Genomic DNA, 57671 nt, shown 5'->3' on the forward strand with positions numbered 1-57671 from the left:
CCTTGGTTTTAGTAAGATAATTATCACAATATTCTACTATATAGTTCCGATATTAGTCATTCTATTTTTAGCATTAATTACAAATGTTTTTGGCTACCTTTGGGATATTATTCAGGCCATACTTTTACAGGCCCCATCTATTCTTATGGGGGAGGCTACTGTTGCAGATGCAATATATATGTACTCATTCCCGTTATTTGTTTCTATAGCCATTACATTTTCCGCAGGCATGATGGTATTTTTAATCTTTTCATTCTTCCAGGCAATGTCCGAAGCAAGATTAGCACATACCGGAAGTTTGAAAAAAGCTTTAAATCTTTATGCAGCAGCAAAAGACATAACAAGAATTGGTATAGGTAAGTTACTCTTATTATCCCTATTAATTTTTGTGATTGTCATGTGTATTGAATTTGTTTTAACATTAATTTTCGATCATTTAGTAATGTTATCAATTCTTAATATTATAATAGTACCATACATAGCATTATTTACTTATAGAGCTCTTGGACTATTATATTCAGAGATAGTTTAAGTTTTTAAACTATTATCTCTTTTTTTATTTTTTTATTTCATTGCCCTTGTTCACTCATCATCTACCATTAAAACTAGCCTAAACAAATATGAAGATAAACAATAAAAAGCGTGTCAGAAAACTCATGGTTTGCTTCTGAACTATCAATATTATTGATTGCCTATTTAATAAAATAACACCAAGAGTCTTTTGGAACCAATTTACCTAAATCCATACATATAGTCTGATTAATAAAATTATATCTTAAAACCATAAATAAAAACAACATAAAGTTCAATATTCCTAATACTATACTGTGATTAACAGTGCATAAAATTAAATGAAAAATAAGTAAAAAAAAAAATTAAAATTAGTGAGTTCATGTCTCACCATCAAATTTTAAAAAAAATAAAAGCAATCAAAAGATTGCTTAATTTTTATTCTAAGATATATAATCTAACACCTTGAACGATTAGGGCTACACCTATAAGAATTGCAGCAAAAAGTGGGTTAGTTATTGAGAATCCACCAAGGGCAAATGATATAATACCCAAAATTATAATCAATATTGAAGCAATTTTTGATACGCCTTCTCCTGCAAATATGCCCGCAATACCTAATAGAATTAGTAAAATACCTATTATATAGAATTGTAATCCTAAAAGGAATGATAATGCATCAATGTTGAATATGAATAATAAACCAAATATAATAGCTAGGATTCCAATAATAACATTTAATGCTGAAAATTTAATTAGTATTGATGCTATACCTAAGAATACTAAACTTATTCCAATCAAGATGGACACTAGTCCAGAACTAAAAATAGGGCAAATTATAAAAATTAATCCTAAAATTATTGATAATATTCCGGACACTTTATTAGATTCCATATTTTTTCCTCCCAATTTTGTTATGCTCACTTTTTCAAGTGAAAGATATGAAAATTCAAAAAGCAACAGCTTTTTACATATAAATATCTTTTATATACTATTTAATATTTTTTATAAAATAATCTTAAACTACATTTCCTTCAACAGTCGTTTTAGTCATGTTTCTGTTTGTATCCTTGTTGCACAATAATATAAAAAAAAAGGAATAAGATGAAAATTATCTTATTCTGTTGTAAACAAGTGCTCCAATTACAATAATCACAAATGAGATTATTATAATTCCTGCATTTTCAATAACATTAATCAAATAACTGCCAATTGATTTTAATAAGTCTAAAATCGCTTGAATTAAGGACATGATTTGATTTAAAATGAAACCTATTAAGCTAAATAGCCATCCTAAAAGTTGCTGTATAAATGAAATTAATGCGGAGATAAGTCCAGCAATAAAATTTAATAGGGATCCAATCAAGTTTAAAAGCTGTTGAATAGCAGTCAATAGAACACCCAATAATTTTAAAATTCCCTCAAGTTCTTTCCATACTGATTCAAGCATCTTTATAAGTTGTCCAAGAGCATCCATCAAAGACTGAATTTCCATCATATAGCCTTCAAACAGATTTGCCAATTCTTCCAGAGCATTGGTAATCATTAGAAAATCATTTATTAATGTGTCGATAATAGGTTTCCAGGAGTCATAGAGTCCATTAACAAGGAAAGCCAAATAATCATATAAATTCTTTAGGAATGTGGCATTTGTTTCATTATCGATTTGCTGAGTTATATTTGTAATGTTGGTTGTATTGGTAACGTTTGTTGTATTAAGATTTGTTGTATTTGTTACATTAGTTAAATTATTGGTTTGATTTATATCTTTTTCATCATCATTGATGGTTTTAAATGATACTTTATATGCGAAATAATTTGATTCATTACCAGATACAGATTTTAAAACTTCAAAATCAAAAACAGCTTCAGTATGGTCGTGTATTTTAACGACTTCATGGTCACTTACTTTTTCGTGTGAGGCCGCAACCGCTTCACCCACCTTGGTATTTGAGGATCCAGTTTTTACAAAATCTGCCATTATTTTTCCAATCTGACCTGTTGAATCCTGTTTATAGCATTCGATTATTGCCAACTTTAGCGTATTCGAATTGCTGACCTTTGATGTAGAGACACGTTTGAATTCATCTCCTGAACTTGCAGGGGATTTTGAATAATCAAGAATAAATCCTCTAAAACCATCGCTAAATTTAATATCATTTCCATTTCCTTTAGCTAAAATATATTTCTTTTTGGATTTATCATCAGTTTTGTTTTTATCTGTTGTCTTGTTCTTGTCAGTTGTTTTATTTTTATCGACTTTTTTGTCTTTATCGATTGTTTTATTTTTATCTACTGTTTTATTATCGATTGTTTTGTCATGATCTGCAACATTGTTATCATCATGTAGAGTATTGTCTGCAACAACAATGCTTAAAAAGCAAAAGGAAATTAATATAACAAGAATCAATGTAACTATTTTTTTGTTCATATTATGCCTCTTTATTAATGATTTATATTAATCATATATATTAAGATTATGGCAATTTCGTTGATTGTAAACAACCGAACGTTTTTGTTAATTAGCTAGTTGTTACATACTTTAAATTTTAAATACTATTATCTAAAAATATATATCTGTCAAACAGTTAAATTATGTGATAAATATGAATCTACGTGAAATTATAATGGACTCTATTAAATATCCTATTAGCGATACTCGAAAATTTTTAATATTCTGTGTTTTAATTATTCTAATGAACTTATCAACAATTCTTCCATCCTATGGCTTTAATAATAACACTTTAACCATCATTTTAAGTCTTGTGACTTTAATCGTATCATTTGTAGTTTTAGGGTACTCAGTTGAAGTCATTAAAGGTGGAACTGAAGGCGATGATACACTTCCTGATTTTGATTATGTAAAACAATTTGTAATTGGTATTAAAGCATTGATTTTAGAGATAATCTATTTCATTATACCTTTAATCATTGTTCTAATTGTCGCTTCCGCAAGCGGACTGTTTTCATCATTCACTAAAATCATATATGCCAGTGCTGATGCTATAGCTAATGATGCGAGCAATTTGACCATGATAACATCAGCAATTCCCCAATCAACAATGAACACATTCACCAATGCATTAACCGTTACTTTAATTGTTGCAATTATCTTATTTATCATATTTTCATTGATGTCATTTACAGGACTTGTCAGATTTGCAAAATCCGGAAGCGGAACCGAAGGTCTAAGATTCAAAGAAATACTAAAAGACATGTCAAACGTCGGTTTTGTAAAAATTATAGTTACATTGATTGTAATCTATATAATTGCATTGGCTTTGGCAGTTGTCATCGGACTGATTGGATTGATTCCATATATTGGCGTTTTCATAGGCATGTTTGTCGGAGTGCCATTTATAATGTTGTTTTTATACAGAGCTATTGGTTTATTATATGCGGATGCATAACATTAAACCATTTTTTCTTTTTTTTATACTGCTATCAATATTTTTAGCTTAAATGTTGTCTAATAATCATATGTCAGTGAAACAATTACCAACACCATATTGATTTTAATGTTAATTAAAACAAAAAGTACCTAATAACTATGATTTTAATAAACCAACTTTCACATTAATGACAAGTTATTAAAAATTAATATTAATTTAAACTACCCATATACATTGACTTCATTAAAAGTAAGTTTTTAATTAAGAAATATCTGCCTTAATGTCAACCAAGTTTCAGTTTCATAGGGATAGTTAAAGATTAAAAATAGTAAAGAATAAGATATGGATTATATCAATTCCAATATCTTATTGCATGCTTCTAATTTTTGCAGGTATTTTATATGATGCAAATGTTAATTAATTTACAATCATGCAAAACTTATTTTTTTAATTCCGCTAAATTATCTTTTAATAATTTATAGATATTTTCTGCACCAATTATCTCATCATCACTAACATTCCAACTTGAAGGGTATAAAATGAATGGTTTGGATTGATCTCCACCGGCTCCACCATGGCTTCCAACCAATTCTTCAAAAGCGCATACCTCATCAGCTTCTTCATCATAAAAACTGTTAACTAGAATGTCAGGAGTGTGTTCAAATGAACTGGTTCTTTTTAAATGTCTTACAATATTGTCACCAAATCCTTTAAGAGGATTTTCACCTTCAATTTCACCACTGTCAAGGAAGTAAGTTCCATTTTTTCCAATAGCTAAATCACCATGTTCTTGGGATTTAACTAAAATAAAACCGACATATTCATTGTTTATGAGACCTGGTATCAATTCAGGGAAAAAGTTGTTAAGTTCCTCGTAGGTTAATCTTTGACTCCATTGTGTCAAATAAATCATTGCAAGATTACCTGAAGCCAATACGATAACTTCATGATCACTTAATTCTTGTTGTTCTTTTTCTTCTTTTTTTATTTTTTTCTTGTCTCTTGAAAATGGTGAAGATCCTGCAAAGTGGTCTTCATCTGAATTCAGTTTTGCAAATATAGACATGTCTTCAGGAAGTAATGATTTGACAAAGTCTTCAAATGTTTCACCATATCTCTGGGTGAATGTAGCACCATTTGTTTGACCATGATCTGATTGAATGACAAACTGATATTCCCTAGGGCAATATTTATTCGCATCAGTTAAATGTTTGATTTGTTTATCCATTTCTCTTAAGGCAAACCATGCATCATTATCTCTAACTCCGGAATGGTGCGCTATTTCATCATAACCCAAGTATGTTGAGTATGCAACATCAACATCTCCAACCATCATGTCTCCGATTAATGTGGAAGTATTAATTTCTCTCATAAATACATTTGTAGCTGCTCTTGTTGGAATGTAGACTATTCCACGTTTTATTCTTGGCCTAATGTTTTTTACTGAATGGACGATTTGTGACCAGATTTCACGTATAATGTCTGCAAGAAACAAAGCAATTATACGTGCAAAATTGCTGGGATTAGAAAATACTGAATACCATGCTTTATTGTATAACTTTTTAAAGTCCATTATTTTACTAAATGTGAATATTACATTATCAGTATCTCCTGAGAATAAATTTGATCTGCTTGCTCCATTATCCACAAGCAATCCATTTCCATCTGAAATTCTCTGTTCTAATTCTGGCACTTTACTAATTCCAGAACATTGCATCATCTGATTACCATTGCTTTTTTCAATCCATCTGAATGCAACGATACCCTCATTATTTCCATGAAGGATTCCCGCTTGGCTTGCACCGGTTTGGGAAGACAAGTCAGTTTCCCACATTCTCAGATTGTAATCGTTACTGTCAATCATTGCTTTAATGTTAGGCATGTCTCCTCTTTCGACTGCTTCACATAAAACTTCATAAGCAAGTCCATCAATTTCAACAATTATTACACCAGGATAATCTTTAATCTCATTTTTTCTTCTCTTTTGCGCATCTCTTAAAACAGACCGGTAATATGAACTGTCATCATCAATTGTTATCAATGATGACAATATAGTTGTAACGGCCGCCATAGCCAATGGGGCGAGAATCATTGCAGCACCTTTAATTTCTATATCAAATAATGGTGCGAAAATCTGAAGTAATAGCCCGTTCAATATTAATGTACCTACACCAAAGGTTAAAACTAAAAAAGGCATTGCAATTCTTGTTAAAAGAGGCCAGAGTACTGCATTAATTATACTGATAAATATTACTAAAAGTATTATGTCATCAAGATAGTTAGCTTCCACTCCCAAACCTAAAAAACATATCAAATATATTCCTAGGACATTTCCAATAAATACTATTAAACTTCTTTTTAAGTTTCTTTTTGGGGTTTGTTTTTCATTAGTAATTTCCATAGTAATCGCCAGTTCCTTATTTTTTCAAATTTCAATTATATAGGTAATTTTTCAGTGATTTCTTCTACTGTAGTTTTAGCATCGTCTAAATTAACTCCTGTTTTTTCTTCAACTGTGGATTTAACCTCACTTAAATCACTATTGTTTGTATAATCATTTGCTAGAGACTGTAAATCTCCAGTTATGTTTTCTACATTGGACAGGGTTATGTCTAAATCATTGCCTGGATAAACATTTTTGTACTCTACTGATTTGGCCATGTGAATTGCCATGTCCTTGTCGTTGCAACAGATTAAAATATTGTCGTGAGTAGTTTCATTAGATAATGGTATGCAATAGAATTTGCCGATGTAATTTACTTTAATTATATCAAATATATGGATTTCCAATAATTCATCAGCATTTATTACATAACCTGTAAATCCATCAAAATCTTGTTTTTCCCCGGATTTTATCAAGTCAACCAGTGTATTAAAGCCTAGTTCCGTTACTTTGATAATATTGTCATCCTCATGGCTGTTATATGTAACTAATATTCCATTGTCCCAATTCCAAATTTTGGCACTTTCAACTTCACCATTATAGTTGGTTTGATTGGCTGGAACTTCTATGCTTGTCCCATTTGGTGTTATCTCAATTCGTTCATAGTTTACTGAGGTTAACATTACAAAAATAACCCCCACTACAATGATAAATAATATTATTCCAGTAATAATAATTTTTTTATTATCCATAGATTACACATTTAATGAATTAAATATTTTCTAGAACCCTCATTTAGTTGATTTTATAAAATGACTATTGCAATCATGATAAAACAACTATATGTTAATTAAAGATTGTGTTTTATAATATAAATAATTTAAATTTAAAAAAATATTATTATTAATTATCAGTTCTTTAACAAATATTGACAGTGACTGAAAAAAATTAGAAAACATTTAAAAGAAAAAGAAAAAACAAGAAATAAAAAAAAAGTAAATGAGAGATGAACTCTCATTGTTTTTTGACCTTTTTATCCTGCAGCCGCAATGTCAGGATAAAGACAATACCCATCAGGATGGCCGTTACCTGCATTACGAATGCCATGGAATCCTGGATAATGATATCTATGATATCCACAACAGTACTGTTCAATTGAGCATCGTTTACAGTATCTACAGATTGGAAACTATTATATACTTCTAACTGGAATGTTTCATTTCCGGAATAGTCTGGAGCATAGACATCAACTGCATGAGAAATACCACCTAATACTCCAAGAATTAGGATAATACCGATAATTGCTGTACCCATTGATTCACCTAATGACTGACCTGTTGAAGTAAGACCTGATGCGTTATTTTGACCTTCAGGAGGAATATTGAGTAATGCAACATCCACACTTAAAGCCATTGCAAAACCAAGCCCTGCTCCCATTATAAACATTCCTGGCATTAAATCCATCATTGTTGTATTCATTTTAAATTGATAGCTTAACAATAGACATCCAATGATTGCTATTATACATCCTATTGCCATGAGTTTCTTGTGACCCATTTTTGCAGATAAACTTGGAGCTAACACTGCAAAAATAAGCAGACCCACAGTCAACGGAAGTGTGGTCAAACCAGTATTGAATGCATTTAACTGCAATACACTTTGCAAGAACAGGGAAACTGCAAACAATGCACCTCCCATTGAAAGATAAGCCAATAACATAACTGTGGTACCCACACGTAAATTTCTATCTTTTAATAGTTCAACATCAAACAACGGCACTTTGCCATTCCTTTTTCTTCTGAGTTCAAACCATGCAAATCCTGCTAAGGCAATCAAGCCCACAATTATTACAATTATACTAGAGCTGAAATCTTTAGTAAGTGATAAAATACCGAGCACTAACAAAACAAGACCTATAAATGAAATTACAGCACCCGTAGTGTCCAAATCGCTTCTAGATTCAGTAGGTGCGAAATCAGGTATTTTACCCTGCAATACTAAAATAATAATAACAATTATTAATTCACATGCAAATCCATATCTCCAACTTAAAAATGTTGTCATGACCCCACCGAAAAGTGGACCGATAGCAGCTGCAATCGCACCCATAACACCAACGATTGCCAAAGCAACTGTACGTCTTTCTCCAGAATATGTTCCACTGATAATTGAAACAGTTGCAGGCAACATTAATGCTCCAGCAACACCTTCAATTACAGCCCATCCGATAAATAAGATTGTAGAATTCCAACTTATTGCTGCAGTCAATGTACCGACACCATAAAGGGCAGTACCGATTAAGAACAGTTTCTTTTTACCGACTATGTCCTGAAGCTTGGCACTGAGCAACATGAATGCGGCAGTGATGAGAGTATAAAACGACATGGTCGCTTGAATGGTGCTCACATCAGTATGCAAATCAGCAACAACCTGAGAAATACTTACATTCATGAATGTAGCGTCCAAAGCTATAATAAAGGAAGCCAAAGCCACTATTATTAGTGGAAGCCAAGACTGTTCCTTAATTGTTTCATTCATATTTATTATCCTCCAAATTAATTGAAATTTTAATTATAGCAACATGACTAACTTCTGTCACATCTTAGATATATTAAATAATTTATATCTTACTTTTAATTTCTCTTTTTGTTGTAATATATAGTTTTTGCATTGTTAACAAACACTTTCTGTTTTATTTCTCTTTTCACATATTTTAAGTTAACCATTATTTATTTATCTCAATTATTTTAATTTCATCCACAATATTTTAATTTTAATCATTCCTATCCATTTTTCTTTAATAACTGCTAAGTTTAATATCATAAACTACTATAAAGAGTATTTATTCACTAATCAAAAAGTATAACTCAAAAAAACATGAAAAAAATACTTTAAATCAATATATCTATAAAAAGACATGAAAATAACTATTAACAAGTAAACCCTAACTGTAATAGTCATCAACTTAAAAAAAAGTTCAGTTAAAAAATAAAAATCCTCCTTCTCTAGAGGATGTTAAAACAAAAAAAAGAGGAGAAAATTCTCCTAATCATTTATCTCATAACCTAAATATTGTAGATTATCTCTGATTTTATCAGATAAATCATATTGTTTATTTGCTCTTAATTCAGATCTTACTTCTGAAATTAATTCAAGTAAATCATCACTTCCAGCATTTACTTCTTCAATTTCAAAACTAACTCCAAAAATATGTGAAGCATCATCTAAAAATGCTTTAATAGCTATTTTATCTTCATCTGATAAATCATCCACCTCATTTTTAGAATCATTGATTAATCCAAATATTGCTGCAATAGCTTTTGGAGTATTAAAATCATCATCCATACTATCAAAGAACTCTTTCTTCCATTTGGATAATACCTCATAATCTGAATTGAATTCTTCACTAACTTCCACATCTAAAAGTTCATAGTATTTTCTGATTCTATCCAAACTTTTTTCGGATTGGTGAAGTGAATCCTTAGAAAAGTCAATCGGACTTCTGTAATGGGTTGATAAAACAAAGAATCTAAAAGTTTCAGCTTCATAATCTTTAAGTAAATCACGAATTGTAATGAAATTATTTAAAGATTTTGACATCTTTTCTCCATTTACATTTAAAAATCCAGTATGCAACCAGAATTTAACCATTGGAGCTTTGCCTGAAACCGCTTCCATTTGAGTGATTTCTGCTTCGTGGTGTGGGAAAATCAAATCAAGTCCTCCACCATGAGCATCATATTGTGGTCCAAAGTAGTATTCTGTAATTGCAGTGTCCTCAATATGCCATCCAGGCCTTCCATCTCCCCAAGGGGAATGCCATGTAGGTTCATCCACTCCAACACGTTTTTTCCAAAGCGCAAAGTCCTGTGGATTTTTCTTTGTGGTTTCTGCAATGTCTCTGTGAGATTCTAACTCTTCAACATTTCTGTTTGAAAGTTTACCAAATTCAGGGAATTTATCGATTTCAAAATAAACCCCATCTTCAGTTTCATAAGCAAAACCCTTATCAATTAATCTTTGAATTTGGTCTAATATTTCATCGACATGATCAGTTGCTCTTGCAAATAAATTAACACCTGTGACATTTAATTTGGTCATGTCTTCAATGTATCTTTTTTCGAATTTCCTAGCTAACTCACTTGCGGGAATTCCACTCTCTTTAGACCTGTTAATGATTTTATCATCAATGTCAGTGATATTCTGGATATAGAATACTGCATATCCTTTATATTCCAAATATCTTTTAATTGTATCAAATGAAATGTAAGTCCTTCCATGCCCAATATGAGCATCATCATAAACAGTAGGACCGCAAACAAATAAGTTAACACGATTTTTATTAATAGTTTCAAAAGTCTGTTTACTACGAGTTAATGTTGAATAAACGTCCATAAAAAATAACCTCGCAAAAAAAGTAATTATAATCTAAAGTAAAGGCAAGTGAGGGATTTGAACCCCCGTATTATGGTCTGCAGCCACACACCTAAGCCACTCGGTAAACTTGCCATTAAAATAACAGTATAATAAACTATTAGTATATAATAGTTTAAATACTTTACTATAAATTACAATATTTTAGCATTTACTTGCTTCAGAACCCAAACAAGATTGACAATCTTCACCAAGTTCAGACTTGTCAATATTAAGTTGATTTAAAACATCAGCAGTCTCAACATGCTTACAAATAGCACATGTTCTTCCAATTAATTGAGCCTTTGTGGCTTTTCCTTCAGCCAATTCTTTAGCAAAGTCTTTGACCATTTTCCTAACATTATCATCAAGCTTAATTCCACTACCACGTTTATCAGTAATATACTGAGATACTGCTGGTTGGGTAATGTCCATAAGTTCTGAAACATCTTTTTGTCTCATGCCCAAATTTAAAAGTTCTTTAGCTAATTCTGATCTAATGGCCGGTATTACATACCAAACTACGATTTCACAAGGTGGTTTCATAAAAAATCCCTTCTATTTTTTAAACAAATCCTCTAAATCTTCTTGTTCGTCTCTAATATCATCGGCAAAACAAATTTCATGTTTTTCGAATAATATTTTAAAGCGCTCATCATTTTCTTTGAGGTGCTCTTCAAGAGTCCTAATTGCATCGGCAACAGGGTCTGGAAGTTTACCATGATCAAGGTCAACTTCTTTGTGAGAAACACCTTTACGTTTAACAATACGTCCAGGAACTCCCACACATGTTGATTCAGGAGGAACATCTTTAAGCACAACAGCACCAGTACCAATTTTGGAATATTCACCGATTGTTATATTCCCCATTACTTTAGCACCTGCACCTATAATAACTCCTCTTTCAACAGTCGGATGTCTTTTGGTTTTTTCTGTACTGGTTCCTCCAAGGATTACTCCTTGATAAATCAATACATCATCACCTACAATTGCAGTTTCACCAACAACAACACCCATACCATGATCAATAAATACTCTTTTACCGAATGTTGCACCAGGGTGAATTTCAATACCCGTGAGGAATCTGGCTAAATTGGAATTCATACGTGCTAAGAGTTTTAAAGAGTGATTCCAAAGCCAATGACTGACTCTGTGGAATAATAAAGCATAAAACCCCGGATAACATAGAAAAATCTCTAATGTTGACCTTGCTGCAGGGTCTTTCTCTTTTATAGCTTTAATTTCACTCCTTAAATTATCAAACATGATATACCCCAAAGTATTACAATTAAAATATTATAACATATGGTATATATAATTATTCTTATTCAAATAACCAATCTACTGAAAGATATCTTTCACCATTATCAGGTAAGATAGCTATTATTCTTTTACCTTTGTTTTCTTCTTTTTTAGCTAAATCAAGAGCAGCCCAAGTTGCTGCACCAGATGATATACCTGAAAATATACCTTCTTTTTTAGCAAGTGCAAGTAAAGTATCCCCAGCATCTTTATTTTCAACGGGAATAATTTCATCGATTACACTATCATCATAAATTGATGGAACGAAACCTGCACCAATACCTTGGATTTTGTGAGGTCCTTTTTCACCTTTTCCTAAAGTTTGAGAGTCTTTTGGTTCAACTGCAACAATTTTAACATCTGGAATTTCTTGTTTTAAGATTTTACCTATTCCAGTAATTGTTCCACCGGTACCTACACCACCAACTACAATATCAACTTTACCTTCAGTATCTCTTAAAATTTCTTGAGCAGTAGTTTCAGCGTGGATTTTTACGTTTGCAGGGTTGTCAAACTGACCTAAGATAATAGAACCTTCTGTTTCTTCATTTAATTCTTTAGCTTTTGCAATAGCTCCACCCATTCCATCTGCACCAGGAGTTAAAACAATTTCAGCACCTAAAACACTTACGAATTTCCTTCTTTCAATAGACATGGTTTCAGGCATGGTGATAATTAATTTATAACCTTTTGCTGCTGCTGCAAATGCAAGACCAATACCAGTGTTTCCACTTGTTGGTTCAATGATTGTAGCACCCGGTTTGAGTAAACCTTTTTCTTCTGCATCCTCAATCATTGCAACTGCAACACGGTCCTTTACACTACCTGTTGGGTTGAATGATTCAACCTTTACATCTACTTCTGCTTCTAAGTCTTTTGTTAAATTATTTAATCTTACGATTGGAGTATTTCCGATAGCATCAGTAATGCTTTCCAATACTCCTCTTTTTAATTCTGGAATATTTGCCATAATTTTTTCTCCTTATTATTAATTTATTTATAACGACATATTTAAAAGGGGTTAGATTCAAGTTAGTATAACATCTGTTATAATAACTATTGTTATATAACATTGTTTTAGTTTATAAAGGTTTTGGTAAAACTAAATATTTTCTGAAAAATAGTCACAAATTTCTGTGCATGGGCATATCTCACACTGAGGAGACATAGGTTTACAAATATTTTGACCAAATTGGACCATCAAATCGTTTAATTTAATCCACAAATCTTTAGGAGCAATTTTACATAATTCAACTTCTGTATCTTCAGGATTTTTTGTATTTACTAATCCCAAACGATTGGAAATTCTATGAACATGAGTATCAACAGGAATAGCTGGAAGCTCAAAAGCAAAAACCATGACACAATTTGCTGTTTTTCTACCTACACCTGGAAGCTTGACCATTTCTTCAACTGTGTTTGGGACTTCACCGCCATATTGGTCAATTAAAATTTGTGAAACTTCCTGAATTCTAGCCGCCTTAACATTGTAAAAGCCCGCAGGCCGGATTAATTCCTTGACATCATCAATTGGAGCATCAACAACCGCATAAATATCAGGATATTTATCAAATAAATTATTAGTAGCTTGATCAGTGTTTTCATCACGAGTTCTTTGAGATAAAATAGTTCTAATCAATACCTTATACGGATCATGGTCTAAAAATGTTCTAATCTCAAAAATACTTTCCAAATCTTCAATTAACTGAATTACCCTTTCTTCCTTATTCATTTTCTAACTCCAATTCAAATCCTAATTCTGCCATTGCTTCAATGAAATTCGGGAAAGAAACATCAAACACTTCCCCGTTTGTAATCTTGATGTCATGTTTAAGACCAATTAAAGAAAATGCCATAGCTAATCTGTGGTCTCCATGTGAATCTACAACACCAGAAGTTACTCCTCCAGTTATGCTCATCCCATCTTCAAATTCTTCCAATTCACAGCCCAATTTTTCTAATTCACGACAGGTGGTGTCAATCCTATCTGTTTCCTTAACTCTTGCATGAGCGACACCTGTGATGTTGGTTGTACCTTTAGCCATTGCGGCCAGCACTGCAACAGTAATTAATAAATCGGGAGCATTTGACAAATCAACATCAATAGCTTTCAGGTTTCCATCAGAGCCTATTTCAACATAGTCATCCCCACGGATGATTGTAGCACCCATTTTCTGGAGTATGTCCAAAATTACCTTATCACCCTGTTTTGAATTTCTAAACAAGTTTTTGATTTTGGCCTTTCCACCATTAATAGCTATTAATGCCAAAAGGTAAGATGCTGAAGAGTAATCTCCCTCGACAGTATAATTACAGGCAACATAATCCTGTTTTGTAATTTTAAATTCGTCAATTCTGCAACTTTGAACTTCCTTATCGCAGTTATCATGTTTTAGGTAATAACCTTTAAGAGACTTTACACCAAATTTCCTCATGATATCCAATGTCATATTCACATAAGGCCTTGATTTAAATTCAGGTAAAACATACAATGTTACACCCTCTTTTGACAAAGGTGATGAAATTAAAATTGATGATATGAACTGTGAACTAACATTTCCATAAATGTTAGTCTCACCCCCTTCATAACCCGGTTCTATTAATATTGGTGCTTTTTCATTATCATTTAAAGATTTTGTATTTATTCCCAAAGGTTTTAAAGCATTCATTAACAGTCCCATTGGTCTTGTCTTTAAAGAGTCATCACCAGTCAATGTAACCTCATTATCACTTAACGCTGAAACGGAAGCCATTAATCTCAATGTTGTTCCAGAATTAGCCAAATCAATTGGAGTTTTTGATGAATTATGTAATTTTCCACCAGTTCCAACAACTTCTAGATACTCATCAGTTTGATTAATTTGAGCCCCTAAAGCTTTACAAACCCTAATTGAAGCTAATGTGTCTTCAGAATACAACATATCATATAGTTTTGAAGTACCTTTAGCTAGAGATGCAAGAATTACAGCTCTGTGTGAATAGCTTTTAGATGGTGGTGCTTTAACAACCCCACCAATATTTGAAATATTTTTAACCTTAAGAATCATTTTATCATACCAAAAAGATATTAAACTTATGTTTTATGCCATGAATTCCATTATATAAACTTTTATTTCATTAATTTATTAAATTATTGGAGAATAATAAATTCGATCCTACAATGAATTTTGAACAACTAAAATATCTTTTCAATAGTTAGAGTATTTTGATTATTTTCATATTTATAATCGATTTTATCCACGTTTTTTCTAACTATTGTTAAACCTAATCCTCCAATCTCTCGTTGGTCCGCATCAAGAGACAAATCAGGAGTTTCTTTATTTAATGGATTAAATTTTACCCCATTATCTATAAAACTCATAATTATCCTTAAAGGATCTTCTAAAAGTTCATATTGAATTTTTATATTTCCTTCTTTTTCATATGCATAATTACAAATATTTACAAATAATTCTTCAATAATTAACTCCAATTGCAATTTTGATTTTGTTGAAATCCTTTCATTTTCAAGTAATTCTTCAATTTCCAATAAAAGTGAGTTTAAGTCATCTAAATTAGATTTTAAAATAATCTCATTCATATCTAATTCTTTAAATTCATTTAATTCGTCATCAATTAAAACATTGAAGAAATTAATATCCTGTTCATCAATTAAGATTCTAGGGGGTTTAACTTGAGCCGGAGAAATTCCCCTAGCAACTTTCAACTCCTTATAGAAAAGATAAGTTTCAGGTTGTAATAAATGAAGTTCTGTTTTGCCAAGTAACCCCTTATCAATTTTATTGCATAAAACCGGATCAGTTGCACAGAAATTCTCATCCAATTTTTCCTGAATGATTTCTCTTGTCACACCTCTAGGTAAATCCTCAACTTCCATTAAATAAACGTATTTCATAGGAAAAGATTCAGAATCTGCATAAACAGAAAAATCTATTAAATCAAACCCAAAATTCTTTTCAGTTTTATATGCTGCCTCCCTTAAGTTTTCTTCATTAACCTTCTCACCGGTTAAACATAAACATTGGTCTAGCCTATATAAAAATTCAATTATTGGTGTGTCATTATACCTTCCAATGCAACGAACAACATCTTTTATCCTGTAACGATAAAATCCGGACAGGTTTGTTGTAATGATTTCATATTCTTTTCCTTCTTCTAACTTATCCATAGTCACGATTTTACTGTAGTCACCATCCGCTTCCAATGGTAAAAATTCATAAAACATGCTGTCAGGTATAAGAATTGCATCAAAATTGTTCAATTCAGTGAAAAGTGAAAATATGCCCTCAGATGCAGTTAATCCTAATAATGCAAAATTAAAGTCAGACCCTGTGAAATCTTTTATTTTTTCAAGATAACTCGCAAACCCTCCAGATCCACATCCTATAAGAAGCAACATCCTTGGCCATATTTTAGGAACAATAGGCTCATCAAAACCTTGCTTGAATATTTTTCTAAGTTCTTCCGCTCTTTCGGGCATCGGTTCAATCTTTTCAAGCAGACTTTCACGAACTTCATCAGACATTTTTATGGATTCATCAATTGTACCATTTTCAATATCATTAACCAACAGTTCCCAATTGCCTTTAATGAATCGTAAAACTTCTAAAAACAAACTAACAAAACTGGTTATTGTAAATGAAATATCTGGATTGACTAATGCGAAACGTGCATTTATATAACGAATATTTGTTCCAATATCGGGCATTAAGGCTTCAATTGGAGATGTTGTAAATTCACATATCTTATCACCAAAACCAGCCATTAGTTTACCTGAAATAGACCCATAAGTATCGCCAGAAGGCAATGTAGATATGGAAAGTTCAGTTAAATTTAAAAATGGATATTTAATCCAGTCAATACCTACTTTTTCAGCAAACAAATTAAATAGATAAGCATAATTATATTTTAAATTAAGTTCTTGATTAAGAGAAGAGGTAGGTATCCTTTTAGGATTTCCCATTGTTCCTGATGATTTTGCATAATGAATTATTTCATAGGAGGTTAATAGATTCTTTTCTCCATTTTCGGTCATTCTATAAATATACTCCGCATAATTATCATAATCTGTTATAGGGACCTTATTTTGATATTCTTCAATGCTTTTTATATTTGCAAAATCATATTTCTGACCATACTCTGTTTCTTTGTTATCCTCAAGAATTTTCATCAATAAATCTTTATTATATTTCATAGGATTCCTTGTCATGACATCTAATGATTCACGAACTTTAACACCCTGTGAAATACATTTTAAATAAAATTGTTCCGAAAGGGACAATTTAGAAATATCGATATTGCTAATATCCATTATCCAACCTCAGAATTATTCGATTGTCAATATATCTACAAATCCTGTTGATTCAAATACTTCCATAACAATATCTTGAACATTGGTTACCTTCATAGATCCCTGTTTATTCATTGTTTTTTGAGTAGATAATATTATTCTAAGCCCTGCACTTGAAATATAGATTAATTCAGATAAATCAAAAGTTAACTCTTCAACATCATTTAAACTATCTTTTAGTTCTTCTTTGAGTTCAGGAGCGCTTTTTGTATCTAATCTACCTATCACTTTTATGTCTAATTTTTTTCCGTCTTTTTGCTTTACTATATCCATAAATTCACCAATTTAATTTTTAGGAATGATAATCTTGTTGTTATTTAATTTAAGATTATTATTGTAATCAATATCCTGTGAAAAGTTTTTGACAATCTTAATTTCATAAAATTCTTTTTTATTCCAGTAATCTTCTTCAATGTCAAAAGGAACTCCATTGTCCTGGAAATAAATAATAACTTCATCAGTATTTTTATAAAGAATTCTAATATTTAAATATTTATTTTTATTAGATTTATAGGCATGGGTAAAAATAGCAGTACCCATTTCCTCAAGGATTAATTGTATTTTCAATTTTGTTTTATTATCTAAATCATTACCCTTCAATTTTTCATCAATATTCTCAACAATGTCCATTAGCTCTTCTTCCGATTCAACACATACCATATAAGTGTCTTCAGATGGAAATTCATTTTTATCTACGATGACAAAATCACTTAACGATTTAGGGAATTTTTTAGTTTTCAATTTAATTAAGAAAGGTATGCTAAGCAATGTAACAATTTCACACAAAATAAAACTTATCCAAATACCATCCCCACCAATCAGAAATGAAAATATGGCTGCAAATGCTGACAGGAATAGGAAACTATGGGCAAAACTTATATAATTGGCAATTTTCAGCTGTTGTGTTGCATTATAAAAATTTAATAAAATAAAACACAACCCAGAAAACGGTAGCGACCATGCGAATATTCTAAGGCCCCTTATTGCTGTGCCATACACTTCAGGATTATCCCCAAATATATAAACAAAATAAGGAGCAAAAATAAACAAGATTATTGAAATAATAGAAATTAGGACTAAAGCATACCTAATTGATATTTCCAATAATTGCTCCAAATGTGTTTTATCATTTTCACCATAAAAAACTCCACCTAATGCCATGGTAGTTGATCCGATTCCAACACCTAACCCACATAACAATGTATAAACATTAGCTTGTACAGAAAGGGCGCCTAAAAATATTACTCCACCAACCATTGCCCCCAGATTATTTGTAATTATTGTACGAAGCATATTATAGACCTGATTTAAAGCAGTTGGAAGACCTGATTTAATAATTTGGGACAATTCCATCTTAAATTCTAAATTCTTTTGAAATTTATATGAACTTTTTTTTGAAAGAAAATGACCTAATAAGAATAATACTGTAATTAAAGCACTTAATGCGGTTGCAAGTCCAATTCCAAAAATACCTGTTTTCAATATTAATACAAATACCAAATCCAAAATCAGATTTAATAAAAACAATATTAAACCAGCATAAAGACCTAATGATGGATATCCATCAATTCTTGAATAATTTACAAAAATATAAAAAAACATTGTTGGCAAAATTCCTAAAAACAATCCTTTCATTAATGATACTGTTGCATTAAATGATTCGCCAGAAGCTCCGCATATCTGAGCAACAGTTGATGAAAAGAATAATAATAAAACAGTTAATATTATTCCAACAATAGCTGCAACAATACATGTCACTGAAAAGTTGTTATTTACCCTTTTTTCATCAGCCATATTGTTAGATGCAACTATAGAACCTCCATATGAGAAAATATAGCCTATTGCCAAATTAGCATAAATAATCGGCATTGCCAAACCGAATGCTGCAAGACCAAGCTTTCCAAAAAAATTACCAATAATTATTCCGTTTAGAATAACTGTTAGAATAGTACATACAACAGCAACTACCGTTCCGAATAAATAGTTTTTAAAAAAGGAATTTAATAATTTATTATCGTTACTTAATAAATTCATAATTTTACCAACTGAAGATATACACTATTAATTCTAAATTTTTAAAGATATATAAATATATCCATGAACCTAAATTTCCAATTTAATCATGACCTCTGTAATTTAGTGCAAAAAAAGAACAGAGTTGAAAATTTTTTAAAAGAATTGGCAAAAAGATTAAATTTGCAAATAAAATTTAAAATTGTTCTATAAAATACTAACATTTTTGAAAAGTAAATCAAAAAAGATTATATATACCGATATAATAAAGATAATATCTGATGGTTTCCTCAAAGATTAAAAAATTGTTTACTGATAAAAAGTTTATTTTCATTTTCACATTTGTTGTGGAATTGATATTTAACTACCTTTTTGAGGTTCAACATATCGGTGGATATTTCATATATGCCGATATAGCTCTTGGTCCAATATTCGGTTTAATGTTTGGTCCAACAGGAGCTTTGGGTTTTGCATTTGCAACATTAACGGGAGAACTAATTGAAGGAATTAGCCTACCCGCTCCTTTAATCGATTTTACAATTACATATTTTATTTCAGTATTGACATATAGATTATGGTATACTACATTTAATAGGAATAAAAATGATTCTCCTAGATTTAATTCAACTTATAATATTATTAAATTTTTATCCATAACAATATTAATTTCAATTGTGTACTTTTCATTTTTAGTCATTTCCTTTTCACTTTTCCATAATCTAAGTTATTCCTATTCCATTTCGGATGTTGACTTTAATGTACCATACATGTTGAATATTATTACGTTTACCATAATATTCGGATTATTGCTTATTAGCTCTTTTAATATTCTTAAAATACCTTTACAAACTCCTAAAAAGAGAATTTCAAAAATTAATATTAATCAGAAATATCTTTTAGCAGTGCTTTTAATATGTGTAGGTTATTTCCTGTTTAAAGAATTTATTATGAATATTAAATCTGTAAGGTATTTCTTCTTCTTTGTTACAATAGTTACTTCAATACTGTTATACATTAATACTTTCGATGTGACAGTTGAACCAACAAAGGACAATTATTCAATTATTGAGGAAATGATATTGATTTTCTTAATTATTATTACTTTGACAATAGTATTGAACTTCAACTATTTCACCATGTTAATTCTATCATATGTTCCTGAAATGGATCCATCATATCAAATTTTAATTATTCTTTCATTCACATGCGTGTTTATCCTACTGGTTTCATTAATCTATATCAGATTCGTTGAAAGAACTATAACTAATCCACTTTATGAAATGATACATACTGCAGATAATTACTTTAAAACTAAAAATAAAGTTGAATCAGTTCATAAATTAAAAAAATACATAACAAATGATGATAGTGTTGGATTGTTAGTTAACTCATTTGTAACATTATATGATAAGATTAGAAATAATTTAAATCAACTCCAAATAACAACTTCTGAAAAAGAAAAATTTGAAACAGAATTTGATGTGGCAAGCCATATACAATCAAATATGTTGCCAAAAAATTTCGAAGAATTATCAAAAAATGAATCATTTGAAATATATGCTTATATGGAACCTGCAAGAGAAGTTGGAGGAGACTTTTATGATTATTTCAAAATCGATGAAGACAATGTATATTTTGTCATTGGCGATGTTAGTGGTAAAGGAATTCCATCAACATTATTCATGGTTAAAACAATGTATTTAATCGAAAATCATACAAAATTCGATGAAGATTTATCACAAGTGATTGAAAAAGTAAATAATTTAGCTTATGAACGAAATGACGAAGAATTATTTGTAACAACCTGGCTTGGAAAATTAAACTTAAAAACTGGAAAATTATCCTATGTAAATGCCGGGCACAACCAACCATTGATTAAACATGATACCGATGATTTTGAATACTTGGACACCCATCCAAATCTGGTCATTGGTGGAATGGAAGGAATCCACTATAACGAACATGAAATTGATTTAAATGCTGGAGATATGATATTTTTATATACTGATGGAGTTACTGAAGCAAATGATAATTATAATGGATTCTATGGTGAAAATCGTTTGAAAGAAATAATCAATGAAAATAAAAATAAAAAATTAAATGATATAATAAATGAAATTACCAAAGATATTAATAAATTTTGTAATAACAGCGAACAATTTGACGATACAACAATGCTAATTATAAAATATAATGGGTGGGTAGAAAATGAATATTAAAGAACTTTTCGAATCACCAAAATTTATTGTATTCTTCTCCATGGCACTAAATATAATCCTTATTTTAATTGGATACATATGGTTTGATCATAATTATATTCATTTAGAATTATCCGCTTTACTTTTATTAAGTCTATTATTAGGACCCTATTCAGTATTAGGATTTACCATAGCTGAACTTTTATATTGGATTTTAGTCTTAGATATGAGTAATGCTACAGTAATCATATTAAGTTTCTCATCCATCCTCGTATTAGGAATAATGCCTTGGAAATTATGGTATATGTTAAAGTCTAAAAGAGGCTTTGAAATACCTAACATGAACAGTTTTTACAGCTTTGCTAAGATAATAATTATTGTATTATTTATGATTTTGCAAACCTACATATTCTCTCATCAAATATTTGATGAAATTTTCGGCTTAAGCCTTGAAACTTATTACATGATTTTTATATTAGGATTAATCTTGCTAGTGTTAGGTATGGGGCTAGCTGGAAGATTTAATATTTCAGTATATGCTCCAAAGCAAATTAAAAAAATCATGCCTGACAGAATATATGATTTATCCTTCGTACTTGCAATAATTCTTTCAATAATAACCATAAATAATCCAAATTATACTAATTTATTTTTAATTTTAATATTGTTCGCAATATTTTTAATTAAACCACTTGATGAGGATGTATTTAAAATAAACAATACTCAAAAACTTACAATATTTTATAAAGCATTTGTTTCAATATTCATTATTTTAATAATAATCCCTACATTCCTGTTATTCTCATTAACAGCACTTGGAATTTATGAACATGGTATTGCATCTGAATTCCTAAATTACCTTGTTCTTTTAGCCAGGTTCTTCTTAGCCATTCTAATACCATTATCTATTTACATGTACTTTTTGGAAAAACAAGTTATAAACCCAATCGATCAATTATCTGCATATCTATATGAGGAAATAAATGATGATGTTGATTTTGATAATCTAGTTAATAACTTAAATTCAATTACCGTAAATAACGAAATAAGATCCCTATCCGAATCTTTGCTCGATATGAAAAAAGAATTTGTGGATTACAGTGCAAATTTGTTAGATGTGACTAAAGAAAAAGAAAGATATGAAACAGAACTCAAATTAGCTCATGAAATCCAATATTCAATGATTCCAACAGACTTTGAAAAATTCAATGCAAATAAAAATATTAGTCTTTGGGGATTTATGAAAGCAGCACATGATGTTGGCGGAGACTTCTATGATTACTTCAAAATAGATGATGAAAATATTGGATTTGTAATAGGTGACGTTAGTGGAAAAGGAGTGTCAACTACATTAATCATGATAAAAGCCATGACATTAATTAGAGATTATATTACATATTATTCAGATTTATCTTATGCTGCATATGAGGTTAATAACGAACTATGTAAAGATAACGTTAAAGAATTGTTTGTTGGTTGTTTGCTTGGAAAACTCAATACAAAAACTGGAAAATTCACTTATGTTAATGCAGGTCACAGAAAACCATTGATTAGACAAAATGATGGTAATTTTGAATTTATGAAGGATAAACCAGGTTTACTTTTAGCAGGAATGGAAAATATGCACTATGAAGAGCATACAATTCATATAAAACCTAATGATACATTATTCTTATATACAGATGGAGTTACATATGCAAACAATGGAAATGATATCTTTTATGGAGAAAGAAATCTGCAGAAAATATTAAATCAAAATAAGGATAATGAACTAAGTACTATTATAAAATCCATTGAAGAAGATATCAACAAATTCTGTGACAATAAAGAATTATCTGATGATATAGCAATGCTAATCTTAAAAATGGAATAATTAACACTTATTTCAACATACAATTAGTATACTTTTAATAAGGAAATAACTTAATTAAGCTTTAAAACTTTAATTAATATTGTTAATTTAAAAAAAGAAAATTTGAGAAGTAATTATCTAATTACTTCAACAATCATATCTAAGTTTTCAGATTGTAAGATATCTACTTTTTTACCAGATGCTCCAACAATCTCTTTTTTGATATTCAACATGTCTTCTGGAACTACAATTTCGCCAATTGCAAGTTCATGATTTTCTTCTAAAACCGCACCTATTTCATCAACATCAGTTGATTTTAAATAACCGATGATTTTACCAGCATCCCCTTTGAATGTCGGTCCGATTTGAGACATGTCCGGTTCGACTTCAATGATTTTTTCATGAACTTCAGGTTTTCCTGAGCTGATTGCCAAATTATTTATCTTTAAAGTACCCCTAATGTCATCTTCAAAGTCATTGAAGATTTCAACCAATGATTCATCGGAAGTGTAGACATTCACTTCAGCAAGTTCCGCATTTAAAGGTATTTTGGAAGCTGATTTGAATCTCCTTACTTCATCAATTAACTCAACAGTAGTTTCTCCTTTAACTTCCATTTCTTCACTGATTAATTCTTCATAAACTTCAGGCCATAAAGTAGTATGGATTGATTCATCTGAGAAGTATTGATAAACTTCTTCAGTAAAGAACGGAGCGATTGGAGCCAATAATTTTAAAGAAGTTTCAACAACTGTTCTTAAGGTGTATTTTGCAGCCCTTCTTGATTCATCTGAAACATCAGTGTATAATCTGTATTTTACGGCTTCAATATATTCATCACAGAAATCATGCCAGAAGAATCTTTCAATTGATGTAATTGTTTCTGCAAAGTTATAATCTGCAAATGCCTCATCAACAGTCTTATTTAGGTTGTTAAGTTTTGATAAAATCCACAAATCAATTGGACCTAAGTTATCTTTAACATCTTCATATGTAACCTCTTCATCAAAGATTTGCATACTAATAAATCTGAATGCATTCCAGAATTTTCTCAAGAATCTGTATCCATGTTTAATGTCTTTCCAATCAAATATTACATCAGATCCCGGAACACTGTTAGCCGCCCAAGTTCTTAATGAATCAGCACCGTATTTTTCAATAACCTCTTCTGGTCCAACAACGAATTCTGGTCTTGATTTAGACATTTTATTTCCATCTTCACCAAATACCATACCGTTAATTACTATATCATCAAATGGCTTTTGACCTGTTAAAGCAATACATCTCAAAGTGGTGTAAAATGCCCATGTACGGATAATGTCATGCCCTTGTGGACGGATATTTGATGGAAAATGATTTACATAATCTTCATCAGGCCATCCTGCAATGGATAACGGGGAAATTGAGGAATCCATCCAAGTGTCCAAGACATCTACTTCAGGTATGAACTCTTCACAACCACATTCACAAGCGTGTTTTGGTTTGTCAACGGTAGGATCAATCGGTAAGTCTTCAACATCAGGTAAGATTACAGCACCACAGTCTTTACAGTACCATACTGGAATTGGAGTTGCAAATATCCTTTGTCTTGAAATACACCAGTCCCATTCCATGGAATCTGCCCAGTTAACCATACGGGATTTCATGTGGTCAGGTACCCATCTCATCTCATCTGCTGCAACTTTAGTTTTTTCGATTAAATCTCTTACTGCTACAAACCATTGTTCTTTAAGAAGAATTTCAACGGGAGTTTTACATCTCCAACATTGGCCAACATTCTGGTCAACTTCTTCTTGTTTTAATAAGTAACCTTCACTATCTAAGTCTTCAATAGTTTGTTTTTTACAGGTTTGTAAGTCCATTCCTTCATATCTTCCAGCAGCACTTGTTAATATACCTGCATCATCCATAACATCAATGACTTCCAAATTATATTTTTGAACCCAACTTACGTCAGTTTTATCCCCAAATGTACAAATCATTACTGCACCTGTACCAAATTCAGGATCTACTTCTTCATCTGCAATGATTTTAACTTTTTGATGTGATAAAGGAACTTCAACATATTTTCCTAAAAGGTGAGTGTATCTTTCATCTTCAGGGTGAATTACAACTGCTACACAGGCAGACATTAATTCCGGACGAGTAGTTGCAATTAAAATACCTTCGCTTTTAGGGTCAGCCTGCTTACCGGATTCTTGTGATGATACAATATCATCATAGGAATCTTCGACAGCAGGAGGGAAATTTACATAGTTTAAAAATGTAGTATTATCTGAATATTCAACTTCTGCAAAAGCGATAGCTGTTTGACAACGAGGACACCAATTTACTGGATGTTTTCCTTGATAGATTAAACCATCCTCATACATTTTCAAAAATGAATATTGAGTTTTCCTCATGTACTCAGGAGTCATTGTTACAAACTCACGAGTCCAGTCTTGTGAATAACCCATCGCTTGCATTTGTGATTTCATTTTTGCAATGTTATCAGTAGTCAAATCAACACAATATTGCCTGAATTGTGTTCTTGAAACATCATTTTTCTTAATTCCATGAGTTTCTTCCACTTTTACTTCAGTTGGAAGACCATGACAATCCCATCCCTGTGTAAACAACACATCATTGCCTTTTTGTCTTCTGTATCTTGCATTCATATCAATGTAAACCCAATTTAATACATGTCCTAAGTGAATAGAACCAGTTGGGTATGGTGGGGGAGTATCAATAACATATCTAGGGCGAGATCCATCTCCAATGTATTTGTAGATGTTTTCATCTTCCCATTTTGCCTCCCATTCTTTTTCTTTTTTAAAATCATAGTCTTTAGGAATCTCTTTGTTTGACATATATTTTCTCCTAAAATAATTAAGTAAAAATAATATTATTAATTATGTTGGTTATTATTTAAAAAAGTAATTATGAAATAACAAAAAAATCCAATATTAAAATAGTTAAGTATATTATATAAAAAAATAATATTATTAATATTATAAATTAAAGTAAAAGGACTGTTAAAAGATGAACTTATTATGGTTTTATGTTGCCATTGTATTAGCTATAAGTGATGTATTGCACACAACACTAATGTGGAAAGTATTTAATAATTTCTACATCGTGTTAGGTGGTTTGATATTCCAAACTACACATTCAAATTGGCAAACATGGGTGATACATGAAATAATGGAGGCAATGTTTCATTTCATAGTATTATCAATAGTTTTCTTAAACCCAACTATAGGAATTCTAGCAGCCCTAATTCATTTTATAATTGATTTAACCCATACAGTATTCATACGAGATATGGGAGAATTACAACATAGAGCTCTTCACTTTCTAATTGAATCTCTATTTTTCATTTTAATATATGGATTTTAAAAATAATTAATGGAGTTATTAAATGCCAGTTATTACATTCAAGTATCAGGATTTAAAAGATTTAGGAATAGATATGGACAAGGACGAATTAATAGACACATTACCAATGATGTCCAGTGATATTGAAGACTTTGATGATGAGGAAATCAAAGTGGAATTCTTCCCAAACAGACCGGACAACTTATCCGTTGAAGGAGTAGCTAGATCTTTTAAAGGATTTATTGGCCAAGAAATCGGACTTCCAGATTATGAAGTAACACCATCAGGTGAAGAAGTAATAGTCAGCGAAGATGTTGCCAATATAAGACCATATATTGCTTTTGCAAAAATAGATAATGTTGATTTTACTGGCGATAAACTCAAATACATCATGGATTTCCAAGAAAACCTTCACTGGGTAATCGGAAGGGACAGAAAAAAAGTGGCTATCGGTATTCACAATGCAGATGTTGTAAATGCTCCATTCAAATACATTGCAACACCGAAAGATGAAAATGCATTTGTACCATTGGAAAAAGACTTTGAAATGACTCCAGATGAAATCCTAACCAAACATGATAAAGGCGTAGCTTATGCTCATTTAATTGATAAATTTGACAAATATCCATTGATATTAGATAAAGACAATAATGTTTTATCCATGCCTCCAATCATTAATGGGGAACTAACCAAAATCAAAGAAGATACCAAAAACATTATTGTTGATGTGACTGGAACTGATGAAAGGGCAGTTAATCAGGCATTAAATATCATTTGCTCTTCCTTTGCAGAAGTTGGTGGTGAAATCAAAAGTATGGAAGTTAAATATGCTGATAAAACCATCGTAAGTCCTGATTTAACCCCACAGGAAATGAATGTTCATGTTGATACTGCCAATGAATTGATTGGTGGAACCAACCTTACTGCTGAAGACATTAAGGAATTATTATTTAAAGCACGTTTTGATGCTGAAATCATTGATGACAATGAAGTTAAGGCAATAATTCCAGCTTACAGAGTAGATATCCTACACGAAGTTGACATCGTTGAAAATATCGCTGTACAATACCACATTAACGATGTAGTAGCTGAACTTCCAGACATCAATACTGTTGCTTATGAAAATGATTGGTTTAAAGCCGAAAGCACTATTCGTGAAGTGATGGTTGGATTAGGTTTCCAGGAAGTAATGAGCTTAATGCTTACAAGTGAAGAAGCACATTACGAAAAAATGAACCAGGAAGAAAAACCACATGTTCAAGTTGCAAGACCTATTACTATTGACAGAACCATGATTAGAACCAGTTTGATCAATAGCTTAATGGAATTTTTAGAAGACAACAAGCATGAAGACTTACCTCAAAAAATATTTGAAATTGGAGATGTCTTATATTTAGATGAAACCAAAGAAAACAAAACTGTTGCTTCTAAAAAATTAGCTGCATTGATCTGTCACTCAACTGCTAACTTTACTGAAATTAAATCTGTTGTTACAAGTGTTTTAAGTAGCTTAGGTTATTCAATGGAAATTACTGACAGTGAAAACAAGACCTTTATTGAAGGTAGAGCAGCTGACGTTACTGGAGAGTCTAGTGTAGGTACAATCAAAGGATTCTTTGGTGAAGTTTCACCTGAAGTAATTACCAATTTCACCCTTGAATATCCAGTAATTGCATTTGAAATTGAATTCATCAACAAATGAATTCTTTTCAATACCACAATTTTCTCATTTGCACTTCCATGTATGAGTAATTGCTCACCTGTGGAGTACTATCATAATTATTGAAAACAAGTATCAAAATAAATAAGATAATTATAATAGCTATCAAAATTATTGCCCATCGCCTCAATTATTCACCAACCATTGTCAAAGTTACTGTTCTGTTGTGTCTTGGTCCATCTAATTCTATGAAAAATACTGATTGCCATGTACCTAAGTCCAATTTTCTATTTTTGATTGGCAAAGATTCACTTGAAGATAGCAAAAATGACTTTAAGTGTGACCTTGCATTATTATCAATTCTATTATGCTGGTAACTGAATTTATCCAAAACCAAATTATCAAGCATGAATTCCAAATCATTTAATAATCCTTTTTCATTTTCATTAACAACAATGGCTGAAGTGGAATGTTTAGAAAAAATAGATATTATCCCATTTTCAATAGCTATTAAATTGTTAATCTGTGAAGTAATGTCAATGATTTCAAAGTTTTTATTCGTGTTGATTTTAAAAGAATCCTGAATTATCATTATTAGATACTTTGTAAAAACTAGTTAATAAATAAAAGAAAAAAAAGAAAAAATTTAATCAAAATCAGCCCTACGCCAGTAACCGTAAATAAGACATCCCAATAGAGAAACAATACTTAATACTACAAGTCCTGAGGTATCATTGATTTCTTTTGAAATTTTACTTTCAGGTACAACTTCATATGCTTTACCTTCTTGAGATGCTTCACCATCACTTGCATCTCCAGCACTTTCATCACCATTGGTTTTTGCATCCTGACCATTGTCTGATGAATCCTGGTAGTTTCCAGAAGCATTTGTTCCAAATACTCCTGAATTTCCATTAGTGGAGTAATGCGCACTATTTGAAGTTCCATTTTGCAAGTTCCCATTACCTTTTGATGCACCAGTAGTTGCATCAGTAGAAGTTTGTGAATTAGTACCAGATGATCCTCTATTCCCCTCAGCATTAGTTGTTTGTGAATCTTGATTATCATCCTTTTCACCAGTTGCTGCCTTGTATTTATATTTTACCGGTTGGCCACCTATCATAACCTCAATATCATATTCTTTATCTGGGTCCAAGTTTGCATCAATGGTGGCTTTACCATTTACAAATCTCGCAGTGTACTTGTTTCCATCTACATTAACAGTTGTATCAAATGTTCCAAATTCTTGAACTGGATTTCCTGAAGTATCATACATTTGCAAACCAATACCGTTTTTAACAGAAAATGTATTTAGTTTCATGATTCCTGCCAAGAGCATAGGACAAACAAAGGTATTTTCATCATCGGTTGAATCAAACCAGTTATCCCCTAATTTAAATACTGGTAAATCAGGGTGATTTTTAGCTTGATAACCTTCATTATGAGCTAAAACATTATATTTTACTTCCAACCTTGAAGGATTTCCTTCTTTTGATGTTGTAAAGTCAATTCCAAACAATAAACCATTTCCACTTTCAAATGCTCCCATTTCATAATCAGTGTCACGACGATTAGATGTAAATGAATTAGCATTTATAACATCATAAGTTGACTGTGAATCAATGAAAATACCATTTGGATTTTCATAAACCTCATTGTACTTAATAATGTTTCCAGATGAAATGTTGTACATTGAAATTCCATTAAAATTATTGTGGTGAACAGTATTATTAGTTATATTACAATAATATATATTGGAAGTTTCAATACCTGACCTTACATTATAAGATATTTTATTTTTTGAAATTAAGGAATTTTTAACAAATTGAAGTTGAATACCATTGCTTTGAGCCTTTGAAATAGTGTTTTCTACTATTTTGACACCATTAACATTCTTAACTAGAACACTATTAACTCCACCAGTGACTACAGTATTTCTTATTGCAGTATCATCTGAACCATCTACAATTATTCCATAATCACTGCCAGTTGCAATAATTTTAACTCCAGATAATGTGCTTCCACAACTGTTTGAAGTAAAGTAAAACCCGAAAGTGTCGGTTAATCCTAAATCTTTTGCTTTAGTACTTACTTTATTAGATGTGTGTAAAACTGAATTTTTAGTAGATACAATTTTTAATTTTTTGTCAACAATTAAAGAAATATCTTTATATTCTTTATCGATGAAATCAAACGTATCTCCATCATTTGCATTATCTAAAATTGTCTGAATATCATCATTTGATAAATCAGAGGTTATTTGATAGATAGTAATAGTATTATTATTTTGCAAATCGTCAGCTGCACTAACTGTCGAAATAAGGAATAAACCAATTAGACCTATGAACAAAATATTTAAAATTTTTTTATCCATATTTCTCCCCATAACTATTTTTATAACCAATAGATATTACTTAGATTTAGATAATTAAATTTCATTATGAAGTATAATACTTATTGAATGAATTTTATCAATATTTGAATGTAATTTCCACTTTAAAAACTACGAAATAAATTAAAGTAAATATTGATTATATAAATAATTATTATTTTATATTAATATATATAATTTATTGAAATTTTTTAAGAAATAACGATTTTAAAGCCATGTTCAATAATATGAATATCAGTAATATTCTCACTCAATATTTACAAAAAACATTTTAATTTAAATATAATAAAAAACACAATATATACTTAGTTGCTTATCGAAATTTTTAAAATAGTTTTATACTTACTAAGCAATCATAAATTCAATAAAAGAGTGAAAAAATGAATAAAAAGAGCTTAATTATTGCTGCTTTATTAGTTTTTATTGTAATTTTAAGTGTAAGTTCTGTATCAGCAGAAGATACAACATTACAAGGAACTAATGATGCAATTGGAACAATACAAGCTGATGAAATCAGTACTCCAACAACTGAGACTGTTACTGCTGGTTCTTCAAGTGCCACCATCCAAGAAAAAATTAACAGTCTAAACGATGGAGATATTTTGAATTTCGAAGCTGGAGAATATAAAGACATTTGTATATATGTCAACAAGAGTATTACAATAAACGGTAATGGTGCAACCTTAATAGGTTATGACACTCCCTCAAAAGATAACACTCCAGAAATTATTTGGAAACCAACCAACGAAAGTGGATATGCAATTGGTAACCTCGCAACATTATATGTTGTAAAAGCAACTGGAGTTACAATTAATGGATTAAGCATTGTAGGAGGAGCAAATAGTGCTTCAACTTATTCAAACGCATTAGTTTATGCAATGAATGCTGACAATTTAACTTTTAAAGGAAATACCCTTGAGGGTTCTTCCTGGGGATTATATTTACAATATTGTGCTGATGGAACTATCTCAGACAACACAATTAAAAATCAAGCAGTTACTGGAATTTTAAACTTCGGATCTGCAAGAACAGTAATTGAAAACAACAAAATTACCAATGCTAAAAACCATGGTATTGATGTAAGACACGGAACTGGACCTAATGTTCAAGTTATTAATAACACAATAACTGGTTCTAAAGAAGGTATCTATTTAATGCACTCACAAGGACACATTGCAGCAAACAACACTTTAATTAACTGTACAATTAGTTCCATTTCATGTTATGGGTCATCTAACATCAAACTTTATGGCAACACAATGAAAAAATCTAGAATTGGAGTTTTATTAGGTGGAGGATATTCAAATATTAATATTGGGGAAAATACTTTCCAATTAGATAACTTACCATACCCACCAACATTTGTTTATTATGTTGCTGAAGCAAAATCAGAATACCAATCTGCAACAAACATAATGGGCACATTTAGCGATATGTCCACATATTCACCAAATTATGTTGCATACACAGGAATTGACACTCCAAAAGAAATTGTTATTGATTATGACACCATTTTAACAAAAACTGGAACTGTCTGGAATGTCCCTGAAGGAACTTCAAGTGCAGATATCCAAAAAATGTTTGATGGAATGAATGATGGAGATTCAATAGTCTTTGCTAAAGACGCAGTTTATTCAAACATCTCAATTTATACAGATAAAAATATTAAAATATTCGGTAATAATGCAACTTTAATCGGATACGACAATATTAACATCAACAACATCCCTGAAAAGATTAGAAAAGCAACAAATGAAAGTGGATATGCAATTGCATATCGCGCAGTATTATATGTTGTAAACACTACTGGAGCAGTTGTAAGTGACTTAAATATTGTTGGCCAATATCCATCATATGACACTACAAAAGTTACTACCACTACTGATGAATATAAATCTGCTGGAATTTATGCTGACACCAATAAAAACTTAGTAATTACTGGTTGTGACGTTACTGGTGCTTCATGGGGTATTTTTGAACAATACTCTTCAGACAGCATTTTAAGTAGAAACAATGTTCATGATGTTTATACTACTGGTATTATGAACTTTGGTTCACCTAGAGCACTTATTGTAGAAAACACAATCACCAATGCAGGAAATCACGGTATTGACACCAGACATGGAACAGGACCTGATGTTACAATTGCATTCAACACCATTAGTGGTGCAAAAGAAGGAATTTATCTCATGCACTCTAAAGGACACACTGTTTACAACAATACTGTAAAAGATTGTAAAATCAGTGGAATTACTGCATACGGATCAGGTAACGAAGTAATCTTTAATAATACCATTACCGGAAGTAGAATTGGTTTCTTACTTGGTGGAGGATACTACAACGTAACCATTGGTGAAAACAAGTACACATTAGATTCATTACCATTCCCACCAACATTTGTAACTTATCTTGCAAGAGCAGACAATAAATATCAAAGTGCTGAGGATGTAATAAGAACCTACTACGACAAAGAACCTGTAACAATGAATGTTCCTGAAAATATTACCACCAACTACATTGGTTCAGAAGTAAACATTACCGTGGTTGATCAATATGGTAAACCATTAGCTAACCAAGAAATCACAGTAGTCGCTGGCGAAGTTATAACCGGTGCAACCACCGATGCAAATGGTGTTGCAACAATATATGGTTTCGATTATGGTAATTTCAATGCTACATTCACATTTGAAGGTTCAGACAACTATGCTAAAACAACTGTTACTGCTAATCTTACAGTTCTTGACAATAGAGTAGAACCAGTCATAACTGCAACCGGAAAAACCTACTACATACAAGCAATTAGTAAAGGTAGCGCCTACATAGTTACTGTTAAAGATAAAGACGGTAACCCTCTCCCTGCAGAGGACATTGAAGTTATCTATGCTGGTAAAACATACACAGCAATTACTAATGAAAATGGTATAGCTACTGTAACTCTTAAAGCAACTGCAACCGGATCTAAAACTGCAACAATAAAAGTTATTGAAAACTTAGCAGTTAAAGGCACTTCAAAAACCGTAACTATTAAAGTTACAAAAGAACCAACCAAAATTACTGCAGCTAAAAAGACTTTCAAAGCAAGTGCCAAAACTAAAAAGTACACAATTACTTTGAAATCAAAATCAAATAAAGCGATTGCAAAAGCTAAAGTAACCTTAAAAGTTAATGGTAAAACTTATAAAGCTACTACCAACGCTAAAGGTAAAGCAACATTTAATATAAACAAATTAACTAAAGTAGGTACTTTCAACACAGTTATAAAATATGCAGGTGATAAATACTACAATTCTGCAAAGAAAACCGTGAAAATAACTACTAAATAAGTGATTAACTTCACTTATTTTTATTTCTTTTTTTAAATATATTTCAAAAATAATTAAAAAATAGAGAAAACTTAATACATGTTTCTCTTATTATAAGCAACGTATATTATAAATATTCCAACTAAAATCAGTACTATCTGTGGAAAAACCGCTGCAACCAATGCTGGAATTACACCTAAATTTACAAGTAACCACAAAACACCATAGATTACAATTAAAGCACCAAACAAAATAGCTACTTTATAGAGTATATCACGCAAATCTGGAAACATTCCATTTGGTATTGGCATGTCATCACCTATAACTCTTTGGTTCCTTCAGGAGTTCCAACAATGACCTTATCAACCATCTGTGAGAAAATTCCATTTTCAACTACACCAGGAATTGTATTTAAGTCAATTTCCAAGTGAGATGGAGAATCAATTTTATCAAATTTGGCATCTATTACAAAGTTACCATTGTCAGTTATTACAGGACCATCCTTTCTTTGAGCCATTCTTATTTCACATTTAGCACCCATATCTTCAAGTTCCTGTATTACAGCACGTGAAGCATCTGGCAAGACTTCAACAGGCACAGGAAAGTTACCTAACTCTTCTACACATTTTGACTCATCCACAATGACAATAAATTCTTTTGCAGCATAGTCAACAATCTTTTCTTTTGTGTGGGCTGCCCCACCACCTTTAATAAGGTTAAAATCAGAATCCACTTCATCAGCACCGTCAACTGATAAATCAATATCATGTTCCTCAAGGGTTGTGATTGGAATATTCCATTGTTTTGCAATTAATAATGATTGAAATGATGTTGGAATACCCATTACATTAATTCCTTCATCTTTTATTCTCATTCCAACTTTTTCAATGAAGTAATGTGTTGTTGAACCAGTTCCTAGTCCTAAAACCATTCCATCTTCCACATATTCAGCGGCTTTATAACCGGCATTTTTTTTACTAGAATCATTACTACTAGCGTTTTTCATTTATATCACAAATCCTAAAGTGAGTTTATTGAGTTTTAAACCTTTTTTACAATTTCCTTCATGTTTGCCTAGATTTTCCAAAACAATACATTTGTCATTTTCAATTAAACCTTCAGGGAAACACAAATCATGATAATCGCAGTTTTCATCACAATCAGGAGATTCATATGTAAATGTTGATCCTTCAAAAATATTTTTAGAAGGTGTTAAAACGTCTATTTTAGCCCTATCAACTTCAACAGGAATTACTGTTTCTTCTGCATGTATTGGGCATTTTTGTTCATTGTCTTTAACACCAACAACAACATATTTTCTGTTTAACTCTAAGTTTCCAACACAAGATGATTTAAATCTACAGTTTTCACATTCATCAGCAGGTCCTAGAAAAACAAATTCTTGACCTTCTCTTGCCAAATCTTTACCAATTAATGTAATCATCTAAATCACCTCTGTTTTATGAGCAAGTTCATATGCTGCTTCTTTTGAAATTCCATTATCTCCAAGTATTGTATACCTTTCAGGTCTGATTTTATGAGCCATCATCAATGCATCAAGGATATCCTCTTCTGCAATATTTAATTCTTTTGCAGTTGTTGGAGCCTGAACAGCCTTAAGTGAATCTCTAATTGCTTTCCAATCTCCTCCATGAAGATACATCATCATTATTGTTCCTACACCACACTGTTCACCATGTAAAGCAGGTTTGTCAAGTATCTTATCAAGAGCATGTGAGAATAAATGTTCAGATCCGCTAGCAGGTCTTGAAGAACCTGCAATGCTGATTGCCATCCCTCCGCTGAATAATGATTTCATAACTATACGTGCACTAGGCTCAAGATTTGGCTTGATATTTGCAATATTGTCAGTAATCAAGTGAGCAGACATTATTGACAGTGCAGCCGCTGATTCGGAAAAGGACTCATTTTTAAGTCTGTGTGCCAATTCCCAATCTTTAATAGCTGTGAAGTTTGCAATCAAATCAGCACACCCCGCAGCCAATAGTCTGAATGGAGATTGTGCGAGAATCTCTGAGTCTGCAATCACTGCAATTGGGGAGTGGGCAGTTACAGATATTGAGGTATTAGGATTTTTGATTGATGCCATAGGAGATACAATACCGTCGTGTGAAGCTGTTGTTGGCATAGATACAAAGTATACGCCTTGATTAAATGAAGATAATTTAGCTACATCAATAACTTTTCCACCACCAATACCTAAAACTGTGGTATCCGATGTAATTAATTCTTCAACTTCAGATATTGATTCTTCAGATGCCCTATCAACTTTGATTACATCATATTCAATATCATCTTTTTCCAGACTTTCTATTACAGGTACAGCACCTACATCATATGTATGTCCACCAGTAACAATTAAAATCTTTTTATCTAAATGCAGAGATTTACAAATCTCACCAGTATTTTTTATAATACCCGGGTCAATGTAAACTTCACGAGGCATTTGTATTTTCCTATTGCTCATAATATCTCCTAAATTAAATTATACATTAATATATATGTGCAAAATAATTATAAATAAGTTTCTTTAATTAAGTTTAATACTAATTAAAAACAAATAATTTAATATTATAAAATTATTTTAGGTGATATGGTGGAAAATTTTGACGAATGGTTTCATGATATTTTAGAAAAGGCAAATATTACTGATTCAAGATATCCAATTAAAGGAATGGCAATATGGATGCCATATGGTTTTCAAATAAGAAAATACACAATGGAAATAATTAAAAAATTACTCGATAAAGACCATGAAGAAGTATTATTCCCTATGCTTATTCCTGAAACCGAACTTGCAAAAGAAGGAATACATGTAAAAGGATTTGAAGATGAGGTATATTGGATTACAAAAGGCGGGCAAACTGAATTAAATGAGCAATTAGCCTTAAGACCTACCAGTGAAACTGCAATGTATCCGATGTATGCATTATGGATTAGATCACACATTGACCTTCCAATCAAATACTACCAAATTGTTAATACATTCAGATATGAAACAAAACATACTAGGCCTTTAATCCGTGTTCGTGAAATCACAACATTCAAAGAAGCACATACTGCTCATGCAACTAAAGAAGAGTCTGACGAACAAATTCAAGACTTCATTGAAATATATAAAGAATTCTTTGATGATTTAGGAATTCCATATTTAATTTCAAAAAGACCAGAATGGGATAAATTCCCTGGTGCTGACTACACCATGGCTTTTGATGTGATAATGCCAAACGGTAAAACATTGCAAGTTGGTACAATCCATAATTTAGGCCAAACTTTTGCAAAAACCTTTGATATTACCTTTGAAGATAAGGATGGAGAACACAAATACGTTTATCAAACATGTGCCGGAGTATCTGACAGAGTAATCGCATCAGTCATTTCAGTTCATGGTGAAGATAAAGGACTTAGACTTCCACCTAAAGTATCCCCTAACCAAGTAACTATTATTCCAATCTTATTTAAAAAAGGAAAAGAAGAAGTTCTAGCAAAATGTGCTGAAATCAAAGAACAATTAGAAGCTAAAGGCTTAAGAGTTAATATTGACAATAGAGACATCAGACCTGGTAAAAAATTCTTCGATTGGGAGTTAAAAGGAACTCCACTTAAACTCGAACTTGGACCACGTGATTTGGAAAACAATATTACAATAGCCATGAGAAGAGATGAAGGTGAAAAAATCGAACTCGCCTTAGATGAATCATTAGCCGATAATATTGTTGAATTGTTAGATAAAACCGCAGAAAACCTATCCAAATCTTCCTGGGATTTCCAAGCCAAACATGTTAAATTTGCAAATGATTTAGATGAAATTCCAGAACTTGTAGAGGCAGGCAATGTCGTTAAGTTCTACTGGTGTGGAGAAGAAGAAGTAGGCCATGAAATAGAAGAAAAAACAGGTTATGATATATTAGGTATTCAAGAAGAAGTATCTGAAGGAAAATGCATAGCCAGTGGCAAAGATGCCAAATATATTGCTTTAATAGCCAAAACTTATTAGTGATATTATGGATGACATTTACGCAATTATTCCAGTAACCCAGTTTAAAAATGCTAAAACCAGATTATCTCCATTTCTCACAGAAGAAGAAAGAAAAAAGCTTCTAAAAGCCATGCTTCATGATGTAATTGACACTTTAAAAAAATATGTGGATAAAATCATCATCATTAGCCGAGATGAAGAGGTATTAAACTATGCTAAAAGTTTAAACGTGAACACAATCGTGGAAGATGAGAATTCCAATTTAAATAAAGCATTAACTCAGGCCATGAAATATTGTAAAGGAAAATCAAGAAAAATCATGATTGTTCCATCTGATATTCCTTTAATAGGGAAAACAAATGTTAAAATGCTTATTGATGCATCCAAAAGCCTTGATTTCATTATTGTTCCTGCCAAAGGCGGTGGAACCAATATGATTATAATGAAGCCTATGGCAATTAGGACAAAATATGAAGGATTGAGTTATAAAGAACATGTAAAAATTGCTGAAAGGAAAAAATTAAATCCACAAGTTCATGATTCATTCTTTATGGCGCTAGACGTTAATACCACCGAAGATTTGGGAGAAATAATGATTCATGGTGAGAAAACTCACACAAGACAATACTTAAAAGAACTGAAAGTTAATGTTGAACCATTCCGTGGAAGCGAAAGACTAAAAGTTACCCGAGCTGATTAGATGATTGTAATGAGTATTGCTGGTGTTGACCCATCAGCTGGTGCAGGTGTTTTTGCTGATTTAAAAACATTTCAGGCAATTGGAGTTTACGGAACCGGAATTGTGACTGCATTAACATCTCAAAATCCTTATAAATTCTTTTCAACACTCCCCATTAGTGAAGAGTATATTGAAGAGCAAATTGATTCAGTAATGGATGCCTATGATGTTGAATTTATAAAAACTGGAATGTTGTATTCTCCTGAAATTATCAAATTGGTTTCAAGAAAGATTAAGGAATATGACCTAAAAGCAGTAGTTGATCCTGTTATGGTTGCAACATCAGGTGGAAATCTAACAAAAGAAGATTTAGCCGATGCCTTAAATAAATACTTACTTCCAAAATCTATTTTAACAACCCCCAATATTTCTGAAGCAGAGAAATTAACTAATTTCGAAATTAAAAAGGTAGATGATGCTAGAATTGCCTCTAAAAAGATTAAATGTGATAGCATTATTACTGGTGGGCATTTAGATGGAAATAATACGATAAATATTGATGGTGAAATTACAATCAAAAAACAAGAATTAATAAAAACAGAGAATTTACATGGTACAGGCTGTAATTTATCATCAGCAATTGTTGCTCATTTAGCAAAAAATAATGATTTAAAAACGTCTATTTTGAAATCCCTTGATTATGTGTATGAAGGAATAAAAAATGGAAATTATGGAACATTAATAGCTAAACTTTAACTATTATTCTTCCATATCTAATTTTTCAACAATTGATTCTTGAAGATTAATGAATTCCTGAGATTCTCTTTTTCTTGGTCTTTCTATATCAACTTCAATAATCTCAGCGATTCTGCCAGGATTTTTATCCATGATAACTATTTTATCAGCCAAGTAAACTGCTTCATCAACATCGTGGGTTACGAAAACAATTGTATTTTCAAATCTTTTCCAAACCCCAATTAGCTGTTCTTGAAGCTTGTGTCTATTTTGCATATCCAATGCAGAAAACGGCTCATCCATAAGTAAAATAGGCGAATGATTAAGCAAAGATCTAATAATTGCAACCCTTTGTTTCATACCACCTGAAAGTTCATGAGGATAGCTATCTTTAAAGTCAATTAAACCAACACTTGTCAAATATCTCTCAGCCGCTGCAACATTTTCTTCTTTAGAACCCTGTTTTGTCATCTCCAAACCAAAAGTTACATTTTGAAGAACAGTTAACCATGGAAATAGCGAATATTGTTGGAAAATCACTGCTCTGTCACCAGATGGTTTTTTAACAAATTCACCATTTGCAACAATCTCTCCAGAAGTAGGATGATCTAGACCAGCAATTAATCTTAAGAGCGTGGTTTTTCCACAACCAGATGGTCCTAAAAGACATACTAATTCACCATCTTCAATATTTAAGTTAATATCCTCTAAAACAGACAATTTAACTGTTTTTTTACTTTCAAAGGATTTGTTAATATTTTTAACTTCAATTGACACACTTAACACCTACCAGAAAATCCTATCTTGAGCTTTTGTGAATACAAAGTCAAATGCAAGTCCAATTAAACCAATGACAAGCATACCTACAACAGTAGTACCAGTATCAAATAAATTTGTTGCGGTTAAAATCATGTAACCTAAACCACTGCTTGAACCTATCATTTCCGCTGAAATTGTACACATCAAAGCAATTCCAATACCCACTTTGAGCCCTGAAACAATATATGGCACTGCAGAAGGCACTACTACACGTCTTAAGACATTCCAATCGTTAGCTCCCAAGGTTTGAGCAGATTCCACTAAAACCTTATCTGTTCTTTTAACTCCATCAATTGTGTAAACTAAAATAGGGAACACACATCCCATAAATATAATGAATACTGCTGGAAATGTACCTATTCCAAACCATAAAATTGAAAATGGAATCCAAGCAACAGGTGGAATTGGTCTTAAAACACTTATTACAAAGGTGCACAAATCCTCCAATATTTTGTACCATCCAAGCAATATCCCTACAGGAATTGCAACAAGAGATGCTATAATCAAACCAGCAAATACTTTAAATAAAGTATCAATAGTATTTGTGAGAAGTTTACCATTTTCTATTACCACCCATGCAGAGTTAACCACATCAATAGGGCCAGGCAATATATATGAAGAAAATAAGCCCATTCCATTAGTTATTAAATACCAAAAGAATATTAAAATTATTGGTACAATAAATGGAACAAATCTATTATTATAATCATCTAACATTTCATCACTTAAAAAAAATTTTTATACACTTATTAATATGTTATTATGATATAAAAACTTTAAAAAAAATACATATAACTTGAAAATATAAAAAAAATATTAATAAAAACAAAAAAAGATAATAAGAGAAAAACCTAAGCTTTGTCTTCTCTTTCTTCTTCAATAGCTTCAGTAACACTGTTTAATATTTGAAGTGATTTGGAAAATGCAGGCATACCCGAAGTCAATAAAACAACTTTTAAAACATCAACAATTTCTTCTTTAGTAATGCCCAATACTTCAATTGCGCTTCTGATTTGTTTTTTGGTAGCTCTTGGATCTGCACGAGAAGCAGTGATTCCAATAGCAATTAATTTTTGAGTTTTATAATCTAAGACTTTTCCATCCCATACAGTTTCGTTAATGTTAGATACTAACTCATATAAATCAGGATTTTCATCTTTTAATTCTCTGATACCTTTTCCGTAATATACATCTCCTTTCATATAATACCTCAATTCTGTTAATTAATAATATTTTACTTTTTTAAATTATATATAATTAATAGCTACTTTTTCTTTTCATGAATATTAATTCAAAATATTTGTATAAATTTGATTGAAAAATATGCATAAATGGTAGAACTTTTCGTGAGTTTCAATGAAACTATGTTCTCTAACCTCTTTTACAACATCCCCATCTTTAACATCACCAATCAACAAAGGAGAATCAGGATTATGCAATTTTTGATTCCTTTTGACCAGCTTCATGTTGCTGTTGGCATAACACTCTTTAAATTATCTACTACTTTTAATGAAATTTGTTCTATACCCTACGAACAAAAAATGATTAAAAAGTAAATGAATTATCTACTACTTTTTAGTCAGATTTGTTTGATAATTAAAGAACAAATATTACTTGTCAAATGCTCTCACTAAACTCCTATAATATTAAAAAAATAGAAAGTGATATTATGGACAACAAGTTAAATGAAGAAAGAAGTTTTCAAGGGCTTTTTACAAACTTATGTATCGGCCTAGTGTAAAATGGACAATTCTTCTTCAATCATTATTATTCGGATTGTAATATGTTGTTACATTATTTCATTGACTGGAATCCTTTATGAAGACATAGTAATCTCTTCTTTAATTGCATTGCAACTAATTTGGTTAATCTAATGATCGTTGGCGGATTTGAAGAATTGATATCTGTTAGAATAATCCTAGTACAAATTTAATCTTTATAATTATTGCCTTAATTTATAAAAAAAGATATTGAAAACATTCAATGAGTTAATCCATATTTTTCAACACATATTGAAAAAAAGAAAAAATTTAGGTTTAATTATGCATCAGCATACAATAAACCTGTTGCTTTACCATAGAATAATACAATGAAACCACTGGATAAAATAGTTCCAATGATTAATCCAATATATGGAATTAATCCAATTATTCCAACAATAATTCCAACAATGAAAATAATCACTATTGCAATGATTATGAATGCAATAATTTTAAATATTCCAATGGATTTTGCTTTTTCTATTACTTCGCCGATGCTTAATGCATCAGACAAATTTCCAGATTCTGCAAATCTTGCAATAGCCACAATATTAAATATACCAAATAGTATTGCCAAAATTAATCCAACGACAACAGTGATTAATAACGCAGTTCCCACATGGTTTAAACCTGCGCCAATAGCGCCGGTTACAGTTGCAAGAATCACTATAATTATTAATGGTATAATCTCATAGACAATACTTATCACTATGGTTTTAATACCATTTATGAAGTTGGCCACTAAATCTAAAGTGGGCACATCTTCTGAATCCTCTATACCTTTCTTTATTACATCAACTGCATAACCTGCAAGGATTATTGTAAATATCAAAGATATTATTGATGCAATAATTGTAACTGCGGAATTATCAACTGAAAATTGATTCAACACAGTAGTTAAACTTGCAAGTAAACCTATAATTCCAACAACTAAAAATGCTTTGTAATCATTAACGGATATTTGATTGAATTTGAAAAAATTTCACTTAAACTCATAGTTTCACCTTTTGTATATTAATTTTTAATGATTATCTAATTTATCTAGTATTTTTCTAAAAAAATAATCATTACAATTACAATTAGTTGTCATACTATATAAATATAACTATTGTTATATTTCAAAAAAATAAAAAAAGAAAATGAATATGTTTAAAAGTTTTATTTAAACAAATGTAACTACAAAAATGTTACTTACCAATACCTCTAAAAAATAAAAAATATATATAATTCTTTTTTTGTTATGTGAGGTAACATTCAATTTAAACTAGAATCCTATGATAGTGCATTCCATTCCATTCCAATTTTGCAGCGGGTAAAGCATTCAGCTGTGGCTATTTTTATCATTATGGTCTCTCAATAATTTCAATGCATTCATTGTAATGATTTTTGCAACTTCATCTAATGTATATGGGGTTACAGGCTCATTATCTCTAATTAATTTATTTGTTGTTAAAACTAAATGATTTTCTGTTATGCCTTGCGCTCTTAACTCTTCAACGGCAGGATTTGAATCATCATATTCTGAAATATCTTTAATTTCAATGTTCTCATCACCAAATCCGAATATTCCTGCGGTTCCAATGGTTTTGGCACCTCTTTTGTGAGCATGTTTAATTATTTTTGCAGCTGTTGGGATTGTATTTCCACCTGCAAGGATTAGGATTACAATGTCTCCTTGAACAAGGTCGATATTTTCTTCTGTAACATATTCTGTATGGCTTTCAATATTTCTGAATTCTTCAGGATGTGTACATATTCTTTTTAGGAATTCTGTTTTGTATTCTCCAATTTCTGCCCCCAAAAGTGTAAAAATCACATCCCCTCCTGAAATTTTTTGTCCATCAAATGCTCCAATAGTTTTTGGTCCGCCTCTATGAGCTTGCATTAAATTAATACCTATTCTTAATCCCAATCTTCCAACACCAATTAAGTCTATTCTTCCTTTAGGGATTCTTGAATCCTCTATTCTCTGAATTTCATCTTCACTCATCTTTTTCACCAACTATTTATAATACTTTTTTATATTTTTTTATTATTATATAACTATTGTTATTTATATTTTTTTATCAAGGACTTCACAATAAAAATGTTAGTTCATCAAGAATTTATAAACCAATTTTAATTAATTTTATTTAAAACTTCATTAATGAAATATTCATGAATTAAAGTATCTTCTGTTAATTCCGGATGAAATGATATTGCAATATTGCACCCCTGTTGAATTGCAACTATATCACCATCATACTCGGATAACACTTTAATATCTTCTTTTGTTTCATCATAGGATTCAAGTGCAGGTGCTCTTATAAATACGCCTAAGAATTTTTGACCTAAGATATCTATTGGTTGTTCAAATGAATCTTTTTGCCTCCCATAATTATTTCGTTTCACCGAAATATCCATCAATCCCAACAATGGTTGATTAAAATCTGTTTTTTTAGATAGCAACACCATTCCTGCACAAGTTCCAAATACTGGTATGTTATTGTCTTTAATTACTTTATCAATTCCTCTTTTGCAAATGAGTTTGCCAATTACTGTGCTTTCTCCACCAGAGAGTATTATTCCATCACAGACCTCGACATCTTCTGCATACCTTACGGATTCTACTTTGACATTTACCCCTAAATTTTTAACAGCTTTTTTTGTCAGGTCATAATGTTCTGAAACTGCGCCCTGCAAATTTAAGATTCCTATTTTAGCCATATTCACACCAAAATTAAAATCATGTTATTATTCAAATAAAAAAAAAAGAGGAAATTAAATTCCCCTGTCTTGCATTCTATTAGCTTCTGTTAAAGTTGACACATCTAATCCTTTCATAGCATCCCCTAAACCTTTGGACACTTCAGCCAATACTTCAGGTTTATCATAGTTTGCTGTTGCTTCAACAATTGCTTTTGCAAATGCTTCAGGATTATTTGATTTGAAAATTCCTGAGCCTACAAATATTCCATCGGATCCTAGTTGCATCATAAGTGATGCATCTGCAGGAGTTGCAATACCTCCAGCTGCAAAGTTTACAACAGGCAATTTTCCAAGTCCTGCAGTTTCTTTTACAAGTTCAATTGGAGCATCAATGTTTCTTGCATATTTCCAAAGTTCTTCTTCCTGCATTCCTTGGATAGTTCTGATTTCGCCCATCACTTTTCTCATATGGCGGACTGCTTCTACAATGTTTCCAGTACCTGGTTCTCCTTTAGTACGAATCATTGCTGCACCTTCATCAATTCTTCTTAATGCTTCGCCTAAGTCACGTGCACCACATACAAATGGTATTGTGAATTCTTTTTTGTTGATGTGATATTCTTCATCTGCAGGAGTTAATACTTCACTTTCATCTATCATGTCTACTCCAAGAGTTTCTAAAATTTGTGCTTCAGCAATATGACCAATTCTTGCTTTTGCCATTACTGGAATAGATACTGCATCGACAACCTCTTCTACAATAGTTGGGTCTGCCATTCTTGCCACTCCTCCAGCAGCACGAATATCTGCAGGCACCTTTTCAAGCGCCATTACTGCTACAGCACCCGCATCTTCTGCAATTCTTGCTTGTTCTGCATTTACCACATCCATAATGACTCCGCCTTTTGTCATTTTAGCAAAACCTTCCTTTAACACATCAGTTCCTTTTTTTACCATGTAATTTTCTCCATTAAAACTATAAATTTATTTTCTTCATATATAATTCGATTTATTAATCGAATACTCTTAATCTTTTCACTGAACAGGAGGCCTATGATTTATCCACCTGCCAATATTGTTTTCCTTCCTTCTTTTGAAATTTCTTCTTTCTTAAATTCTACATTGAATTTGACATTTTCAATTGTTTCTTTTAATGCTTCAAGAGTTTCATTCCTATGAGAGCCTAAAACAGCGACTAAAAATAAGGTGTCTCCTGTGTAAAATTCGCCAATATAATGAACAACTGAAATCTCATGAACGTTATATTTAATTTTAGTATTGTCAACTATTTTCTCAATTTCCTCTACAGTTTTTTCAACATCAGGAGTTGATAAAATAAGCTTTTCCAAATGCATATTCTCATCTTTTCCACGAACCATTCCTTCAAAAGTGAAAATTACTCCTGAATAATCAATTTTATTACTTTTTTTCAAATCAGCAATTAAATCAGCTGTTGTAATTTTATCATCTTTAGCTTTTATAACTTGTACAACCATTTTAAAATCACCATTTATTTAAATAATAATTAAAAATAAGAGGTTTTTATCAAACCCCTTCTATTTCATTCAGATTTTCAATTTGTTTGTCAAAATCATTTAACTTGCGGGCAAGCCCCTCAAAGTAGGGAATATATACCTTTGAAAATGCCAATCTATTAGGATTTTCATCAGCATCTGCAATCTGCGTTTTCACCATTTCGATTTTACGTTCCACTTCATCATACATTAAATCACCGGGGAATTCACCAATAAACACTCCATCAGCACCATTATCAAGTGCATGTTTAATATGACTAGGCCTTACACGATTAACAGAGTGGACTTTTATTATATGGATTGATTCCGGATAATTCAGTCTATTAACTCCAATATTATCCGCTGCAGTATAACCTATAGTATCCAAGAATACCAATATGATACGTTCACCATCCCCTTTTTTAGACAATACACCATTAATTGTAGCGAATATCTTCTCATCAATATTACCATTAATGTTGATTGCTCCCTGTTGACAAACAGTTAAACATTTTCCACAACCGTCACAACTCATCGGATCCAAGACCAATTCATCATCAATGATACTTAAAGCCTTAAATTTACATTTATCTAAACAATCACCACATAATTGACATTTTTCATGGTCAATATCCGCAATGAATGGTTCAACTTCCACTCCACCATGATTGTATTCACTGACTTTAGATGCTGCGGCTGTTGCTTGCATTATCGAATCAGTAATATCCTTAGGATCTTGTGCAGTACCACAAACAAATACTCCTTGAACATCTGTTGTAACCGGTTTAATTTTGGGATGTGATTCTTTTATGAATGAATCCTCTGTAGTCCCAATGTTTAAAATTTTTGCAATTTCCTTAGTTCCTTCAGAGGGCTCCATCGCTGTTGAAAGTACAACCATATCACATTCGATTTCTTCAAATTCCCCTTTAATGGTGTTTTCAACACGTACGATGAAATTATCCTCTTTAACAGCAACTTCACCAGGCCTACCCCTTAAAAACCTAACTTCATTAGATTGTGTATGTTTATAGTATTTTTCAAACATTCCTGGAGTTCTTACATCAGTATAACAAATTAAAACATCAGTATCAGGATACTTGTGTTTAATGATGTTTGCATTTTTAGATGCGACCGAACAGCATATTTTAGAACAATACTTATGTCCATCCGGCTTTTCATCCCTTGAACCTACACATTGAATCATCACAACTCTTTTTGGAACTTCGCCATTGGCTTTTAATAATTTGCCTTTTGTTGGTCCATTTACACCAGTTATACGTCCAAGTTCTGCTTGTGTAATAATATCTGGATGTCTTTTATAGGAGTAATCAGGCCTTTTATTAGGGTCTATCAATTGATGTCCTGTAGCTATTATAACAGAACCTACCTGAAGTGGAACTTTCTCTGGTTTTTGTTTTAGAGAAATTGCATCCATCATACATTGACGTTTACATTCGCCGCACTTTGTGCATGCATCCCCGTCAATTACATATGCTTCAGGATAGGATTGTCCATATGGTCTATAAATTGCTTTCCTTAAAGATAAACCTTCATTCCAGTCATCGGGAACATTGACTTCACAGACATCACTACATTTTCCGCATGCGATACATTTATCAATGTCAACAAATCTTGGGGATTTCTCCACAATAAGGTTATATGTTCCAGCATGACGATTGGCACTGATAACCTTTGAGTTAGTCCAAACAGTTATGTTTTCATTCCATACCAAATCATTTAGAATAGGATTAAGTAAACACATACCACATTCTTCAGCAATTTTTACTGGAGAGAAAACTTTTCCGATTTTAGCCATATGCCCGCCCAATGTTGGTGACTGTTCGATAATAGTGACTTTTATTCCCTGGCGTGCAAGGGATAATGCTGCATTCATTCCAGCAATTCCTCCCCCAATAACTGCTACCTCATCAGGGGTTTGACAATAAATAGGATTAACCTCATCTGATTGCTTGACCTTTTCTATAGATGCATTAATAAGTGTAATGGCTTTTTTTGTTGCCTTCTGTTTATCATCATGCACCCAAGAACATTGTTCCCTAATATTCGCCATATCCATCAAATAAGGATTTAAAGGTTTTACATAATCTTGAAATGTTTTTTCATGACTTATAGGCGAACACGCACCAATTACAACCCTATCCAAATGATGTTCAATAATTGCATCACGTATGATTTTACGTCCATTTAATGAACATAAATTTTCAAATTGTTCTATTACCTCAACATCAAGTGATTGTCTGACTTCATCCAAATCTACGGTATCAGAGATGTTTCCACCACATTCACATAAGAAAACACCAATTTTCAAATCTCCACTCATGATTCAACCTCCTTTAATTCTGTAATCACAGAATCAATTTTGGAAGTGTGCGCCTGAACACCGACAACACTCTCCCAATCAGCACCCATTGCAATAGCAATGAATTGGGAAATATTCAAGTGAATCGCTTTAAATTCCCTACCTTCCCTTTTAGAGATTAATGGTTGATATCTGTCAAATTGGATATGGCAATTAGGACATAAATGCACTACAATTTCAACACCCTCATCCTTAAGTGAATTCATTTTATCTGCTGTCGCTGTAAATGATAAATCTGGATTAGAATATCTTTGCCTAAATCCTGTACCGCATGATGCTCTCTTATGATCATACCAGCCAATTGTTTTGCATCCGCAGGCTTCAATGAGTTCATCAATTATATTCGGATCCCTTACACCAGCAATAGTATCTTCATAATGAACTTTGCAATAATGACACCCATGGTGAGTAGCTATCTTGTATTGGCTTAAATCATATTTAATATGCTTTTTAATTTCGTCTTTTTTACCATATAAAATATCTACAAAATGAAAGATATTTTCTGTAGGTGTCAAATCATTTTTTTCATATTTTAAATGATCCAAACCATTTTCTTCAAATAAAGTATTGATTTCATCCCGTAAATCATCTTTATTATTTAATAACTTAACGGATTTTTTGTTAATTGCATAGCATGTAGCACACATCATTACAAGATTAGGTCTTCCAAGATTTTGAGCAACTTTAAAATTACGTGCCCCAATTGCAGTTGTTGAAACTTGATCAAAAACATCAGAATAATGCCCTAAACCAGTACAACAGGTCTGTTTTTCCGAAATACCATAATCAATACCTAACTTTTCAAAAACATATTTAGTTGAGGATTCAATACCAGGATACTCTACACTTACAAGACAACTTCTAAACAGAAGGAGATTTTTATCTGGAATATCTTTCATTTATTGACCTCCTCTTCTTGTGATTTTCTAATATTTTCCATTCTTTGCTTAAATCCAGTAATTGTTAAAATTAAACTAACTTCATCAATAACATCTTCTGGAGGCATTAATGGCGGATAAAGATTTAATTTATCCCTATTTTCTTCTAATTTTTCAAATCTAATCTCTTCCCATCCAGGGACATCTTTTGCAATATCATCAAAAAATATTTCTGGGATTGCTCCTATTGCAGCATCAAAATATGAGTCAGCAAATCCAAGATATTCATAAAGCTTATCCCATCCTATACCTTGGTTTATTGCAAATTGTTTTAATATTTGATTTACTTCACAAACACTGTTCCCAACTGGACATACACTATGACAAGTATAACAATAAAAACAATTCCATAAATAATCTTCATGCATTATTGTTTCATCACCATCAAGAACTCTTTCAATAATTTCTCTAGGATTATATTCAGAATGGCGTGCTGCAGGACATGTGGAAGTGCATAAACCACATTGCACACATTTCAAAACACCATCATCCCTAGTATTCTTTACATTAGCTATTATATCTTCTGCAAAATTAATGGGAGCGTCATTAATCTTTTGTTGAGTAGTCATTAAAACCACCTCACTACAAAGTAAATTCCCGTGTTTCAATTAACTTTTTCAACTGATTAGATAATTTATTTCCTCTTAATCTATCAGATTGTCTACAGATAATTGGCACGTTGACTAATTTGTCATTAATTTCCAAATCAACATCACCAGTATTCATGTCAAATGCATCATTCTTACAGAAATGAGCACATAATCCACATCCAAAACACCTTGTCAAATCCAATCTTTCATTTGCAAATGCATTTGTTGGACAAATCTCTTCAATTGTACATGAATCACATTTTGAACATTTTGATCTGTCATATTGTGGTCTTAAATCATAGCCTTCCCACATTTCTTTGTAGTTGGTTTCACCTAATGGTAAATGACGACCCTTGATTTCTGCTAATGGCAATTTAATGTTTTCATCCGTGATGAGCAAATTATTATATATTTCCTCATTTAAAACTGGAATAGGTATGGCCACAGTATCATAAACTTCACCGCCCTGACCAGTTTTATATCCACCGAGATAATATGGGTCCATCTGTTTATAATCAGCAGTCAACATTAAATTCGGTTTTTCAGCACTAGAACGTGTACCATCACCTAAAATATACCCCTCAGCTCCATTGAATAAAAATCTGGTTCCAGTTTTTATTACATTGTGTGGAATATCATTTTGCAATGGATTCAAATCACCACATCCTGAAAATGTTAAACCAGAAAGATTTCCTTCTAATGGAATTGCGGAAAAAATAGAATTAATTGGTTCGTTATAAGTATTAACAAAAGCAGTATAATTTTTAAATGCCATTCTAGTTCCTATAATTTGGCCTCTTCCAATATCATCTATAGTTATTGTGTTTTCAATAGTTTTACCTTCAACGCTTTCAACTCTCACATCAATTGTTTTGCCTTCTAAAAGTTCTTTTAAAACAAAACCTCCACCATAATTGTGGTCATATATTGAATGAGTAGTCCCATGAAGTATAACATCAATTGCACCTAACCATTCGTTTGGACATGGTCCTGCATGTGCTGGAACCCCATTTAAAAATACTTCTTCAGCTCGTATGAATTCCCCCGGTCCAGAAACTATAAAATTGAGTATAGCAGCTGTACCACTCATTACACCACAAGTTCCTGTTGTAACCACATCAACTTCCTCAAAACTTGGAGTGTTACCTTCTTTAATAAGTTTTTTAAACTCTTCTGCCGTGTATATATTGGCATCGCCGTTTTCAATCTTTTGATTAATCTGGCTAATAGTTCTTTGATTAGTCAATTTCACTACTCTCCTAAACTTTCCTTATTTTCCAATTTGGTTCTTCTTTAAGACAATAAATCCCTTAAAGGTTTAATATCATCACTGGAATCCATGCCCGAGTTTAGTGTATTATCCAGTAGGATGAAATAGACTAAGCTTTGTAAGGTAAATTTTTACTTTTACCAAAGCAATCTAGGATTTAATCAATTTCATCATTTGATTTCGCCCGATTTTATCAATTGATATATTTCACCTTCTCATATTTTCTCATGATAAAGAAGAGGTGATATTTAGATAAACTATCCATTCCATTTAATTTTTTTAAATTTTAAGATAGAAACTTAAAAATATCACAATAGTTATATTTTTAACTTATAGTATTTAAATATAACAATAGTTAACTTTAATGGGAAAATCTATCACAAAAAAGTAAACTCAAAATCTGAAAAATGTAATGTTGTTCAAGGTGAAACTATGGCAAAAGACTATCATGTAATCGAAGCGTTAGGTAAAACAGAAGTAGTAATAGAAAATGGAGAAGTAACCTCAGTTGGAGAACCCCTTGTTGATTTCTGCCCTATTTTTTATAAAATTGATGGTGCTGAACATCTAACTAAAGATTTCATAAAATGGAATATGGAAAAAAGAATCCGGGAATTTGGAATGTGCACACCTCAAAGAGTAGTGAAAATGAAAGATTTCATGAGCTTTGGAATATCTGAAATTCTAAGAACAAACATTGAATTAGGATTAATTGACTGTGTTGTTGGCGTGTGCGAAGGTGTTGGAACATTACTGATGACCGAACCGGAAATTATTCAGGGAGTAGGTGGTCGAGTATCGGCACTTATTAGCACTACACCCATACCGGAAGTTATTGAACAAGTTGGAATCGAAAATGTATTAAATCCCAAAACAGCTGATTTAAACCCTATTAAAGGATTGGAAATGGCAATTGAAAGAGGCTATAAGAATATTGCAATTACCATTCTGCCATCAAAATCAATTGAAGAAATCGGCCAATATCCTTTGCCCGATGGTGTAAATACATATATGTTTGTAGCACACACCACAAATGCAAGTCTAAAAGAAGTGGAAACTGCATTCAAATACTGTGAAGTCATTACTGCATGTTCATCCAAAAACGTTAGAGATTACGCTGAAAAAGAAAAATCATACTATTCCGGCTCCAAGGTTCCCATTATTGCAATTACTGAAAAGGGCAGGGAATTCTTAGACAATAGGCTTGAGAAAATTGGTAAACCACTGACAACCAATGATTATCCAATGAACAAAGAGGAACATTCCAAACCATTAGTTTAAAAAAAAATAGTGAAAGAGGAATTAAATGAATATCCTCTCTTTATTATTTCCAAAAATAAATATTAGAGATTCAATCGAGTCTCCTAATATTTTCATATGCCTTTTGAATATATTCATCTTGGTTCATGTCTTTACATGCTTTTTTTGAAAAATCTAAATCTGCATGTGTTTGCGGATATCTTGGAACTGCACTACATCCCCCATCATCAATTTCAGATATTTTAAATGTCCCAATATCCTTTGCAATAGCTGTGATTTCTTCTTTATCCAATCCAATTAATGGAGATAATATCGGTATGTCCACGCCATATCTTGTTACTAAAATATTGGGCAATGTTTGTGATGCAACCTGACCAACACTGCTTCCATCAACAATAGCATTGGCCCCCAATTCTGTTGCTAACTTTTCTGCTATTTTATACATTCCAGATTTACATAAAACACAAGTCATTCTCTCCGGAGCTTTAGCTTTAGCAGTTTGAAGATATTCACCATAGTCCACAACTCTTTTTTTGATAGGTGATCCTTTTGCATATGTGTTTAATTGATCAACCAATAAATTAAAGTTTTCAGTTACTTTTGGACCTGAAAATGGATTATTGTTAAAGTGAAGCGCTATGACCTCACAACCACGTTTCATCATCAGATATGCCGCCACTGGTGAGTCAATACCACTTGAAATTAATGCAACAACCTTTCCCTGTGTTCCAAGAGGCAAACCTCCAGGGCCTCTGATTTTTTCATGGAAAATATAGGTATCATCTTCTCTAACTTCAACAAAAATTGTTAAATCCGGATTTGTCAAATCAACCGGAGCAGATACGACATTTCTTACAACTTTTCCACAATATGCACCCATTTCCTGTGAGGTAAAGTCATGATTTCCTACACGCCTGCATTTGATTGCAAATTTGGTGTTCTCATCAATGAGATTTTCTTTAATTAACTCTTTGACATATTCAGTTAAATCTTTTTCAATATCTTCATATGTTGTTTTAGTTGATACTACAGGAGAATATGATACTACACCAAACACATGATTTAATTTTTCTATTCCCTCATCAAAGTTTTTTGGATGAATATATATTCTACCCTGATTTCTTTCAACTTTACATTCAAATGTTGCTTTAATATTCTTAACAAGTCTTTTTTCAAAACGTGCCCTTATTTTAGAGCTTTTTACACCTATTTCACCATATCGTGCTAGTATTAAATCATAATTCATTCAAACACTCTCTAATTTTGATATATGCTGAAAATTAATAGCAATCCCTTCAATACTAGTTAAAACATAACAGCAAGTATAACATATAAAATTTGATTTTATATAAATGTTTTTATAAGATTAATTAAAGAACAAAAAGAATTTGTTCAAAATTATAACACTTCAATATCTCTGAAAGGTTTAATTAAAGCAAAAAGTGATTTTAAAATTTTTTAATGAATTATAAGCTCAAAATAGTTTATTTTCATTTAATTCCCATAAGAAAATTATTTATAATAATAACAATTGTAATATATGATTATGCATTTTGAAGAAATTAATTTAGACGAAACACATATTCGTCTTACAACGGATTTGAAAAATCAAGAATTGAAAAAACATATCTATAAACTAAGATATTATTTAAAAGACCATATCTCTAAAAATCAGGATTTTTTACTGTCTTTAAACCCAATTAAACCATATGATGAGGATTTACATCCAATTGTTGAAAAAATGTACTATTCATCAAACTGTGCAGATGTTGGACCTATGGCATGTGTTGCAGGAACGATTTCTGAAATGTCACTAAATTATCTAATTGAAAACGAATCGAAATATTCAATTGTTGAAAATGGTGGAGACATTGCCCTAATTAATGATGAAAAATTAATTTGTGGAATTTTTTCAAATAATGAAATTTTAGGAAACAAAATAGGTTTTGAAATAAAAGCTAGAAAAAAACCATTAGGCATTTGCACATCTTCTGGCAAAATAGGTCATTCTATTAGTTTCGGTAAATCAGACAGTGTTACTGTAATTAGCAAAAGCCCATCTATTGGTGATGGACTTGCAACAAGAATAGCTAATGATGTTATGGGTGAAACATCAGAAGATAAAGTTTTCAATGCTTTAGAAACAGCAGAAAGGTTTAAAGAATATTACCAAGGTGTTTTAATAATATCCCAAGACAATGTGGGAACAATTGGGAAAATCCCAAAAATTGTAGAAACACCGGAATTCAAGGTTAAATTATAATAATTCAGATTTTTCTAATGCTTGACGCAAGTCTTCTATAATATCTTCAACATCCTCTATACCTACCGAAAACCTAAAGAACCCATTGTTAAATTCTTCAGGATATAAGTATTGTCTTTCATCATCTTCACCAATGAATACAATTAAACTTTCATCATGCCCCAATGAAACTGCAGAGGTAATTATTTTTAAATAGCTTACAAATTCATTGTGTTTATCATGATCTGCATTAAGACCAAATGCAATCATTCCCCCATAACCATTAAACATTTGTTTTTTAGCAATTTCATGCCCTTTATTAGATTTCAATCCCGGATAAGAAACAAAACTCACTTTTTCTTGTGATTCCAACCATTCAGCTACTTTTTGTGCATTTTCATTGTGAGCTTTCATTCTTAAAGGAAGAGTTACAGATCCCCTCATAATCAACCATGCATTAAATGGACTTATTGTTGCTCCCAGATTGACTTGGGCCTGTTCACGAATCGGGTCAAGCAATTCTTTTTTATTTGCGATGATTGCACCACCCATTGAGTCCCCATGCCCATTAATGTATTTAGTTAAACTTTCAATTACATAATCGGCGCCTAATTCTAGGGGACGTTGATTGAATGGTGATGCAAATGTATTATCAACGGATAGAAGTGCACCACATTCATGTGCAATTTTTGCAATTTCCGCGATATCTGATATTCCTATTGTCGGGTTTCCGGGAGTTTCAATATGGACCAATTTTGTATTTGGTTTAATCACTTTTCTAATCTCCTCTAAATCCGTTGTATCGACAATTGTAGTATCTACTTTAAATTTATTATTGAATAATTCATTCAAAAGTCTATATGCTGCAATATATGTTACATTTGAAAATACAACATGATCGCCGGATGACAAAATTGAAAAAAACAATCCAGATAACGCTCCTACGCCGCTTGCAAGAACAATTGCATCTTCCCCATTTTCAAGGTTGGCTATTTTTTCTTCAAGATATTTCTGATTAGAACCTCCATTTCGAGTGTATAAAATCTTATCTGCACTACTCCAATTAATGTTTGTCGGATCATAAGGCAATTCATAACTGTTTCCCATGGTTATGGGGCGTTTAATTGCATTTGTTTCACTGTCAACATCATTTCCTGTATGTACTGCACGAGTTTGAAATCCTAATTCTTTTCCATATTTTCTTTTTGACATATTATTTTACCTAAAATTTAATTATGGATTATATTAAAAATTACCAGTATATAACTATTGTTATATTTTGACAAAAATATTTAAATAGTACTTTCACAATATTAGAATTGATGAAAAAATAACGATTGTTATAATTTTATAATATCTTTTTCATTGCTCGGGCGAAATTAAGGAAGTGATGAAAATGACAAAATCAATCAATACCAAAGAATTATTGGAAAAAAATACAGAAGAAATTCAAATAATCGATGTAAGAGACAGTGAAGAATTAATTTTAGGAAAAATTGAAAATTCAATTAATATTCCAAAATCAGAGCTATCATTCAATCTTGATAAAATTGACAAAACAAAAGAAATAATCGTATACTGTAAGACTGGTGAGAGAAGCGACAAAATAACTGATGAATTAAATTCTTTAGGTTACGAAGCATATAGTCTTGAAGGCGGTTTTAAAAAATATCAAGAACATATTGGAGGATTAAAAGCTATTGAACTTGATGTAAAAGGCCAAATGTGTCCAGGACCAATAATTAAAATTGCTGATACAATTAATGAAATTCAAAACGGACAGAAAATATATGTTGAATCGGATGAAGACGCATTTGCATCAGACATTAAAATATGGTGTGAAAGAACTGGAAATAAATTAGAATCACTGATTATTGAAAATAACATTATAAAAGCAACTATCATAAAACAAAACCTACCTGAAATTCCAAAGGATGATGATAAAACATTTGTAGTGTTTAGTGGAGATCTGGATAAAACAATAGCTGCATTTATTATTGCAAATGGAGCGGCATCAATGGGAAGAAACGTGACAATGTTTTTCACATTCTGGGGATTGAATATATTGAGAAAACCTGAGAAAGTAAGTGTTAAAAAAACGTTGATTGAAAAAGCATTCGGGTTTATGATGCCAAGAGGGACAAAAAAATTAGGGTTGTCTCGAATGAACATGCTCGGATTTGGTCCAAAAATGATACGCTCAATTATGGATCAAAAAGGAATATTGTCACTTGAAGAGTTAATAGAAAGTGCAAAAAGCCATGGAGTTCGTATTGTAGCATGTCAAATGTCAATGGATATCATGGGAATACACCAAGAAGAATTAATCGATGGGGTCGAACTGGGAGGTGTTGCAACCTTCATAGGCTCTGGTGAAAAAAGTGATATGAGCTTATTTATTTAAAGCAAATGTATAAAATCTCATAGTACATGCAATTGTCTTTAAATTAATCATACATTTCTTTTCTAATGAATGGAATATAATTCTTATTATTTGATTTGTCCAAATCAACATTCGCATAAAGTATTTCTTCATCATCACTTGCAACAGCCAGTGTATCTCCATTGACATCACAAACAATGGACTGGCCATTAAATTCCATTTCATCTTCAATGCCCACACGATTGCACATTGCAATTATTACATTATTTTGGAATGACTGGACTTT

51 protein-coding genes and 1 tRNA gene (1 of these 52 running past the window's edge) are annotated in these 57671 nt (G+C 31.5%); 13 read left to right on the forward strand and 39 right to left on the reverse strand.

What is annotated here, in order from left to right; genetic code table 11:
* On the forward strand, window positions 1-532 hold a 532-nt coding region (locus tag ACKI32_RS00675; RefSeq protein ID WP_407412754.1), incomplete at its 5' end, for a DUF4013 domain-containing protein.
* Window positions 533-948: 416 nt separating this feature from the next.
* Here the strand turns inward: ACKI32_RS00675 and ACKI32_RS00680 are convergent.
* A complete protein-coding gene (locus ACKI32_RS00680) occupies window positions 949-1404 on the reverse strand; it encodes a DUF308 domain-containing protein (protein ID WP_407412755.1) in 456 nt (151 codons plus the stop codon).
* A gap of 217 nt (window positions 1405-1621) precedes the next feature.
* Entirely contained in the window at window positions 1622-2941 is a 1320-nt protein-coding gene (locus ACKI32_RS00685; protein WP_407412756.1) for a hypothetical protein, read from the reverse strand.
* Window positions 2942-3116: 175 nt separating this feature from the next.
* Here ACKI32_RS00685 and ACKI32_RS00690 point away from each other — a divergent pair, with 175 nt between their 5' ends.
* Window positions 3117-3920 carry a DUF4013 domain-containing protein gene (locus ACKI32_RS00690; protein ID WP_407412757.1) on the forward strand — a complete coding sequence of 268 codons (804 nt, stop codon included), beginning with the start codon at window positions 3117-3119 and terminating at the stop codon, window positions 3918-3920.
* Between the two features lie 421 nt (window positions 3921-4341).
* Here ACKI32_RS00690 and ACKI32_RS00695 read toward each other — a convergent pair whose 3' ends face one another.
* The 13 genes from ACKI32_RS00695 to ACKI32_RS00755 form a co-directional block, all read right to left on the reverse strand.
* On the reverse strand, window positions 4342-6303 hold the full coding sequence (locus ACKI32_RS00695) for a phage holin family protein (RefSeq protein WP_407412758.1): 1962 nt from the start codon (window positions 6301-6303) through the stop codon (window positions 4342-4344).
* A gap of 35 nt (window positions 6304-6338) precedes the next feature.
* Complete coding sequence (locus ACKI32_RS00700) at window positions 6339-7037, reverse strand: hypothetical protein (RefSeq protein WP_407412759.1); 699 nt, start codon at window positions 7035-7037, stop codon at window positions 6339-6341.
* Window positions 7038-7299: 262 nt separating this feature from the next.
* Window positions 7300-8823 (reverse strand): MFS transporter, encoded by a 1524-nt coding sequence (locus ACKI32_RS00705; protein WP_407412760.1) that lies wholly within the window; start codon window positions 8821-8823, stop codon window positions 7300-7302.
* Between the two features lie 507 nt (window positions 8824-9330).
* Window positions 9331-10680 carry a cysteine--tRNA ligase gene (gene cysS / locus ACKI32_RS00710; protein WP_407412761.1) on the reverse strand — a complete coding sequence of 450 codons (1350 nt, stop codon included), beginning with the start codon at window positions 10678-10680 and terminating at the stop codon, window positions 9331-9333.
* Between the two features lie 42 nt (window positions 10681-10722).
* Window positions 10723-10794, reverse strand: a tRNA-Cys gene (locus ACKI32_RS00715).
* A 69-nt stretch (window positions 10795-10863) separates the two neighbouring features.
* Window positions 10864-11244, reverse strand: a complete 381-nt coding sequence (locus tag ACKI32_RS00720) for a transcriptional regulator (protein WP_407412762.1) — start codon at window positions 11242-11244, stop codon at window positions 10864-10866.
* 12 nt (window positions 11245-11256) lie between these two features.
* A complete protein-coding gene (gene cysE, locus ACKI32_RS00725; protein WP_407412763.1) occupies window positions 11257-11964 on the reverse strand; it encodes a serine O-acetyltransferase in 708 nt (235 codons plus the stop codon).
* A 58-nt stretch (window positions 11965-12022) separates the two neighbouring features.
* Window positions 12023-12970, reverse strand: coding sequence for a cysteine synthase A (gene cysK, locus ACKI32_RS00730; RefSeq protein WP_407412764.1), 948 nt, complete (start codon window positions 12968-12970; stop codon window positions 12023-12025).
* A 132-nt stretch (window positions 12971-13102) separates the two neighbouring features.
* Window positions 13103-13732 carry an endonuclease III domain-containing protein gene (gene nth, locus ACKI32_RS00735; RefSeq protein ID WP_407412765.1) on the reverse strand — a complete coding sequence of 210 codons (630 nt, stop codon included), beginning with the start codon at window positions 13730-13732 and terminating at the stop codon, window positions 13103-13105.
* Entirely contained in the window at window positions 13725-15047 is a 1323-nt protein-coding gene (aroA, locus tag ACKI32_RS00740; RefSeq protein ID WP_407412766.1) for a 3-phosphoshikimate 1-carboxyvinyltransferase, read from the reverse strand. Before aroA ends, nth begins: the two co-directional genes overlap by 8 nt.
* A gap of 128 nt (window positions 15048-15175) precedes the next feature.
* Complete coding sequence (locus ACKI32_RS00745; protein WP_407412767.1) at window positions 15176-17311, reverse strand: GH3 auxin-responsive promoter family protein; 2136 nt, start codon at window positions 17309-17311, stop codon at window positions 15176-15178.
* A gap of 15 nt (window positions 17312-17326) precedes the next feature.
* Window positions 17327-17623 (reverse strand): STAS domain-containing protein, encoded by a 297-nt coding sequence (locus ACKI32_RS00750; RefSeq protein ID WP_407412768.1) that lies wholly within the window; start codon window positions 17621-17623, stop codon window positions 17327-17329.
* Between the two features lie 12 nt (window positions 17624-17635).
* Window positions 17636-19384 carry an MATE family efflux transporter gene (locus ACKI32_RS00755; RefSeq protein ID WP_407412769.1) on the reverse strand — a complete coding sequence of 583 codons (1749 nt, stop codon included), beginning with the start codon at window positions 19382-19384 and terminating at the stop codon, window positions 17636-17638.
* A 260-nt stretch (window positions 19385-19644) separates the two neighbouring features.
* Here ACKI32_RS00755 and ACKI32_RS00760 point away from each other — a divergent pair, with 260 nt between their 5' ends.
* Window positions 19645-21582 (forward strand): SpoIIE family protein phosphatase, encoded by a 1938-nt coding sequence (locus ACKI32_RS00760; protein WP_407412770.1) that lies wholly within the window; start codon window positions 19645-19647, stop codon window positions 21580-21582.
* Entirely contained in the window at window positions 21572-23434 is a 1863-nt protein-coding gene (locus ACKI32_RS00765; protein ID WP_407412771.1) for a PP2C family protein-serine/threonine phosphatase, read from the forward strand. Before ACKI32_RS00760 ends, ACKI32_RS00765 begins: the two co-directional genes overlap by 11 nt.
* A gap of 113 nt (window positions 23435-23547) precedes the next feature.
* Here the strand turns inward: ACKI32_RS00765 and ACKI32_RS00770 are convergent, their stop codons facing one another.
* A complete protein-coding gene (locus tag ACKI32_RS00770; protein WP_407412772.1) occupies window positions 23548-26262 on the reverse strand; it encodes a valine--tRNA ligase in 2715 nt (904 codons plus the stop codon).
* 172 nt (window positions 26263-26434) lie between these two features.
* Between ACKI32_RS00770 and ACKI32_RS00775 the strand changes: the two genes are divergently transcribed.
* Both ACKI32_RS00775 and pheT read left to right on the forward strand, forming a co-directional pair.
* Window positions 26435-26791 carry a hypothetical protein gene (locus ACKI32_RS00775; RefSeq protein ID WP_407412773.1) on the forward strand — a complete coding sequence of 119 codons (357 nt, stop codon included), beginning with the start codon at window positions 26435-26437 and terminating at the stop codon, window positions 26789-26791.
* A 22-nt stretch (window positions 26792-26813) separates the two neighbouring features.
* On the forward strand, window positions 26814-28472 hold the full coding sequence (gene pheT / locus ACKI32_RS00780; RefSeq protein WP_407412774.1) for a phenylalanine--tRNA ligase subunit beta: 1659 nt from the start codon (window positions 26814-26816) through the stop codon (window positions 28470-28472).
* A 148-nt stretch (window positions 28473-28620) separates the two neighbouring features.
* On the opposite strand, the gene ACKI32_RS00785 is transcribed toward pheT, so the two are convergent.
* Together ACKI32_RS00785 and ACKI32_RS00790 are read right to left on the reverse strand one after the other, a co-directional pair.
* Window positions 28621-29022: a secondary thiamine-phosphate synthase enzyme YjbQ gene (locus tag ACKI32_RS00785; protein WP_407412775.1), complete on the reverse strand. Its 402-nt coding sequence runs from the start codon at window positions 29020-29022 to the stop codon at window positions 28621-28623.
* A gap of 54 nt (window positions 29023-29076) precedes the next feature.
* Window positions 29077-30804: a right-handed parallel beta-helix repeat-containing protein gene (locus ACKI32_RS00790; protein ID WP_407412776.1), complete on the reverse strand. Its 1728-nt coding sequence runs from the start codon at window positions 30802-30804 to the stop codon at window positions 29077-29079.
* A gap of 398 nt (window positions 30805-31202) precedes the next feature.
* Here ACKI32_RS00790 and ACKI32_RS00795 point away from each other — a divergent pair, with 398 nt between their 5' ends.
* Complete coding sequence (locus ACKI32_RS00795) at window positions 31203-34145, forward strand: right-handed parallel beta-helix repeat-containing protein (RefSeq protein ID WP_407412777.1); 2943 nt, start codon at window positions 31203-31205, stop codon at window positions 34143-34145.
* Between the two features lie 71 nt (window positions 34146-34216).
* Here the strand turns inward: ACKI32_RS00795 and ACKI32_RS00800 are convergent, their stop codons facing one another.
* The 4 genes from ACKI32_RS00800 to ACKI32_RS00815 are packed head-to-tail and all read right to left on the reverse strand — an operon-like array spanning window position 34217 to window position 36612.
* Window positions 34217-34435, reverse strand: coding sequence for a hypothetical protein (locus tag ACKI32_RS00800; RefSeq protein ID WP_407412778.1), 219 nt, complete (start codon window positions 34433-34435; stop codon window positions 34217-34219).
* 8 nt (window positions 34436-34443) lie between these two features.
* Window positions 34444-35130 (reverse strand): ribose-5-phosphate isomerase RpiA, encoded by a 687-nt coding sequence (rpiA, locus tag ACKI32_RS00805; RefSeq protein WP_407412779.1) that lies wholly within the window; start codon window positions 35128-35130, stop codon window positions 34444-34446.
* On the reverse strand, window positions 35131-35568 hold the full coding sequence (locus ACKI32_RS00810) for a UPF0179 family protein (protein WP_407412780.1): 438 nt from the start codon (window positions 35566-35568) through the stop codon (window positions 35131-35133).
* Window positions 35569-36612, reverse strand: coding sequence for an NAD(P)-dependent glycerol-1-phosphate dehydrogenase (locus ACKI32_RS00815; protein WP_407412781.1), 1044 nt, complete (start codon window positions 36610-36612; stop codon window positions 35569-35571).
* 126 nt (window positions 36613-36738) lie between these two features.
* On the opposite strand from ACKI32_RS00815, the gene proS reads away from it, so the two are divergent.
* Genes proS through thiD form a run of 3 tightly spaced genes read left to right on the forward strand, consistent with a single transcriptional unit; the run spans window position 36739 to window position 39559 of the window.
* Entirely contained in the window at window positions 36739-38142 is a 1404-nt protein-coding gene (gene proS, locus ACKI32_RS00820) for a proline--tRNA ligase (protein ID WP_407412782.1), read from the forward strand.
* 7 nt (window positions 38143-38149) lie between these two features.
* On the forward strand, window positions 38150-38824 hold the full coding sequence (gene cofC, locus ACKI32_RS00825; protein ID WP_407412783.1) for a 2-phospho-L-lactate guanylyltransferase: 675 nt from the start codon (window positions 38150-38152) through the stop codon (window positions 38822-38824).
* The gene (gene thiD, locus ACKI32_RS00830; protein ID WP_407412784.1) at window positions 38825-39559 is read left to right on the forward strand and encodes a bifunctional hydroxymethylpyrimidine kinase/phosphomethylpyrimidine kinase; all 735 of its coding nucleotides are present in this window, start codon (window positions 38825-38827) and stop codon (window positions 39557-39559) included.
* Between the two features lie 3 nt (window positions 39560-39562).
* Here the strand turns inward: thiD and ACKI32_RS00835 are convergent, their stop codons facing one another.
* The 14 genes from ACKI32_RS00835 to ACKI32_RS00900 all read right to left on the reverse strand — a co-directional run bounded on the left by ACKI32_RS00835 (window position 39563) and on the right by ACKI32_RS00900 (window position 51476).
* The gene (locus ACKI32_RS00835; RefSeq protein ID WP_407412785.1) at window positions 39563-40315 is read right to left on the reverse strand and encodes an ABC transporter ATP-binding protein; all 753 of its coding nucleotides are present in this window, start codon (window positions 40313-40315) and stop codon (window positions 39563-39565) included.
* 9 nt (window positions 40316-40324) lie between these two features.
* Window positions 40325-41074: an ABC transporter permease gene (locus ACKI32_RS00840; protein WP_407412786.1), complete on the reverse strand. Its 750-nt coding sequence runs from the start codon at window positions 41072-41074 to the stop codon at window positions 40325-40327.
* Window positions 41075-41208: 134 nt separating this feature from the next.
* Window positions 41209-41559: a carboxymuconolactone decarboxylase family protein gene (locus ACKI32_RS00845; RefSeq protein ID WP_407412787.1), complete on the reverse strand. Its 351-nt coding sequence runs from the start codon at window positions 41557-41559 to the stop codon at window positions 41209-41211.
* Window positions 41560-41643: 84 nt separating this feature from the next.
* A complete protein-coding gene (locus tag ACKI32_RS00850) occupies window positions 41644-41823 on the reverse strand; it encodes a hypothetical protein (RefSeq protein WP_407412788.1) in 180 nt (59 codons plus the stop codon).
* Between the two features lie 574 nt (window positions 41824-42397).
* A complete protein-coding gene (locus tag ACKI32_RS00855) occupies window positions 42398-43006 on the reverse strand; it encodes a DUF4013 domain-containing protein (protein WP_407412789.1) in 609 nt (202 codons plus the stop codon).
* A 383-nt stretch (window positions 43007-43389) separates the two neighbouring features.
* Entirely contained in the window at window positions 43390-43461 is a 72-nt protein-coding gene (locus ACKI32_RS00860; protein WP_407412806.1) for a FeGP cofactor biosynthesis protein HcgF family protein, read from the reverse strand.
* Entirely contained in the window at window positions 43439-44107 is a 669-nt protein-coding gene (locus tag ACKI32_RS00865; RefSeq protein ID WP_407412790.1) for a hypothetical protein, read from the reverse strand. The genes ACKI32_RS00860 and ACKI32_RS00865 overlap by 23 nt, the downstream gene beginning before the upstream one ends.
* A 128-nt stretch (window positions 44108-44235) precedes the next feature.
* A complete protein-coding gene (gene pdxT / locus ACKI32_RS00870) occupies window positions 44236-44823 on the reverse strand; it encodes a pyridoxal 5'-phosphate synthase glutaminase subunit PdxT (RefSeq protein WP_407412791.1) in 588 nt (195 codons plus the stop codon).
* Window positions 44824-44877: 54 nt separating this feature from the next.
* Window positions 44878-45762, reverse strand: a complete 885-nt coding sequence (gene pdxS / locus ACKI32_RS00875; protein WP_407412792.1) for a pyridoxal 5'-phosphate synthase lyase subunit PdxS — start codon at window positions 45760-45762, stop codon at window positions 44878-44880.
* Window positions 45763-45863: 101 nt separating this feature from the next.
* Complete coding sequence (locus tag ACKI32_RS00880) at window positions 45864-46301, reverse strand: molybdenum cofactor biosynthesis protein MoaE (RefSeq protein ID WP_407412793.1); 438 nt, start codon at window positions 46299-46301, stop codon at window positions 45864-45866.
* A gap of 49 nt (window positions 46302-46350) precedes the next feature.
* The gene (hdrA, locus tag ACKI32_RS00885) at window positions 46351-48663 is read right to left on the reverse strand and encodes a ferredoxin:CoB-CoM heterodisulfide reductase subunit HdrA (RefSeq protein WP_407412794.1); all 2313 of its coding nucleotides are present in this window, start codon (window positions 48661-48663) and stop codon (window positions 46351-46353) included.
* On the reverse strand, window positions 48660-49601 hold the full coding sequence (gene hdrB, locus ACKI32_RS00890) for a ferredoxin:CoB-CoM heterodisulfide reductase subunit HdrB (protein WP_407381851.1): 942 nt from the start codon (window positions 49599-49601) through the stop codon (window positions 48660-48662). Before hdrB ends, hdrA begins: the two co-directional genes overlap by 4 nt.
* The gene (gene hdrC, locus ACKI32_RS00895) at window positions 49598-50209 is read right to left on the reverse strand and encodes a ferredoxin:CoB-CoM heterodisulfide reductase subunit HdrC (RefSeq protein WP_407412795.1); all 612 of its coding nucleotides are present in this window, start codon (window positions 50207-50209) and stop codon (window positions 49598-49600) included. The genes hdrB and hdrC overlap by 4 nt, the downstream gene beginning before the upstream one ends.
* A gap of 13 nt (window positions 50210-50222) precedes the next feature.
* The gene (locus ACKI32_RS00900) at window positions 50223-51476 is read right to left on the reverse strand and encodes a methanogenesis marker 16 metalloprotein (RefSeq protein WP_407412796.1); all 1254 of its coding nucleotides are present in this window, start codon (window positions 51474-51476) and stop codon (window positions 50223-50225) included.
* 456 nt (window positions 51477-51932) lie between these two features.
* On the opposite strand from ACKI32_RS00900, the gene ACKI32_RS00905 reads away from it, so the two are divergent.
* Window positions 51933-52781, forward strand: coding sequence for a methanogenesis marker 8 protein (locus ACKI32_RS00905; protein ID WP_407412797.1), 849 nt, complete (start codon window positions 51933-51935; stop codon window positions 52779-52781).
* Between the two features lie 70 nt (window positions 52782-52851).
* Here ACKI32_RS00905 and thiI read toward each other — a convergent pair whose 3' ends face one another.
* Window positions 52852-54006: a tRNA uracil 4-sulfurtransferase ThiI gene (gene thiI, locus ACKI32_RS00910; protein ID WP_407412798.1), complete on the reverse strand. Its 1155-nt coding sequence runs from the start codon at window positions 54004-54006 to the stop codon at window positions 52852-52854.
* Window positions 54007-54306: 300 nt separating this feature from the next.
* Here thiI and ACKI32_RS00915 point away from each other — a divergent pair, with 300 nt between their 5' ends.
* A complete protein-coding gene (locus ACKI32_RS00915; RefSeq protein WP_407412799.1) occupies window positions 54307-55023 on the forward strand; it encodes a UPF0280 family protein in 717 nt (238 codons plus the stop codon).
* Here the strand turns inward: ACKI32_RS00915 and ACKI32_RS00920 are convergent.
* The gene (locus ACKI32_RS00920) at window positions 55018-56214 is read right to left on the reverse strand and encodes a trans-sulfuration enzyme family protein (RefSeq protein ID WP_407412800.1); all 1197 of its coding nucleotides are present in this window, start codon (window positions 56212-56214) and stop codon (window positions 55018-55020) included. The genes ACKI32_RS00915 and ACKI32_RS00920 overlap by 6 nt on opposite strands.
* Window positions 56215-56398: 184 nt before the next feature.
* On the opposite strand from ACKI32_RS00920, the gene ACKI32_RS00925 reads away from it, so the two are divergent.
* Window positions 56399-57406, forward strand: coding sequence for a DsrE/DsrF/DrsH-like family protein (locus ACKI32_RS00925; protein ID WP_407412801.1), 1008 nt, complete (start codon window positions 56399-56401; stop codon window positions 57404-57406).
* Window positions 57407-57449: 43 nt separating this feature from the next.
* On the opposite strand, the gene ACKI32_RS00930 is transcribed toward ACKI32_RS00925, so the two are convergent.
* Window positions 57450-57671: the 3' end of a carbon-nitrogen hydrolase family protein gene (locus ACKI32_RS00930; RefSeq protein ID WP_407412802.1), read on the reverse strand. It continues 564 nt past the right edge of the window; the window shows 222 of its 786 coding nt (coding positions 565-786); its start codon lies off the right edge, out of view; it ends in the stop codon at window positions 57450-57452.

This window comes from Methanobrevibacter sp. (assembly GCF_045611865.1).
Taxonomy (GTDB): Archaea; Methanobacteriota; Methanobacteria; order Methanobacteriales; family Methanobacteriaceae; genus Methanocatella.

What these genes read in the sequence shown, in the direction of transcription:
- ACKI32_RS00700 (WP_407412759.1), bottom strand. Translation starts at nt 7,037, where the DNA reads ATGGATAATAAAAAAATTATTATTACTGGAATAATATTATTTATCATT.
- ACKI32_RS00905 (WP_407412797.1), top strand. Translation starts at nt 51,933, where the DNA reads ATGGCAAAAGACTATCATGTAATCGAAGCGTTAGGTAAAACAGAAGTA.
- ACKI32_RS00755 (WP_407412769.1), bottom strand. Translation starts at nt 19,384, where the DNA reads ATGAATTTATTAAGTAACGATAATAAATTATTAAATTCCTTTTTTAAA.
- cysS (WP_407412761.1), bottom strand. Translation starts at nt 10,680, where the DNA reads ATGGACGTTTATTCAACATTAACTCGTAGTAAACAGACTTTTGAAACT.
- ACKI32_RS00690 (WP_407412757.1), top strand. Translation starts at nt 3,117, where the DNA reads ATGAATCTACGTGAAATTATAATGGACTCTATTAAATATCCTATTAGC.
- ACKI32_RS00770 (WP_407412772.1), bottom strand. Translation starts at nt 26,262, where the DNA reads ATGTCAAACAAAGAGATTCCTAAAGACTATGATTTTAAAAAAGAAAAA.
- ACKI32_RS00760 (WP_407412770.1), top strand. Translation starts at nt 19,645, where the DNA reads ATGGTTTCCTCAAAGATTAAAAAATTGTTTACTGATAAAAAGTTTATT.
- ACKI32_RS00845 (WP_407412787.1), bottom strand. Translation starts at nt 41,559, where the DNA reads ATGAAAGGAGATGTATATTACGGAAAAGGTATCAGAGAATTAAAAGAT.
- ACKI32_RS00790 (WP_407412776.1), bottom strand. Translation starts at nt 30,804, where the DNA reads ATGGATAAAAAAATTTTAAATATTTTGTTCATAGGTCTAATTGGTTTA.
- ACKI32_RS00705 (WP_407412760.1), bottom strand. Translation starts at nt 8,823, where the DNA reads ATGAATGAAACAATTAAGGAACAGTCTTGGCTTCCACTAATAATAGTG.
- ACKI32_RS00775 (WP_407412773.1), top strand. Translation starts at nt 26,435, where the DNA reads ATGAACTTATTATGGTTTTATGTTGCCATTGTATTAGCTATAAGTGAT.
- ACKI32_RS00685 (WP_407412756.1), bottom strand. Translation starts at nt 2,941, where the DNA reads ATGAACAAAAAAATAGTTACATTGATTCTTGTTATATTAATTTCCTTT.
- aroA (WP_407412766.1), bottom strand. Translation starts at nt 15,047, where the DNA reads ATGATTCTTAAGGTTAAAAATATTTCAAATATTGGTGGGGTTGTTAAA.
- ACKI32_RS00720 (WP_407412762.1), bottom strand. Translation starts at nt 11,244, where the DNA reads ATGAAACCACCTTGTGAAATCGTAGTTTGGTATGTAATACCGGCCATT.
- cysE (WP_407412763.1), bottom strand. Translation starts at nt 11,964, where the DNA reads ATGTTTGATAATTTAAGGAGTGAAATTAAAGCTATAAAAGAGAAAGAC.
- ACKI32_RS00745 (WP_407412767.1), bottom strand. Translation starts at nt 17,311, where the DNA reads ATGGATATTAGCAATATCGATATTTCTAAATTGTCCCTTTCGGAACAA.
- ACKI32_RS00680 (WP_407412755.1), bottom strand. Translation starts at nt 1,404, where the DNA reads ATGGAATCTAATAAAGTGTCCGGAATATTATCAATAATTTTAGGATTA.
- rpiA (WP_407412779.1), bottom strand. Translation starts at nt 35,130, where the DNA reads ATGAAAAACGCTAGTAGTAATGATTCTAGTAAAAAAAATGCCGGTTAT.
- ACKI32_RS00785 (WP_407412775.1), bottom strand. Translation starts at nt 29,022, where the DNA reads ATGATAATTCAGGATTCTTTTAAAATCAACACGAATAAAAACTTTGAA.
- ACKI32_RS00880 (WP_407412793.1), bottom strand. Translation starts at nt 46,301, where the DNA reads ATGGTTGTACAAGTTATAAAAGCTAAAGATGATAAAATTACAACAGCT.
- ACKI32_RS00865 (WP_407412790.1), bottom strand. Translation starts at nt 44,107, where the DNA reads ATGAGTGAAGATGAAATTCAGAGAATAGAGGATTCAAGAATCCCTAAA.
- ACKI32_RS00750 (WP_407412768.1), bottom strand. Translation starts at nt 17,623, where the DNA reads ATGGATATAGTAAAGCAAAAAGACGGAAAAAAATTAGACATAAAAGTG.
- pdxT (WP_407412791.1), bottom strand. Translation starts at nt 44,823, where the DNA reads ATGGCTAAAATAGGAATCTTAAATTTGCAGGGCGCAGTTTCAGAACAT.
- ACKI32_RS00840 (WP_407412786.1), bottom strand. Translation starts at nt 41,074, where the DNA reads ATGTTAGATGATTATAATAATAGATTTGTTCCATTTATTGTACCAATA.
- proS (WP_407412782.1), top strand. Translation starts at nt 36,739, where the DNA reads ATGGTGGAAAATTTTGACGAATGGTTTCATGATATTTTAGAAAAGGCA.
- hdrB (WP_407381851.1), bottom strand. Translation starts at nt 49,601, where the DNA reads ATGAAAGATATTCCAGATAAAAATCTCCTTCTGTTTAGAAGTTGTCTT.
- ACKI32_RS00815 (WP_407412781.1), bottom strand. Translation starts at nt 36,612, where the DNA reads ATGAGCAATAGGAAAATACAAATGCCTCGTGAAGTTTACATTGACCCG.
- pdxS (WP_407412792.1), bottom strand. Translation starts at nt 45,762, where the DNA reads ATGGTAAAAAAAGGAACTGATGTGTTAAAGGAAGGTTTTGCTAAAATG.
- hdrC (WP_407412795.1), bottom strand. Translation starts at nt 50,209, where the DNA reads ATGACTACTCAACAAAAGATTAATGACGCTCCCATTAATTTTGCAGAA.
- cysK (WP_407412764.1), bottom strand. Translation starts at nt 12,970, where the DNA reads ATGGCAAATATTCCAGAATTAAAAAGAGGAGTATTGGAAAGCATTACT.
- ACKI32_RS00810 (WP_407412780.1), bottom strand. Translation starts at nt 35,568, where the DNA reads ATGATTACATTAATTGGTAAAGATTTGGCAAGAGAAGGTCAAGAATTT.
- cofC (WP_407412783.1), top strand. Translation starts at nt 38,150, where the DNA reads ATGGATGACATTTACGCAATTATTCCAGTAACCCAGTTTAAAAATGCT.
- ACKI32_RS00695 (WP_407412758.1), bottom strand. Translation starts at nt 6,303, where the DNA reads ATGGAAATTACTAATGAAAAACAAACCCCAAAAAGAAACTTAAAAAGA.
- nth (WP_407412765.1), bottom strand. Translation starts at nt 13,732, where the DNA reads ATGAATAAGGAAGAAAGGGTAATTCAGTTAATTGAAGATTTGGAAAGT.
- ACKI32_RS00765 (WP_407412771.1), top strand. Translation starts at nt 21,572, where the DNA reads ATGAATATTAAAGAACTTTTCGAATCACCAAAATTTATTGTATTCTTC.
- hdrA (WP_407412794.1), bottom strand. Translation starts at nt 48,663, where the DNA reads ATGAGTGGAGATTTGAAAATTGGTGTTTTCTTATGTGAATGTGGTGGA.
- pheT (WP_407412774.1), top strand. Translation starts at nt 26,814, where the DNA reads ATGCCAGTTATTACATTCAAGTATCAGGATTTAAAAGATTTAGGAATA.
- thiD (WP_407412784.1), top strand. Translation starts at nt 38,825, where the DNA reads ATGATTGTAATGAGTATTGCTGGTGTTGACCCATCAGCTGGTGCAGGT.
- ACKI32_RS00850 (WP_407412788.1), bottom strand. Translation starts at nt 41,823, where the DNA reads ATGAAGCTGGTCAAAAGGAATCAAAAATTGCATAATCCTGATTCTCCT.
- ACKI32_RS00920 (WP_407412800.1), bottom strand. Translation starts at nt 56,214, where the DNA reads ATGTCAAAAAGAAAATATGGAAAAGAATTAGGATTTCAAACTCGTGCA.
- thiI (WP_407412798.1), bottom strand. Translation starts at nt 54,006, where the DNA reads ATGAATTATGATTTAATACTAGCACGATATGGTGAAATAGGTGTAAAA.
- ACKI32_RS00800 (WP_407412778.1), bottom strand. Translation starts at nt 34,435, where the DNA reads ATGCCAATACCAAATGGAATGTTTCCAGATTTGCGTGATATACTCTAT.
- ACKI32_RS00925 (WP_407412801.1), top strand. Translation starts at nt 56,399, where the DNA reads ATGACAAAATCAATCAATACCAAAGAATTATTGGAAAAAAATACAGAA.
- ACKI32_RS00795 (WP_407412777.1), top strand. Translation starts at nt 31,203, where the DNA reads ATGAATAAAAAGAGCTTAATTATTGCTGCTTTATTAGTTTTTATTGTA.
- ACKI32_RS00915 (WP_407412799.1), top strand. Translation starts at nt 54,307, where the DNA reads ATGCATTTTGAAGAAATTAATTTAGACGAAACACATATTCGTCTTACA.